This window comes from Mesorhizobium newzealandense (assembly GCF_042682145.1).
Taxonomy (GTDB): domain Bacteria; phylum Pseudomonadota; class Alphaproteobacteria; order Rhizobiales; family Rhizobiaceae; genus Mesorhizobium; species Mesorhizobium newzealandense.
Genome location: NZ_JBHUGZ010000012.1, coordinates 517,720 through 575,390 on the forward strand (window position 1 = coordinate 517,720; position 57,671 = coordinate 575,390).

Here is a 57,671-nt window from a genome sequence, read left to right on the forward strand (position 1 = left end):
CTCGTATTGGGGAACTTTGTCTGCTGCAGGATCCCAGAACCGGACTGTCGCTCGAGGCCGAGGTGATCGGCCTGTTGGATAATGGCGTGTTGCTCACGCCGATCGGAGACTTGATGGGCCTGTCGGGCCGCGCAGAGGTTGTGGCCACTGGACGAATGCGTGAAGTGCCAGTCGGCCCCGATTTGCTCGGCCGCGTGATTGACAGTCGTTGCCGTCCCCTCGACGGCAAAGGCGAAGTCAAAACCACCGAAACTCGTCCGCTGCGCGGCGCGGCCCCCAATCCAATGACAAGGCGCATTGTTGAGCGGCCGTTCCCGCTCGGGATCCGTGCTCTGGATGGTCTGCTGACATGCGGCGAGGGGCAGCGGATCGGAATTTATGGCGAGCCAGGTTGCGGCAAGTCGACGTTATTGTCACAGATCGCAAAAGGTGCCGCCGCCGACGTTATCATAGTCGCGCTCATCGGCGAACGTGGACGTGAAGTTCGAGAATTCATAGAGCGGCATCTTGGGGAGGCGGGCCTTCGCCATACGGTCGTAGTCGTCGAAACATCCGACCGCTCGGCAGTGGAGCGGGCGCAATGTGCTCCTATGGCGACCGCGCTCGCCGAATATTTTCGCGAACAAGGGCTACGCGTCGCCCTCATGCTAGACTCGCTGACACGCTTCTGCCGCGCCTTGCGCGAAATAGGCCTTGCTGCGGGTGAGCCGCCGACGCGACGGGGCTTTCCTCCTTCCGTTTTCGCTATGTTGCCAGGCCTGCTGGAGCGTGCCGGCATGGGTGATCGCGGCTCAATCACGGCTTTCTATACGGTGCTTGTCGAAGGTGACGGCACAGGCGATCCAATTGCCGAGGAATCGCGCGGCATTCTTGATGGCCACGTCGTTCTCTCACGCACTATCGCGGCGCGATCGCATTTTCCAGCTATTGATGTGCTGCAAAGTCGCAGCCGCGTAATGGATGCGGTCGTATCTGCGCCACATCGCAAGGCAGCATCCTTTTTCCGTGATCTGCTCTCGCGCTATGCCGAATCCGAGTTTTTGATCAACGTCGGCGAATACAAGCAAGGCGGCGACCCTCTTACTGACCGGGCTGTCGCGTCGATTGGCGAGCTGAGGGAATTTTTGCGCCAGAGCGAAGGAGAGCCGTCAGATTTTGAGGAGACGATCGCATGGATGTCGCGTCTGACCGGGTGAATTGTTTTCACGCTTCGAGGTTACGGCTTCTGAAGGAAACGCAAGAGCGTAGATTGCTTATGGAACTGTCCAAGAAGGAAGCCCAGCGCCAGACGGCCACCTTAGCCGTACAGAACGCCGCCCAGGGTCTTGCAGTCGCACAGCAAAATTGCGCAGGAGCCGAAGCGGGGCTCTACCAAGACCTGATGTCGCTCGACACTTTTTCCAGCGCAGCACTCGACCATCACCACCTTCTCGTTGAGCGGCTTGAGGCTGAGATCACTTTCAGACGCGAGATGCTTGATGAGGCACGCGTTGCTCAAGAAAAAGCCGAGGCAGCGGCGTCTGAGACGAGGGCCCGGTGGGTCAGAAGTTCGGCGGCAAAGCGCAAATGGCAGCAAATCGAGAAAGATGTCCGGCGCGCCCTCGACATTCATTTAGAGGCCGCAGACGAGATGGAGGCCGACGATGACATATTGCTTCGGTATGGAAGAATTTCGCTCGCCCTGACGGGTAACCCGATCCGATAACCGCAGGCTCCCTGAATGACGCGATCGTGCAGTTTAGATCTGCTTTGGTAACCACTGTGGGCAGACCGGCTATATTCGAACCAGCGCTAACACTGTCCCACGCGGTCGCCTCGTGGCTCAATGATATAGCGGCATCGCGCAGGCCCTTTCAGGCCTTGATCAGCGACAAGCCACTATCGGCGCGGGTGGAAGGGCTTGCCTGGCAGCAGGAACCTTGTGGAATTCCGATGCTTGACTGCGTTTGGCGCGTGGGAGCTGAAACGATCGTACTGTCGCTGTCCCGACGGCTTGTAGAGGCGCTCGTCTCCACAGTACAGGGTGATCTGGCTTTCCCTTCCGAGCCAACTGCTTCGCTCATTCTGGAACTTGCACTTGAGCCGCTTATCGCTCAATTGGAGGATAAAACGCAGCGGGACGCGCAGCTTCTACACGTACGTGAAGCCACGACACTGGCTCCTTATCTCGAACTGGAAATCGTGTTCGGCCCAGTCAATGGCAAAGCTCGTCTCTTCCTGTTCTCGCCTCTTGATGGCCTCGTGCCGTTCGCGTTCCGCGCGCTAGGCGAACTGCTTGGCCAGTTGCCGCTACAGCCGCGCGAGCAATCCCCGGAGCTCCCGGTCATGGTCGCAGGAGAGATCGGCACGCTTCGCGTTCCGGCGGCGCTTCTTCGCAAAGCATGTGTTGGTGATGCTCTGTTGCCAGACAAATCGCCGTTCGGCCGCGACCAGATCACCCTATCTGTAGGCCTGTTATGGGCCCGGGCAGATCTTGAGGGCGATCACCTAATCCTGCGGGGGCCATTCCGCCCCCGATCGTGCCCTTTGGAGAATGCGCATATGACAAAACCCGAATCACCACTGGGGCCGTCGGAAGCCAATCTCGACGATGTCGAGATCGAGCTTGTCTTTGAATGTGGCCGCTGGCCCATGCCTCTGGGAGAATTGAGGAGCGCTGGTAAAGGACATGTTTTCGAACTTGGTCGGCCAATCGACGGTCCGGTGGACATACTTGCCAATGGTCGGCGTATCGGACGTGGCGACATCGTGCGCATCGGAGATGAGCTAGGCATCAGACTGCGTGGCAGGTTGGCATGCAATGACTGAGATTCAGCCGGCAATCTTTTCGCTTCTAGCGGTCACCGCCGGACTCGGTCTGCTGGTTTTGGTAGTCGCCACGACCACGGCGTTTGTAAAGCTATCAGTTGTTTTGTTCCTCGTCCGCAATGCGCTGGGGACCCAGACGATACCGCCTAACTTAGTGCTATACGCAGCGGCACTCATCCTCACCATTTTCGTTAGCGCGCCTGTTATTGAACAGACCTATGATCGTATGACGGATCCGAAGCTCCGCTATCAGACGTTCGATGACTGGCTAAGCGCCGCCAAAGCCGGCAGTGAGCCCTTGCGCGATCATCTCAAGAAGTTCACGAACGAAGAGCAGCGGCGATTCTTCCTCTCCTCGACCCAAAAAGTCTGGCCAGAGGAAATGCGAGCCAGAACCACACCTGATGACTTCGCCATTCTCGTACCATCTTTTCTAATTTCGGAACTAAAGCGTGGGTTCGAAATCGGCTTTCTCCTTTATCTTCCCTTTATCGTCATCGACCTTATCGTAACGACAATTTTGATGGCGATGGGTATGTCGATGGTATCTCCGACGGTTATATCCGTCCCATTCAAGCTCTTTTTGTTCGTCGCTATTGATGGCTGGTCAAGGTTGATGCACGGACTTGTATTGAGCTACACGATACCGGGAGGTTGATCATTATTGAATCCAGTATTGTCACTCTTATGAACCAATCGTTGGTGGTTTTCATGATCTGGATTCTGCCGCCGCTCGTTGCGTCGGTAATTGTTGGCCTAGGCATTGGCATCATCCAGGCGGCAACGCAGATCCAGGATGAAAGCTTGCCGCTCACTGTGAAGCTTCTGGTCGTTGTCGCGGTAATTGGCCTGTTTGCCCCCGTGCTGAGCGCCCCGCTCATAGGACTGGCCGGCCAGATCTTTACCGAGTTTCCCGCAATGACACCTGGCTATTAGTCCTCGCCATGTATGCGTCATCGGCCGAGATTCAAATCCTGATCCATACGGCTATCGAAATCGTCGTCGCGGCTGGTCTCGGCGCGGCCCGCGCGATAGGCATTATGCTGATCCTTCCTGTATTTACACGATCTCAGATTGGCGGGCTGATCCGCGGCTGCCTGGCTGTTGCCTTCGGACTACCGTGCTTGGCACACGTCAGCGAGGGCTTGCAGGCGCTAGATCCTGAAACACGTTTGATCCAGGTAACTCTTCTCGGATTGAAGGAGGTTTTTGTCGGCGTACTCCTTGGCACTTTTCTCGGCACTCCCCTTTGGGGACTTCAGGCGGCCGGTGAGTTTATGGACAATCAACGCGGCATCACTAGCCCGTCCGCTCCGAGCGACCCCACGACGAACAGTCAGGCTTCCGCTATGGGAGTCTTTCTCGGGATCACTGCAATTACGATCTTCGTCGCAGCAGGAGGTCTGGAGACCGTGATCAGCGCCCTTTATGGCAGCTATTTGATCTGGCCCGTGTATCGGTTTCACCCCGCATTGAGCGCGCAGGGAGCAATGGCGTTATTGAGGCTGCTCGACCAGATTATGCGCACGACATTATTGGTCTCGGGGCCCGTAGTGTTCTTTCTGGGGCTAATTGATATTTCAATGATGATCCTGCGTCGCTTTGCGCCCCAATTCAAGTCGAGCCAACTGTCCCCTGCGATCAAGAATATCGTCTTTCCGATTATCATGGTCACCTACGCTGCCTATCTGGTCGAGAGCATGAAACTGGAGATCACACAAGCGAGTGGCGCGCTTGAGTGGTTCGACAAGTTGCTGAAATGAGCGACACGAGTGAAGAAAAGGCACACGCCGCCACCCCAAAGAAACTAAGCGAAGCGCGCAAAAAAGGGCAGATATCGCGTAGCTCCGATTTCGTCCGCGCAGGCGGCACTTGCGCTGGGCTCGGCTATCTTTGGCTAAGAGGGAGCGTGATCGAAGACAAATGCCACGAAACGCTACTATTAACCGACAAGCTGCAGAACCTGCCTTTCGATGTCGCGGTCCGGCAGGAACTAGTCCTGCTAATCGAACTCACCCTGGCGACCGTTGGCCCGCTGCTTGGCACTCTCGTTGCTGCGGTAATTCTGACGGGATTATTAGCCAATGGTGGATTTGTCTTCTCTCTCGAGCGGATGAAGCCCAACTTTGGGAAAATAAACCCTTTTGAAGGGCTGAAGCGCATGGCGTCCATGCGTTCTGTAGTCGAAGTTGGCAAGACTCTGTTTAAAGTAATGGTTCTCAGCGCGACCTTTTCCCTCGTCCTTCTCGGCATGTGGAAGACGATGGTCTATCTGCCGCTGTGCGGCATGGGTTGCCTCGGCATTGTCTTTACGGAAGCGAAGCTGTTGCTCGGGATTGGCGCCGGTGCGCTTCTGATCGGCGGACTGATTGATCTCCTGTTGCAGCGTGCGTTGTTTCTGCGCGAAATGCGCATGACCAAGACCGAAGTGACGCGCGAGGTGAAGGAACAGCAAGGAACGCCGGAGTTGAACAATGAACGACGTCGCATCCGCAATGAAGCGGCCGGCGAGCCTCCGCTTGGGGTGAATCGCGCCACGTTGGTCTTCAGAGGGAAGGCGATACTGGTCGGTCTGCGTTACGTACGAGGTGAGACCGGTGTGCCGGTCTTAGTTTGCCGCGCCGAGGGCGAGGCCGCCTCACGAATGTTTAGTGAGGCGCAGGCGCTACGTCTCGAAATTGTCAATGATCATGTCTTGGCGCATCAACTCATCAGCACAACGAAACTGGGCAACGCCGTTCCCATGCAATATTTCGAGCCCGTCGCGCGAGCACTCTTCGCCGCAGGCTTAACCTAGAGCGGTTTTCCCTTAATCGGAGTCGTTTGTTTGCAGTGAACGGCTTGTTCTGATTCCCTGATCGAAGTGATTTGCGGAAGGAGCAGCGGCATGGCACGAGCTTACAGCCTGGATTTGCGGACGCGTGTTATCGAGGCGATAGAGGCAGGCCTGTCGACCCGAGAAGCGGCACGGCGGTTTGCCATCGGGATATCGACGTCTGGTGCATGGTATCGGGCCTGGCGTTCGAGCGGCAATCTGGAACCTGGGCGGCAGGGCAAGCCGAAGGTATCGAAGCTGGACGCGCACGAGACTTTCATTCTCGCCTTGGTCGAGACCGATGAGCGGGACATCACGCTTGCCGAGATCGTCGATCGCCTTGCGGCAGAGCGCGGGGTCAAAGCCAGCCTGACGACGGTCCATGCGTTCTTCGCAAAGCGTGGCATCACGTACAAAAAAAGACAGCGCACGCGGCCGAACAGCAGCGACCGGATGTTTTGGCAGCGCGGGAAGAGTGGTTCGAAGGCCAACTCGATCTCGATCCGAGCCGCCTGATCTTCATCGACGAAAGTGGCCTCAATACCAAGATGGCCCGGCTACGAGGCCGCTCTGCGCGTGGACAGCGTTGCCGGGCGGCTGTTCCTCATGGGCACTGGAAATCCACGACCTTCACGGCCGGCCTGCGCCTCGACGGGATCGTCGCGCCCTGGCTCCTGGACGGCGCCATGGATGGCGAAGCATTCCTGGTCTACTTGCGCCGCGTCCTCGTGCCGACGCTTCAACCCGACGATGTCGTCGTGATGGACAACCTGCCTGCTCATAAAGTGGTCGGTGTCCGCGAAATCATCGAGGCTGCGGGGGCTTCCCTTCGCTATCTTCCGCCCTACTCCCCGGACTTTAACCCCATTGAGATGGCCTTCGCCAAGCTGAAGGCTTTACTGCGAAAGGCAGCAGCCCGGTCCATCCCGGAATTATGGGACGCCGTGGCCGTCGCCATCGATCGTTTCCACCCCAAAGAATGCGAAAACCTGTTCGCCCACGCCGGCTACGATGCCTAACCGTGATTATCCAGAAACTGCTCTAGCCGTGGCCTCAACAGGTTGTCTCCGGTCAGGCAAAATCTGCCGATTGGCGTGTACGACTTTAGGTTCGCGCGGTCTGCGGCTTATAGCGACGAGGTCAGGCAGGCGGTTCAGCGGCATGACGTCGGGTATGCCGCGGCAAAGGCCGATTCGCTGAGGCCGGTCTGGATCTGGATGAAGTGTTGGGCCCAACCGCATCTATCGGCTCCATCGCGAGGAAGGGCTGGCGGTGCACAAGCGGCGCGCGACGGCGTGCGGTCGGCACCGGGACACCGATCCTGGTGGAGGCGCGGCCGAAAGCGCGCTGGTCGCTGGACTTCGTCCACGACCAGTTTGCCTGCGGCCGTCGCTTCCGCATCCTCAACGTGGTCGACCTCGATCTCGGGCCGGCGTGTGGCGCGGGAACTGACGTACCTGATCGCCCGCCGTGGCAAGCCGGGCATGATCGTCTGCGACCTCGGCACCGAGTTCACCTCGAACGCCACGCTCGCCCGGTCGAAGGATCATCAGGTGGAATGGCACTACATCGCGCCGGGCAAGGCGATGCAGAACGCCGCTGCGAGAGCTTCAACGGGCGGATGCGGGACGAGCTCTTGAACGAGGCCCTGTTCTTCAGCGTCGACCATACCCGCAAGACGATCGCCGAATGGAAGGACGACTAAAACCGCCCACATTCAGCGCTCGGGTTCCTCACGCCGACGGCCTATGCCGCCAGTCTCACCGCAACGGCCGGCTGGGCTGAGACCCGCCCGCGGTGGGGCCTCGGGGCAAAGCCTAGAGCCTGTACCGGTAAGACCGGGCGCGCCAACCTACTCCTCATTCCTTGGCTGGAACTACTTTAGCCGCGAACGCGTATATTTCCTTTTTATACGCAAGTGGGCACCTCGAACTACGGCATTTCCGAGACCTGTGGGGCGGCAAAGCGGTTCGGCCCGGGCTGATGGCGGGAAGTGGCTTCGGTTTTGGTCGTTGAGGTTGATGCTGGGTGCCGAGTTTGGCGTCGCGGCGGCGTTTTCCGCCGCTTTTGGCGTCATGCAGGCGCAGTTCGCCCCTGGTGCCAGACGTAGCGCATCAGATTGTAGGCGAGGTTCGTCATGCCGATCTTGGTCCTGGCGCGGGCGATGCCGATCGTGCGGATGAAGAGTTTCATCTGCGCCTTCTGACGGGCGAAGACGTGCTCGACGAAGGCTCGGGTCTTTGAGCGCCGGCCGTTGGCCCGCGACGTCGCTTCGCTCATAGGCCGGCCCTTCGGCTTCTTGTGGTGGATTTCGGAGACATATCCGTTCCGGTCGAGCCACTCCTCGTTCTTCTTCGAGCGATAGGCGGTGTCGGCCCAGACCGTAGACCCGGTATTGGCGCGGTTGAGCACGTTGCGAAGCTGCGCGCCGTCATAGGCGGATGCGCTCGTGACGTTCCAGCCGCGGATGAAGCCGTGCCGGCGGTCGATGGCGGCATGGTTCTTGTAGCCGAAAGCGGGAATGGCGATGTCGCGCTGCTGCGCCTTTCCCTCCTCGGCGACCTTGGCCTTGGAGAACTTCACCGTCCAGCGGGCATCGCGATCCTTCTGGCGCAGCTTGGCCGGCTTCTCCTTCCATGCGTCCGGCACCTTGCCCGCCTTGATGTCGGCCTTCTCGGCGTCGGTGTTGCGCTGCTTCGGCGCCGCCACGATGGTGGCGTCGACGATCTGCCCGCCCATCGCCAGATAGCCGGCCTTGGCGAGGTGCTTGTCGAAGCGGGCAAACAGGTTCTCCACCGCGCAGGCCTGCGTCAGATGCTCGCGAAACAGCCAAATCATCTTGGCGTCTGGCACTCTGTCGCCGAGCCCCAGTCCGAGGAAGCGCATGAAGGACAGCCGGTCCTGGATCTGGAACTCGGCCTGGTCGTCGGACAGCCCGTAGAGCGCCTGCAGCACCATGATCTTGAACATCATCACCGGGTCGTAGGCAGGACGACCGCCCCTGGCGCCGTCCGAGCGCTTCAGCACCTTGGCCAAAGGCTTGCGGAAAACCTCCCACGGCACAACGGCGTTCAACTTCTCCAGGGGATCGCCGGCTTCGCTTAGCCGAGCATAGCGCTCATCGATATCCCAGAACCCGGCCTGTCCCCGCATCCAATCCCTCCTTCCAAATCGCAACGGCAGTGAATCACAAACCGGTCAAAATGGGGAGGTTTTTCGAGACCTCCAAGTGCGCATATTTCGGCTTTATACGGCATCGCGTATATTGATATTTTATACGGGCTCGCGTATATTGGCCTTGGAGGTCATCATGAACGAGCAAATCGCCCGTACCGAAAAACAACTGGGAGCCATCCTGCGCCGCGCGCGCAAGCAGGCGGGGATGACGCAATCAAGCCTGGGGCACAACATCCATCTTCGGCAGGGAACGGTCTCCCGGCTCGAAGCCGGCGAGCCCGCAGTCCAACTGCGCACCGTTATGGAGGCACTCGCTGCCCTCAACCTCGAACTCGTGGTCCGGGACCGGAGCAAAGCGAGCGCAGCGGACATTGAGGACCTCTTCTAAATGGCGCGCCAGCGAACGCACGCTCCCCTCAACGTCTTTCTCAACAGCCGCCTTGTTGGCGTGCTGCGACGTGAGACAAGCGGCGCTATCGATTTCCGCTATGATCTCGACTGGCTTGGCTGGAGGGCGACGTTTCCGATTTCGTTGTCGCTACCGCTGCGCGAGGACCGCTATATCGGCGAACCCGTCATCAACGTGTTCGACAACCTGCTGCCGGATAGCGACGCAATCCGCAAGCGCGTCGCGGAAAGAGTGGGAGCCGCAGGCACAGACGCATACAGCATGCTCACAGCCCTTGGTCACGATTGCGTCGGCGCGCTTCAATTTCTGCCGGATGGGATCAATCCAGGCGCGCCGGGGAGTACCGACGGAAAACCTGTCGACGTTTCGGAGATTGGGGACATCATTCGCAATCTCGCAGCTGCCCCGCTGGGCATGGGCGAGGATGATGATTTCAGGATTTCCATCGCGGGCGCGCAGGAGAAAACGGCCCTGCTGCGCAAAGACGGCAAATGGTACAAGCCCGTTGGCACGAGCGCGACAACCCACATTCTCAAACCTCAAATCCGGCAGCTGCCCAACGGCATCGACCTGTCGAACAGTGTCGAGAACGAATATCTCTGCTTGAAACTCCTCGCCGCATTCGGCGCGCCGAGCGCCGACGCCGAAATCACGGACTTCGGAGAGCGAAGGACGCTGATAATCGAGCGCTTTGATCGCCGCTGGACACGTGATAATCGGCTGCTCCGCCTGCCGCAGGAGGATTGCTGTCAAGCCCTTTCCTTCCCGCCCACACGAAAATATCAGTCCGACGGGGGCCCGAGCATGCGCTCAATCCTGGAGCTCCTGAAGGGCAGCGATACGCCTGAGAGCGACATCGCGATGTTCATGCGGGCCAACATTGTGTTCTGGTTGATCGGAGCAACCGACGGCCACGCGAAAAATTTCAGCATTTTTCTGGGACCCGGCGGGCGGTTCAGAATGACGCCTCTTTACGACGTGCTCAGCGCGCAGCCGAGTCTGGACGCTGGCCAAATCCAGAAGAAGAAATTCAAGCTTGCCATGTCTGTCGGCAAGGGCCGCCACTACGCCATCAACGACATCATGCCGCGCCATTTCATTCAAACCGCTGAGCTCTCCGGAGTGGGAGCGGCACTTGTAAAATCGATCTTCGACGATCTCGCGGAAAGCGCGGTGCGGGCGTTTGATGAGGTAGTTGAATCGCTGCCAGGTGGCTTCCCGGAAGCGATGACGGATTCGATCGGGAAGGCAATCGTTCACCGGCTTGGGCTTTTGGAAGTTGAAGCATCCGCTGAGAACGCCGCCGTTTAGAAATGGGAGGCGCCGGATGAAGATGGCAGCAGGACCATGGACGCCGATGCGATCCAGGCCCGAACCTGGCCGTTCGTACCTGATCTGCGGCACGTATGGCGGTATGCAGACGTGCGATGTCGCCTTCTACAACGGGACACGAGCCGATGGTTCGCATTGGTGGATGCTGGGCAATGTCGAGATCGCGCCCGCGGCGATTGACCGCTACGCAGAAATCCTCCTGGAAGAGATCGATCAGACGCACCCCTCTCCGAGTCTTCATTCCTCTCGCGTATAGCGATGCCCCCGCGGGCGGTTCTGCTTGTGGCCGGAGTTCTCGCCAATGTTCTTTTTCCAGCTCCTTTTGGGCTCGGCTTTGAGACCAACCGCTGGAACCGTGATGTCGAGATTGTTGACCTCGATCTGATGCTGGCGCGCCTTCCACGTTTCGACGTGGAGGCTTTCAGCCGCCAGGATTTCTCGCCGGATTTTCGTTTCGAGCGAGCGCCGCTCCCGCAGGTCAAGGCGATGCAACGCCTTGTGACGACGCTCCAGCATGAACTGCTCGCGTTGGTGACGACGGCCTAATGCCTCCTGTTCGATGCGGTGGCGCTCCGCGGGATTGATCCGGGGATTGATCTGGCCGAACTGCATAATCGAAGCCTTCTGCGGGAAATCTGAGCGCAGAGCCACCGAAAGGCTCTTGATCCAAGAAAGCTATCGGAAAGAACCTCTAACCGCCGCCCTCGCCTTGCGACAAACCAGCGTAAGCGAACAGCTTAAACTACAAATCTGGGGGGGGAGGACTTCGAATCTCGTCGGGCGCGCCAATTATCTCAAGCACTTAGCCGCCGCGCGCCATACTAATCTTAGGATTAGTACGGGAATTAGTATGGCAGATTCCCTCACTTGTTCGGTTGCCTTGACGCAATTTCGCGTCGGCGCGGTGCCAGGGGAACACTCCGACCGGCTCATGCGTTGCCCTCCGAAGGCAGAGGTCACAGGTTCGAATCCTGTCGGGTGCGCCATTTTTATACTGTGAAAACAGGTGGTTAGCAAGGCCTCTTGGTAACCGGGGCAGATTTCCGGGCGGAGGTGGGGTTTGCAGGGGGGCGGGTTTGTGATTCACCCTTTGCGTGACTCTGCCGCCGAATGATTCGCTTGAAGGCCTGTCGCTGGCGGAACTCCGCGGGCTGGTTGGGACGCTGCTCGGCGAAGTGCGGGGTCTTCACGGACAGGTCGAGAGCCTGCAGATGGAGAACCAGGCGCTGCGCGCCGACAACCAGAGCCTGAAGGACGAGATTAAGCGTCTGAAGGACCTGCCTCCGCGGCCGCCAATCAAGCCGTCCAAACCGTCGGGGATGGAGAAGGCGACGGGGGCGAAAGCGGCCAAGGGCAAGCGTCGGCGGCGCGGCGCCAAGCGCGACAGCGCTCGTGTGAGCCGCGAGGTGACGGTTGCGGTGAGCTCCCCTGCGGGCTCCCGCTTCAAGGGGTATGAGACGATCCTGGTGCGCGATCTGGTGTTGTCGGCCGAGGTGGTGCGCTACCGGCGCGAACGCTGGGTGACCCCGAGCGGCGAGACGATCGTGGCGCCACTGCCGTCGGGGATTGTCGGCGGCTGGGGCGCGAACCTGCGCCGCTTCATCCTGGCCTGCCATATTCAGGGCCAAGTGACGACGGAGCGATTAACCGCACTCTTGACGGGCATTGGCGTCGACATCTCGAAGCGTCAGGTGGTGCGGCTGATTTCGGAGGGCCTCGAGGTCTTCGTTGCAGAGGATCGTGACGTGTTGCGCACCGGACTTGCCACGGCGCGCTGGATCACGGTCGATGATACGTCGGCGCGCCACGCCAACCAGGACGGCTACACCGCTCAGATCGGCGATGACCGCTTCACCGCGTTCCGCACCGGGCGATCGAAGTCACGGGGGGCGTTCCTGGCAACGCTGCGCGCCGGGCACGGCGATTACGTCATCAATGACGAGGCGTTGGCCTATATGCGCGGCCGCAACCTCGCTGGTCCGGTGATCGACCGGCTGGCGGCTTTCCCGCAAAAGGTGTTTGCCGACAGCGCCGCCTGGCAGGCGCATCTGGCAGCACTGGGCCTCGACCAGCTTGCGGTTGAGCCGAACCCGGTCAAGATTGCCACCGAGGGGGCGATGTGGGGGGCGATCCGCCATCATGGCTTTCTTGCCGACGCCGTTATCGTCTCCGATGACGCCGGCCAGTTCCGCATCGCCGACCATGCTCTGTGTTGGGTCCACGCCGAGCGGCTCGTCCACAAATTGGTGCCGATGACGCCAGACCAGCGCCAGGCCGTTGACGTCATGCGCCAGTTGATCTGGTGGTTCTATCACGACCTGAAGAGCTATCAGCGGTCACCTTGTCCGCGCCGCGCGGCGGCCTTGCGTGCCCGCTTCGACCGCCTGTTCAAACGACGAACCGGCTACGTCATGCTCGACAGGCTGCTCACCCGGCTTCACCGCCGCAAGCATGAACTCCTGCGCGTTCTCGATCGCCCCGAGATCCCACTCCACACCAACGGTTCGGAAAACGACATTCGCGCCGTGGTTATAAAACGCAAGATCTCCGGCGGGACCGTCAGTGACGCAGGCAGAGATGCCCGCGATGTCCTGCTCGGCCTGATGAAGACCTGCACCAAGCTCGGCGTCTCCTTCTTCGCCTACCTCGGCGACCGCCTTGGTATCCCCACACAAACCGCCGTTCTGCCGCTTCCCGATCTCGTCAGCCAAGCCGCTCCAGCCTGATCGCCCGGAAATCTGCCCCGGTTACGGCCTCTTGTAACCGGGGCAAAACCGGTGGCGTTTGAGCGGGTCGATCTGCTGTTGGGGTTCACTGAGCGGCGACGAGAACGGGAAGCGGTAGGATCTTGCTGCCAGGGATGCCGAGGCGATCGCCGAGATAATCCCAGAAGCTGACACCGAGCTTGTTGCAGGTCTTCATCATGCTGAGCATGGTGTCGCGGGCAGCACGGCCCTGGTCACTGTGGGTTCCGCCGCTGATCTTGCGGCGGGTCACCACGCTGCGGATGTCGTTCTCCGAGCCGTTGGTGTGGAGCGGAATGTCCGGGCGTCGGAGGATCCTCAGGAAGCTTTGGCGGTCGGTCCGGATGCGCGCGAGCAGACGGTCGAGGGTCACGAACCTGGTCTTCATGCCGACGATCCGGTCGAACCGCCGGGCCAGTTCCCTGGCTCTTCGGGGCGTGGGATCCAGACACCACGCCTTGATGTCGTTGTCGAGCCACCAGATCCGGCTCTGGATCAGGGCCTTGGCGCGGCGCTGCGGGTCGGTGAAGCTATCGAGGGCATGGATCTGCCGCTCCATGTGGACCCAGCACCGCGCGTGCTCGCCGATTGCGAACTGGCCCGCCCCATCACTGAGGATGACGGTGCCGTCGAGGGCCTTTGCCTCGGTCAGACCGCCCCACAACGCGCCTTCACTGGCGATGCGGAACGGGTCCAGAGGGCCATCCTTGGGCTCCAGGCCATGGGCGAGCAGATGGGCGTCCCATGACGCCGCGTCCTCGAACCCGGACGGCTCGCGCCCGGCTTGCAGAAGATCCGTCGTGATCACCGGCAGCCCGCGCTCCAGCATGTAGGCGCGTGAGGCGGCGTTCAGGACCCACCGGGCCGACCCGCCGTGCAGGAGCCGCAGGAAGTTCAGCCGGCTCTTCGACTTGGTGGTCGTGAACACGGCGAACCGGTCATTGCCGATTTGCGTGCACACGCCATTGACCGCGCCATGGCGGGCCCCGGTGTCGTCGACGCTGACCCAACCGGCCGAAGCGAGCCCGGCCGTCAGAACCTGCTTCGCTTCGGCGACAAAGGCGTCGATCTTGCTGGTCAGGATCCGCACGACCTGGCGCTTGGAGATCGACACGCCGAAGTCGCGCAGCAACGCGACGATCCGCTCCACGGTCGATTGACCCTGGTGATAAAGCGACAGCACCAGACGCCGAAGCTCCAAACCGAAGTGCCCGTCGACCCCGTCCGGCAGCGCAGCGACGACGATCCGGCCATCCGGCAAACGCCAGCGGTCCCGATGATAGCGGACCACCCGCACCCCGATCGTCAGATCCTGCACCACGAAGCTTGTCCGCCCCACAAACCGCGAGCCCGGTGGCGGCTCATAACAAAGACGGCGCTCTTCGGTGACGACCGCCCGACTCGAGCCACGTCGCTTCGGACCCGTTGCCGCAGGTGAGTTCCGCTTGGACGACTGCTCCATCCCGCTCGGCTTCAGCGTCGGGCGCGGCGGTAGACCTTTCAGACGCCGGATCTCATCCTTCAGAGCCGCATTCTCGGCGCGAAGCCCGGCGACCTCTGCCCGCAACTGCAGGATCATGTCGAGCAAGTCCGCAGGGGCCAGCGTTCGAGAATCTGGTGGCTCCGCCATGGCCTAATGGAATCACGCCGCCCGCTAAACCGCCACCCACCCCAACCCGATACACCCGATTCATAACGCCGCGTCCGCCACCGGTTTTGCCCCGGTTACGGCCTCTTTTCCGCAAGAAGAGGGCGGGAAATACGTCGCGGAAGCACCACGGAAGCAGTCGGTCGGGGTGGCGGGCCTAGCTGCTGTGGCTTTATCTCCTGCGGGCCGGTATCTGCCCGCGTTGCCGCCAGCGTGCAGTATTTTTCAGCCGTATTCGGCATCGCCGCCGCGTGTTTTCTTTTCGGCGACCGGCTCGGCGCGATACTCGCTTGAGCTCGGTTTCACGAGAGCCCGTCCGGCTTTGGCGGATGCGCCCCAGGATATGGGTATTTTACGGCCACCTATTGGGTACTGACTGAGGTATAGATAAGATTGCTATAGCTCACTTTTTTCGCCATTATGAGTTATAGAAAGGCGTTCTATAGCTCATGGCATGGAATTGGGAACAGGCCGACTGGCCGCATTTTACCTACGACAAGATGGCATTGGACCCGCTGGAAAGCGAGTTCCTATTGCGATCGGGCGAGTTCCTCGGCGTCTTTCGTCACGTCGGTTCCGAGGATCGCGATCAGATCCGCATCGAGCTTATCAGCGAAGAGGCCTTGAAGACATCCGCCATTGAAGGGGAATACCTCAACCGCGAGAGCCTGCAATCGTCCTTACGGCAGCAACTTGGGCTTGGAGGTGAAAACAGACGCATTCCTCCAGCGGAGCGAGGCGTCTCCGAAATGATGGCCGACGTGTACTTGCATTTTGCGCAGCCGCTTTCGCATCGCACCCTCTACGCCTGGCACAAGATGGTGATGTCGGGTGAACGGCGTATCGAGACTATCGGCAATTACCGCCAGCATGCCGATGCCATGCAGATCGTCTCCAATCGGCTGGACAAGCCCAAAGTGCATTTCGAAGCGCCACCCTCATCGCGCGTGAAGGCCGAAATAGACGCTTTTACCATCTGGTTCAACGATACCGCGCCCAAGGGCCAGGCTCCGCTACCCGCGCTGACGCGCGCCGGTATCGCGCATCTCTATTTCGAGAGCATCCACCCGTTCGAAGACGGCAACGGCCGCATAGGGCGCGCCCTTTGTGAAAAGGCGCTGGCGCAAAATCTGGGCGAGCCGAGCCTCATCGCGCTAGCCTATACGATCGAGCGTCATCGCAAGGCCTACTACGACAGCCTGGAAGGCAGCAACAAGAGCAACGCGATTACCGACTGGCTGCTCTACTTCGCCAACACGATCCTTGAAGCGCAGCGCGTAACGCTTGCTCGTGTCGAATTCTCCATCGCCAAGGCCAAGTTCTACGAGCATCATCGGGGTCAGTTCAACGAGCGCCAGGAGAAGGTGATCGCTCGCATGTTCCGGGAAGGTATCGACGGTTTCAAGGGTCATCTCAGCGCTGAGAATTACATCGCCATCAGCCAGGCGTCGCGTGCCACGGCGACGAGGGACCTGCAGGATCTGGTTGCCAAGGGTGCGCTGACAAGAACTGGTGAACTCCGACACACACGTTACACGCTGAATATTCGTGACGATCGTGCGTAAATCCCATCAGCGAACGAAGGGACAGGCTGTCAAAGAGCCGGCTTGTCTCAATATCGGTGAGTGGCGGGCAGCTACCCGGCAGGAAGTTGTGGAATGGGTTATCCGCGACCGGAAGCCTAAGAAAAGAGATGGCGGTGCCATTCTCGCGGTCAGGGCACGGCTCAAGCCGGTAGACATCTATTGTTATCTGAAAGCTCGCTTTGGCGAACCGAATGGTTTTCAAAACTTCCTGCGCAAGGACGACAGCGATAACTGGATACACTGGGACTACAGCCTCAAGGCCGGCGGGACCGACGTGTATGTCTGCGGCATGTCGCGCGAGATTCATATCATGGTCGGCGAGGCGCTCACGCACCAGCAGTGGCGGGACCTGATTGTCGGTATCAGAACGGATTATGCGAGGATCGGTCCGCAGAAATCCGCCGTACTACAGAGCCTAGAAAAATTCGTCGTCTTCCAGAACAAGTTTGTCAGTATCGCAGGCCTGTGCGCCGACTTGCACGCAGCTATTGTCGATGCCCCGGCAAAGACTGCTTTTCCAAAGAGATCGCCGGCTGCCAAATCGCGGTTGAAAACTTTGGAAAAAGCCATGCAAGGCGTATCCCCACGCGCAAACGATCTCTTCGGCAACTGTCTAAAGCTTCACCTTCTGATGCCGGTTATGGCCGAGGCCTTCATCAATATGGTGATCCTCATGTTCACGCGCGATGAGATCCGAAATGCCCCGGAGGCCTATCAGGCCTTTATCCGGGCCAAGATTCCCGACCGCCTCGCGCTGCTCAGCCAGCATTGCGATGGCTTTGCACGCGACATCGACAAAAGCACCAACGCCTATGCGCATTTCATGCGCGTCGTCGATAGGAGAAATTTCGCATTGCACGGTAATGTCGATCCTATCCGCGAGCAGATCGAGGTGGTCTATTTCGATGGCAGACGCCCGCTCTTCAATACGCCGGGAAACCATGTCGAACGATTCTTCGAGCATCTCGAAGCGATTCATCGGCCCGAAGAGGTCGTCTCCGATTATGAGGCCGTTCACGCATTTCTGTGGGAAATTACGGAATGCCTGAACCCTCGCACGCAGGCTTTCTTTAAGCAGGTCATTGGGGATGCATACCCCGGGTTCGAAGTCCATAAGAAGCGGGCTACCCGCATCCTGCCCGACCACGTGATGATGGGTATGTTGCCAAGTATGCTCTACGACGACGACCTGAATGTTAAGTGGTGAGCGAGGAGAGTTCTTTGGAACAATTGCTCTAGCCCACATAAGAATTTGCGCGACATGACAAACATGGAATTGGAAAACGCAGGGCGACCAAAGGCGCGTTCTCTCGAAACAATATTTGATGACTTGCGTGTTCTCGCGCAGAGCGCTGGGGCTTTGCATGATATTTCTGCTATCGTGTATCGCGATTGGATCGTTGCTATTGATTTGCGCGAAGGTAATGTCGCCGACGATCCAGAAAAGCGCTGGTCTACCACCAAGCTAAACAGCAATGAGTTCATGCTCTTGCTCGGGCTGATGGTTCAGTCCGCGTCGGATCGCACCTACTCCGTTGTCAATCTTGAGAACGATTTTGCTGACACAGCCGACAAGCTTCTCAGAGAATTCCACGACCGGCTTACACTGGATTCGATGCCGGATTTCAGTGATCCTGCAAAGATCGAAAGGGCTCTCGGTGCCGCTGCTCGGGAAGCCATTTACTATGGAGCTGACAGCTTTCTTTCTCCATCAGCTAGCCCGGAAAATTCATGGGGGTTGGCGGATGTGGTGCAAGCCGTTGAAATGACGTAGGATTTGGTTGCTTAAGCCGATCCGAACCATTTCCCGGAGACCACACCCGCCATGAATGATCTTACGCTGCCGCTGAGCGGTTTGTCATCAGTCGGCGGCAAGTCCGTCGTCGCCCGTTTTGACGGCGGCATGTTGTCCTCGAACAGTGGTGTTCTGGCTCTGGCCGAGGTGGAAAAGCGGCTGCGTGTGGCCGACCGTGTGGCGCGTTGCATCGACGATCCGCGCCGCCCGGACCAGATCATCCACAGCCTGGCGGACATGATCGGCTTTCGCATGAAGATGATCGCCGCCGGTTATGAGGATGGCAACGACGCCAACCGGCTGCGCTGCGATCCGGTCTTCAAGATGGCCCAGGATGCGCTGCCTTCGGGTCGGGATCTGGCCTCGCAATCGACGATGTGCCGGCTGGAGAACCTGCCTGGCGTGCGGGAACTGGTCGTTATGGGCCGGGCGATGGTCGACCTCTATTGCGCTTCCTTCCGCCAGGTTCCGAAGCGGATCGTGCTCGACATTGACGACACTTTTGACGCCGTGCATGGCGGCCAGCAGCTCCGCCTGTTCAATGCCCATCACGACGAATACGGCTTCCAGCCGATTGTTGTGTTCGATGGCGACGGCCGGTTCGTCGGTGCGGTCCTGCGACCAGCGAAGCGGCCGAGCGGGGCAGAAATCCGCCCCCACCTGCGCCGCCTGGTGCGGGCGATCCGGAGCAACTGGCCGAACACCCGGATCCTGATCCGGGCCGACAGCCACTATTGTAGTCCGCAGGTCATCGACTGGTGCCGCGCCAACGATGTCGACTTCATCCTCGGCGTGGCGCCCACCACGACCCTGCGCAAGCATGTCGCGGACCTGGAAACCAGCACGATGGCGCGCTTTGAAGCATCGAAGACGAACAAGGTCCGCCGCTTCAAGGAGTTTTTTGACGGCGCCGCCAGTTGGAGCCGCGTAGAGCGCATCATCGCCCGCGTCGAGGTCGGCGCCCAAGGTGCCGATACCCGCTTCATCGTCACCAACCTTGCAAGTGGCAAGGCCAAGGCGCTCTACGAGGATGTCTACTGCCGGCGCGGCGCTGCCGAGAACCACATCAAGTCGTGGAAGACGCATCTCGCCGCCGACCGCACCTCCTGCACAAGAGCGACGGCCAACCAGTTCCGGCTGTTCCTGCATGCCGGCGCCTACTGGCTGATGTGGGGCCTGCGCGCCGCGATGCCGAAACGCTCGAGCTTTGCCGTCGCCCAATTCGACACGCTGCGATTGCGCCTCATCAAGATCGCCGCCCGCGTGGTCGAGATGAAAACCCAGATCCGCCTACACCTGCCGACATCCTGCCCCGACCAGCGTATTCTGCGCATCGTCCTCAGCCGCATCCCGCAACTCGCGACATAAACGATGGGGCGCAGACGTCCCGAAACAAACCCGCCGACCTCAACCCGCAAACCCCCGCCTTCCACCACGACGGATCATCGCCGGCGCCCGACGAGGCTTGTCAAAATGCACCCCAAGGGCGGCCAGATCGCCATGCAGGCCGCCGAAAGCCGATCGCCGTGCATCAAGCGGGCTAGTACCTCTGCACAGAGGTTATGACTCTTTGGAAGTCGGCTTGGGATAGGCTTTGGCCATCTTAAGGCGTGCGTTTTCGGTAGAGAACATCCAGTTGATGCGAGCGCCACTGGTGTTTCGCAGGTGCTCCCAGGCAGCGGTCTCCGCGACGAGGCGATCATAGCTATTGATGCGACGATCGAGGCACTGGCCGCGCAGGACGCCGATTTCGATCTCGACCATGTTGAGCCAGCTGGCGTGTTTGGGCGTGTAGTGGAATTCCAGCCGTCGAAGGACGCGTCGCGCCTCTGAAGCAGGCAGAGCCTGGTAGAGCGCGGCGGCCGAGTGGGTTGACAGATTGTCGAGCACCACCCTGACGCGTTCGGCCTGCGGGTAATGGATATCGACGAGGTCGCGCATGCAATGGGCAAAGTCTTCCGCGGCGCGCCGCTCGGTGACCTTGACTTTGCGCCAGGAGCGGTGTGCGTCGAGGAAGACGAACAGGTTGGCGGTGCCGTTGCGCTTGTACTCGCAGTCATACCGCTCAAGCCGGCCCGGTTCGGCCGGGATCGGCTGTCGCACCTCGCCGATGAGTTGGGTCGGGCTTTCGTCGAAGCACACCACCGGTCGCTTCGGGTCCGGTGCCTCGGCATAGAGGTCGAGCACGTCCTCCATGCGCGCGACATACTCGGCGTCGACCTTGGGGATGCACCACATGTCCTTGCGCCAGGGCTTGAGATCGTTGTCTGCCAAGCGTCGGCGCACCGTCTCGCGCGACAGTTCCTGGTGATCGGTCAGCTTGACGAACTCACCGGCCAGCAGTTCCAGGGTCCAGCGGGCGCGGCCCGGCGGCGGACTGGAACAGGCGGTGGCCACCAGCAGGGCTTCTTCCTTGCCCGTCAGCTTGCGTTGCGCGCCTGCGCGTGGCTCTTCGCTGAGCGCCGCCTCCAGACCCATCTCCACGAAGCGGCGCTTGGTGCGATAGACAGTGGAGCCGCCGACCACCACCGTCGCGGCAATGGCCTCGTCACCCAAGCCCGCGTCGACGGCGAGCAGGATCTGCGCCCGCTTGAGCTTGCGAGCCGGCTGCTTGCCGCCTGCCAGCATCGCTGTGAGTTCATCGCGTTCGGGTTGGTCGAGATCGACACGATAGCGTAGATTCATCCAGAAAGCCTCCTCGGTTGCCAAGGGTTCCGGATGAATCGAAAATTGAATCAATTACTTGACGGGCAAACGCCTGCGGGTCCCAGCTTCACCGAAAAACAGGGCCAGTACCTCGCCTTCATCTGGGCTTATATGCAGATCAACCGCCAGCCGCCGGCCGAACGCGACATGCAACGCTATTTCGGCGTCACCCCGCCGTCCGTCCACCAGATGGTGCTAACCCTCGAACGCTCCGGCCTCATCCGCAGGCAACCAGGTGTCGCGCGCAGCATCCAACTGCTCGTCGACCACGACATCCTACCCAAACTTCAGCCGGTTCAACCCGTCATAACCTCTGTGCAGAGGTACTAGCTCGTAATCGGAAGCCATGTCCTTGGCGCGGTCACGCGATAGCGTGCGGACAAGCCGTTCGCGGGTCGCGAAGTCGTCGCCGCCGTAATGCAGGTCCATCCCATCTCGATGCCGCGACAGCGCAACGTAGCTGCCATGTGCGTCCAACGTCGGCCACAGCCACCGACGTTTCGTGGGAGTTGATACTGGCCCACTGGGATGACCAAACGGAACTGCTTTACATTAGCAGCACTGGGCCGACTGCGTCTGATCAGCTTGCAAAAGCGCTCTGTGGCGATGACACGACACGCATCAGGGATCAGGCAGTGTTTCGTTGCTTCCACGATTTCAACCAGCTGGTCATCCGCAACTTGGGCATGACGCACCGCCAGGGCGGTGGAACGCGCTACTCCATGCTCATGGGGATCGACGTTAGCGACGGTATAGACAGTCTGATGAAGGCGGAGCGCATTCAGAACAACATCTTTGGTTGTGGCTATGAAGACGGCGAGCCGCGTACGTTTGGTTGTTCGATCAAAGGAAAGTTCTGGTCACAGTCCCGCATCCACGATCTCACCGACTGGACTGCGTGGTGTCATCGCCTGGGTGCGCTCCTTGACAACGACACCATCCCGGAGTCAGCGGCGTTCGCGTCTGCCATGCGACCCCGCCTCATTGCTGTACGCCCAGATGCTCACCCGCTGGTGATTCATTGGCCTATGAGCCTTCTGCTGTCCTTCGAGGAGCGAATTGAAATTTCATTCGGCGAGAGTTCTTATCCGTTTGCAGAGTGTGATCTCGCACTCTCGAACACCGCTCGTAGCGGTGCGCTCAAGTTTGACGTGCGCGCGCACGACAAGAAGGCGGAGTTTGAAATCGGCTTCACGGCGACCGACGCGACTTATAGGCAAACATCGGGTCCGCCTTGCCGGATAAAAACGCATCGGCATGACCGGACGATGGCGGAGTCTTTTGCGGACGATGCTCCGCAAATCGACTTTGGCGACGGATCGTTCCTGATCTACTCACATCTCTACGTTCCGCCGAAGGAACTGGACTTAACGCCCATAATGGATAGTGCCATTGTTCCTTGGGACTGGACTGGAACAAACCCGCGCATCGAATCGCAGGGTCCGGAGCGCCGTACGGACTCTGTACAGTACCGCGTCATTCAAGAACTGAAGAAAAGCGATTACGACATCATCTTCGATGACGACGGTACCGGCGAGTTTGCTGACGTTATAGCGATCAAAGTCCGGGAGACATCGGTCGATGTGCTGATGTGCCATTGTAAATATGCTGGTACCGATGCGGGCAAGGCGCGGCTGGACGATCTCTATGAGGTTGCAGGGCAAGCGTTGAAGTCAGTGCAGTTTTGCCACAAGCCAAAACGCTTCCTTCGGAATATGATGAACCGCGAGAAGCGTCGGCTGGAGCGTGGGGAGTCGACACGCTTTGACCGTGGTACGCTGGGGGTCTTGAGAAGGCTGCATGCGAGCTGGAATCAGTATCGCTTCGAATACAAGGTTTGGATCGTGCAGCCAGCAATCTCAAAAGCTGCAGCGACGCAGCCTATTCTCCAGTTGCTTGGCTTCGTGGGAAAGGCGCTGATCGATCATCGCCGCATCCCTCTGACCGTCGTCACCAGAAGCTGACGCTTCTCAGGCGCTTCGATCGGCAGACCAAGTAACCCGCTCGGCCAGAAACGCCGCAAACGGCTTCACATTCATGTTGCCGCTCGCCTCTTCCAGGCCCGCCAGGTACGCCTTGCGGTCTTCCACCCTGACAACAGTCCACGGATAGCCACCGGACGCCAGCATGGCATTCATGAGGAACCGCGCCATACGGCCGTTGCCGTCCGGATAAGGGTGCACATAACCTACAAGCCAGTGCCCCAGCACGGCGCGCACGGAAGCGTCTTTCTCCGTTTCCAGCAAGTCAAACAACTCGTTCATGCCATCGGGAACAGCCTCTGTTCGCGGCGGTACATGCTGCGAACCGCGCAGGTACACCGGGTGGTTCCGATAACCGGCAAGTGCACTCGCCCTGAGTATGCCAGCCGTCACGGACGGCGCGAACAGCTCCCGGTACCACTCCCTGTGTGTATCGCGCGTCAAGGCTCCTGCTGGCGCGCCATCAATGATGGCCGCCACGGACTCTTTGACTTTCTGAAACGCGAGATAGTAGCCGCGCGCGGCGAGCGCATCGCGGTTTTTCCGGTCCGCTTCATCGATCTCCGGATTCCAGCTTCCTTCGCGCACGCGGTCGATGAGCTCGGGCGTCACGCTGTAGCCTTCGATCGACAGCGAGTGATAAGCGTCGCTCTCGTAGATATCCTCCACGAACTTCATGTAAGCGTTCTTGTCGGACGGAAGGCCCGGCGCCTTTGGGAATATCTCTATGATCGCTTCGCGCTGGGATTCCCAGATTGCGCGCAGGCGCGCGACCAGCGGCGGCACACCCGCCGCTATGGTCGTAACCCCGGTCCGACCCGCGAACGGATCGGACTCGCGCACGTCGTACCCGGCCGCTTTGAAGGTTGCCACAATTTCATCAGCGAAGGCATCACGCCCTACGCGGCGGAATGCGCCCGCGAGTCGCCCCGCCACGGCGGAATGGCCGCCATCAAGAAGGAGGGCCAGTACCGTCGATACATCGCGCACGGACGCCATGGCGACCTGCATTTCGATAGGCGCGCGCTGGAAGAATCCTTCCGGTACACGGATAAGCGCGGCCTCAACGGTAAGCACCCGCTGACCGTTCTTCTCCGTCAGCTGTTCCGGCATTTCCTTGACCGCAAGGTCGTAGAGGGAGGTGCCGAACAGCAGGTCGATCCTGTTGTTCTTTCCTTTCGGGGTATTCACCACCACCTGTGGAGGGATGGTCGGCGCTTCCGCATGCAGCAGGAGGGACTGTTCGGGAGACAGGAACCAGTCTTTGCCGAACCGGTCATTGCAGTACAGCGAACAGAATTCCCAGAAGCTTGCGTACCAGGGGGTGGTGTCCTGTTGCTGGGCCTGAGGGCCGGTGGACATGACCCAGCCTTTGATCACATCGCGCAGAAATCCGTTCGCCACCAGCCGCTCCCGGTGGACGCGCGTCAGCTCGTCTGACTTGAATATGCGCCGCCCTTGCTCCTGCAGCTCTTTGAGGATGGCTAGGGGCTCTGCGAGTTTTTCATGGGGCTTGGCCACGGACGTGCCTTTGCAAGTTTTTTGTGTTGTGCTAATACAAGTATATAATGCTGCACCAGCACAAGTCAATGATGCCGTGTAATCGCAAGTTTATTAAGTTGTTGAATCGCAAGTTTATTATGCGAAAAAGATCTAAAATATAATTTCTTCAATGCGTTAGCCTCGCAGGACGCACCCGGCCGACCGCCGAGTCCCTAGAGGCTTTTAAGAGGCCAGCAGATAGCTAAGGCTCCCGAAGCTAAACCTCTACGCCCAATAGGGCTGCCGCCTTGGGATCGTACCGGTAGCCGGTGATGGTCCTGTTCCTGATGCGGTCAACGGCCTCGTCCACACACAAGATCGTGCGCGACCATTCATTTTGCAACAGCGCCGCAGCCGCTTTTTGTTGAGACTGGTCAGCTTCTCGAAAGCTCGCCCTCCTAACGTTTGATGAAATTGATCTTCTACGCCTCGCCGTTAACGGAAACAGATGTGGGAATACCTGATGATAGCAGCAATTGGCGATAGACTTGGATCCTTGGCCCGCACCGGGCATGGACATTCGAATGGACAGTCGCGGCACGCATCCAGCGAGCCCTCTGGTCATAGCAGCGGGCCTTCTGGTCCTACCAGGCCGGGTGGCGAGATCGGTCGAGCGGACAGTCCGACCTTTTCTGGGGATGGCTCGCAAGCTGCATCTGAAAGCGATGCCTTCGAGACGGCTCTCCGTTCTGTTGCGCTAACTATTGTGAACGATGCCATGGCTGATGCCGACGACGCTCTGGCAGACACTGAAGAAGATGCCTGACGTTGGGTGGTCCGCGTCGGGAGGTGCGTGCCGTCGGTGACGGCACAGTTCGAACAGAAGGGAAACGATATGAGTAAAATAGGTACTCTTGGTAGTTTGGGTGGTGCTGGCGCTGCGGCTGGTGCGGACGTAGCTTCCAAAGCCGCTGGGGCTGCCGCATTCCAGCAGCAAATCCAGGAGCTAACGGCGGTTAGCTTGGAGGCTACGGCTAGGAGTATAGAGCTGCGCACTGTTACGACCAACTTGCAGACAATCAAGAAAGCGGCCGACGAACGCGTTCAGTAATCTCGGAAACGGGGTTCTGGAAACCCTCGATCGCTGCCCTGGGTGGCGCGATGTGTGACCGAAATGAGCCGCATGGTAATTGCCATGCGGCTTCTTTCCTGATTCGGGAGATCATCCTTGAATGACGCTGTTTCCCTTCATTTCGAAGTTCTGTCGGGGGTCTATTGCGGGCTGACCGGTAAGCCGACTCTTGAAACGAACTTAATCGGCAGTGGCCTCGACGCCGATATAATCTTCGTCGAGCAAGGACTGGCGCCACATCATTTTCGTATCACTCTTCTTGGGAATTCGATCGAGGTTGAGGCGCTTGCAGGCGGACTCAGCATCGAGGACAATCGGAATATTGCAGCAGGCGAGCGCGTTGTGCTGCCCCTTCCTGTCATCATTCACGCCGGCGCGATGTCCATTCTCTGGTCAGCGCAAGATGCAGCGCCGACTGGTTCGACCGCCAGACCACGCCTCTCGATCCTTATGCTCACCTTGGTGTTACTCGGCTCTCTCGGGATCGGCGCGCTCTCGGCTATGTTCTCCTATTACGGCACTGCTGATGCATTGAACGCCAAGTCGCCAGGTGCCGAACTTGAATTCAAGCTGACCAATAACCGCGCTGATGATCAGGCTACCGTGGCTGTGGCCAAAGACCTGCAAGAGGAAGTCGATAAAGCGGGCCTTCACAATATTATGATCGGCTCCGCGAAGGGCGTCGTGACCGCTGAGGGCACCGTCACGTCAGCATCGATCAGCAGTTGGCAGAGGGTTCAGCAGTGGTTCGATCATCGCACGAACGGCGCTCTCACACTGGTGAATGGAGTGGTTATCAAGGAGGAGAAGGCGCCATCCGCTATCGCGGTTGAAGCAGTTTGGCGTGGGCCCCTTCCGTATCTGATAATCGCTGGCGAGAAGTATTTTGTCGGCGCGCTTTTGGATGATGGCTGGACGGTCGATCGGATCGAGGAGGGTCGTGTGCTGATGAGCCGAAATGGTCGCGTTGCTGCTCTGCCGTATTAAGGGCTTTCAGCTTCGCGGGCCGTATTCAGGAGAACTCCAATGCTCAAGCTATCCCCCTGCTGCGGCTTCTCGCCTATCCGCTCATCCCGGACGGTTTCGGCCATGAGGCACCGATGGTCCTGACCACACTGGATACGCCTAACCGGGGATCCTCGCGCTTTCCTCTGACTCCCTCGCGTGGCGATGCGCTGCGTGGGACCGGCCGCAGGGCCGAGGCGCGCGCGGCCTTCGAAAGCTACGTTTCACTGCGTGGTAGCCCAGTAATTCTCAAACGACCACAAAGGGGCCCACATGCCCAACGTCCTGCGTAACTTCATCGACCGTGCGCCGGCCAACCCCGACTTAATGGTCGCGTTGATGCTGCTGCTGGCGATAGGTATGATGGTCATGCCAATCCCGCTCGTGGTTGTCGACACGCTTATCGGATTCAATTTGGGTTTGGCCATATTGCTGCTGATGGTTGCCCTGTATGTCAGCACGCCGCTTGATTTTTCGTCTTTGCCGGGCGTCATTTTGATTTCCACGGTGTTCCGTCTGGCGCTTACCATCGCAACGACACGACTGATCCTGGCCGAGGGAGAGGCAGGCAGCATCATCCACACGTTCGGCGACTTCGTAATCTCAGGCAATATCTTCGTCGGCTTTGTCATATTTCTGGTCGTGACCATGGTCCAGTTCATGGTCCTCGCGAAGGGTGCCGAACGCGTAGCGGAGGTGGCGGCCCGCTTCACGCTCGACGCTCTGCCGGGCAAGCAAATGGCGGTCGACGCAGAGCTTCGCAACGGCCACATCGATGCCAACGAATCTCGCAGGCGGCGTGCCGCATTGGAGAGGGAAAGCCAACTTTTTGGCGCGATGGATGGCGCGATGAAATTCGTAAAGGGCGACGCCATCGCCGGGCTCGTGGTGATCTGCATCAACATGCTGGGTGGAATTTCCATCGGCCTGCTTTCGAAAGGCATGTCCTTCGGCGAGGTTCTGCAACACTATACTCTACTGACCATAGGTGACGCGTTAATCTCGCAGATTCCGGCCCTGCTGCTTTCAATTACAGCGGCAACCATCGTCACGCGTGTAACGGGGGCCGCGAGGCTCAACCTTGGGACCGACATAGTCAATCAACTCACGGCCAGCAAGCGAGCATTGCGGCTGGCGGCCTGCGTCTTGGTTGCGATGGGGTTTGTTCCCGGTTTCCCTCTGCCCGTCTTTCTTACGTTGGCCGCAGTCCTCGCCGCCGCAAGCATTGCCAAGGGCGATGGGCAGGGCGCCGACAATACCAATGCTACAAGTGCTCACAAACAAACCGTGCCTGCGCAGGCAAGCCCGCTCGCCTTCTTTCTTGCGCCGAGCCTTACGCATGAGATCGACCAAGCCGAATTGGAACAGCACATTGCACGCGTTTCGCAACTCGTCTCAGCTGATCTCGGCATTATCGTTCCGCGCATTCCAGTTGCGGTCGACGAGCAGCTGCCCGAGTCGCAATTTAGAATAGATGTCGAGGGCGTGCCAGTCGAACAGGATTTGATTGATCCGACACTGCTAGAACTCGCAGACGGTCTGGCGAACATTGAACTTAGCGGCATCCCCTTTCGGCATGATCCAGAAGCGGACAGAATCTGGGTCGAACAAGGCCATGCACCGGCTCTCAACGCTGCCGGCATCCGCTATCACCGAGCGAGCGAACTCCTTGCCTCGCGTGTCCATGCGACGTTGACCCGCTATGCACCGCACTTGGTGGGTATCCAAGAGACCCGCGAATTGCTGGGCCGAATGGAGCACGATTATGCTGATCTGGTGAAGGAGGTGCTGCGCACGACGCCTGTTCCCCGGGTTGCCGATGTGCTGCGCCGCCTGCTGGATGAAGGTATCCCTATCCGCAGCACCCGCCTCGTCTTGGAGGCATTGGCCGAATGGAGCGAACGTGAGCAAAACGTCGCGCTGCTCACGGAATATGTTCGCTCCGGCATGAAGCGGCAGATCTGCCACCGCTATGCCAACACACAAGGTATCGTGCCGGCCTTTATTATCGAACGTGAGAGTGAGGATATGGTGCGGAGTGCGGCTCGAGATTCGGCTGCGGGCCCCTACCTCGTGTTAGAGGATCGGCAAAGCGAAGCGCTGCTGTCACAGATGCGCAGCATCTTTTCCAGCACAGCACCGGATCAGACCCGCCCCGTCATATTAACTTCGATGGATGTTCGACGCTTCGTCCGCGGCTTTCTCACCCGAAACGGGATCGATCTGGCTGTGTTGTCTTATCAGGACCTTGCCTCCGACTTCACGATTCAACCCGCCGGATCCGTCAAGCTCCCCCCTGGAACAGAAGGGGAAATGTCGGGGGACTCTCGCAGTATCCGCGTTGCCGCCAACTCAAAGGCACAGCACTCTATGACAGCTGAGAACCAAACATGAATTCACATGAGAATATTGCCACTCCGCCGTTACTTTCATCTCGTCTGCGCTCAGTTCTCTTCTCAGTACTCGCCATTGTTCCGCTCGGAGGTTGCGCTAGCTGGAACAAGCCAGTTCTTTCAGTGAAGGAGACGTCGCCCCCAGAGTTGCTCGGCGCTGATCAGATCGATCCGGCTATACGCGAGCGCATTTTGCGCGCAGTCGGTCAGGATGCGCAAGAGCGGGCTTTGCGGGATGATCTGAAGCAGCATCCGGACAATGTCGATGCGGCAATCCGTCTTACGAAGGTCTTGCTGGCACAGAAACGCCCGAATGAGGCGCTTCAGGTACTCGACAACCTCTTGGTAGCAGCTCCAAGTAATTTGCGGGCGTTGAACGCGAAGGGAGTTGTTCTGGATTTGGAGGGGCGACATGACGCGGCACGAGCGTTATATCGGCAAGCTCTTGAAACAGAGCCAGGGAATCTGATGTTGCGCCACAATCTCAACTTGTCGCTTGGGGTGGACGGGAAGGCCGAAAGGAGTGCGTTGGCACGATCGCGATAGCGCTGCAAAAGGCCCCGGACTGGCACACTGGAAAACGGAATTCCAACCGGGACGTCGTCAGTTGGATGTTTGCCGTTGATGAACAGCACTGGGAACAGAATGTGCCCCTTCAAAAGACGGCCGATCATGCTCTTACGCGCCATTCTAAAGACACAGCTGGGCGTTGGCGCGGGTTGTAGGGTATACCCGGCTGAGTGCTTCTTAGGAATGGCGTTCTTGTGCGTGGGTTGGATATCGCACTTCTGCGATGCGTCTTTTTGTGCGAGAAACCAGCAGCGATGCAACGAAGAAATTCCTGACCGTCCTCGTTATACCAAGAGTCATTGGGTTTGACCGACATGGGCCCATTCTCGCATTCCGATGGATGTGATTGTTTCGGGAGCGGCGAGCAGTTTGTGCCAAGCATCGCACGCGGCGTCGATAATTGCCTCGTAGCTGTCGAAGACGCGGTTTGAGAGCCAGTTCTGCCGCATGTACTGCCAGACATTCTCAACCGGGTTTAATTCGGGCGCACGCGGGGGCAGGAAGATCGGCGTGATGTTGCGCGGCATGTTGAGGTTGGCGGTGGTGTGCCATCCGGCGCGATCCATGATGAGCACGGCATGCGCGCCCTTTTCGACATGGCGGCTGATCTCGTCGATATGGAGTTGCATGGCCTCGGTGTCGGCAAATGGCAGCGCGAGAGCTGCGCCGGTGCCCCGAGCCGGGCAGATGGCGCCGAACAGATATGCGCTCTTGTATCGCTGGTCGGCTGGCTGTCGCGGCCGCGTGCCACGCCTGGCCCACTGCCTTGTGATGCCGTTCTTCTGACCTATCCTGGCTTCATCCTGGAACCAGAGTTCCACCTTCGTACGCGGCGGCAGGTCGCAAAGATGAGCCTTCAGCGTGCGCTGCCAATTTTTTTGAACGCTTCGATGATATGGGCGTCCTGCGCCGGGTGGTGCGGCCGTGCGCTCATATGCGAGAAGCCGAGCTTGTGCAGCAGCTTCCCGACATAGCGGGTATCGTAATCGATGCCGAAACGCTCCTTGATGACGCGCTTGAGGTCGATGCGCCGCCAGCGCACGACGCCGTCGACGGCGCGATCCGACCCCCTCTCCACGATTGCCGCCAGTTCAGCATTCTGTTCAGGCGACAGCCGGCACGGCGGGCCTGACGACCAGTGGTCGACAAGGCCATCGGGGCCGGCCGCGTTGAACCGGTGCACCCAGTCCCGCAGCGTCTGGCGGTCCATGCCGCCAATCCGCCCCGCATCCGCCCGGCTCATCCCGTCCAGTACCGCAGCGATCGACAACAGCCGGCTGCTCTGCCGCACATCCTTCGACCCACGCGCCAGGCGACGCAGTTCCGTCGCCGAATAGTCCGTTCGTAACCTCACCGCTGATCCCATGGCCGAATCTCCTTCGGCAACACGGAATCACGCTTCGGAGATGCTCCAAAATCACAAAAGAGTCAGCACCCGAGACCGTTGGTATTAATCAATCGCTGCGCAGAATCTTTGCTTCGAGTGCAGCAGCCACGAAAGCCCTTCGAGCAGCTGGCGGATGAATTTCACCGCGCAATACCTGCAGACAGGCGTTCATCGCCACCTTCCGTTTCTCGGTCTGACGATGAAGGTCACGCAGTAGGATAGCGGCCGCGTCATTAACATCGAACACCATACGCTCTGAGCCGTGGCAGGTAACCTGGATAACGACCGGCCTCTCAAATCGGCTCAAGCGGGTCATTTCTGCACAAACATGCGGCAATAGCCTTGGTCGCACTTGCTTGCCCAGCCGAACGATTCCCGCCCATTTTCGAGCAGCGATTCCGCGTTCGCCATGCATGAAATCTCGACACATTGCCCTCCCTCGGCGCGCCCATCACCAGCCGCATGGCGCCGAAGCCTAAACTTGTGCTTTCCCGGTGCCCGACTTGCAGGCAGCGAGCCACTGCATTGCGGAGGTTGCATCCTCCAATATGTCGGCCCGTGTTAACGGCTGCGAGAAAGCGCGGACAAATGGTGCCGAGGATTGTGGAGGAGAAAGCGGCCCGATGGGGCCGCTTGGCCCGATGGGGCCGCTTTGTATTTTTTACCAGGAGGGATCGAGAGGATGGGGCTTTTGCCCTGTCTGCTCGTCGCTGGAAGGGTGCTGATCGTCAGGGGCTTGTTGGTGACGGACAAACTGCTGGATGTGGGGAGCGTAACGGCTCCAGATGCAGTCTCGCAGATCGTCGAGGAGTTCGAAGACGGCGGCTGCTTGCTCGGGTGTCCATTCGGCATTGACGATGAACTGGATTCCACGCCCGAGACCGGACGGCTGATGAGGATTTCCGGTCATGCTGCAGGCTCCTTTTCGTCAGCGGGGTGGCTGGTGCGTTGTTGACGCTGCGCCTTCGAGCGCTCGGAGGCTTCCTTGAAGCGGTAAGAATCGCCTTCGATGGGAATGACCTCACAATGGTGCAAAAGGCGATCGACCAGACTGACGACGCAGGCGGCATTGGGGAAGACCTCCGACCATTGCGCGAAGGGCTTGTTGGTGGTGACGATGGTCGAGCGTTTCTCGTATCGGCGGCTGATGAGATCGAACAGCAGATCGGCATGACGGTTGGAATAGGAGAGATATCCGACCTCGTCGATGACCAGGATATCGGGCGCCGCATAGTACTGCAGCTTTCGGCGGAGCATGGAATCGCTGTCGATGGCGGCGAGCTCGCCGAGCATTTCGCTGGCGGTGCGGAAGAGGACCGAATGGCCGGCGACCAGCGCCTGGTAGGCGACGTTAAGAGCGAGCGTGGACTTGCCGACGCCGTTAGGGCCAATAAGGACGATGTTGGCGGCCTCCTTGACGAAGGACAGCGTCATCAGTTCCTCGATGGCGGCGCGATCGATACGACGCGGCCATTTCCAGTCGTAATCGGCCAGTTGCCTGAAGTGGCCAAGCCTGGCGGCGCGCATGCGTCGCCGCAATGAGCGGTCGGAGCGCTCTTCTTCCTCCCATTGAAGCACGGCGGCCAGCCACGGCGCGTCGGCGATTTCGTCCCAGTGGGCGATCAGGCCATTGAGGCGCAGCGCCCTGGCGCGGTTGAACAGGATGCCGGGATTATTCATCGTCGTTGCCTGCGCAAGTGAGTTGATCGTAACGGTCGAGCTTGTGGGGCTGTACGACCGTATCCTTTTTGCGGACATGCTCCGGCAGCCTTGTTTCGACCGGCGGTGGAGCGCCACGCGCGATCCGGCGGCGTTCGAGCGCGACGTGAACCGATCTCGAATGAGAGGCCCCGGCCTGCAAGGCATCTTCGACGGCGGCCTGGAGTTCGGTGGCGCCGTAGAGGTCGAGCAGTTTGAGCATGGCATTGGTGATCGCGCCGATATTGGCGCCGCGCTCGGCGGCGTGGATCATCAGTTTCTGGCAGGCCGGCACGGCGCGCGTCAAACTGTTGAGGCCCCGATGCTGGCGCGCTTCGCGCTTGACGGCGACGAGCGCCTTGAGGTGCCGGGGGTCTTCGATCTGCTGGCCCCGGTCGTAGCTGCGGCGGTGGCTGGCGATCATCGTGGCGGCATCGAATATCCGGACCTGGGCGAGATCGGCGCGCACGGTGAGCGTGCGCCGGACATGAGTATGGGGAACCGAGTAATCGTTCAGGTCGAAGCGGACATAGGGTGTCTTTCCGACCTTCGCGGCGATCTGCTCCTCGATGGGGTACGGGTTGGTGGGCAATGGCAGAAGCATGGGCTGCTCCTGCGCAAACACCTGACGAACCGTCATCGTCCGGTCCTCGGGGCATGGCCGGTCGGCGGCCTGGTTGCGGCACCATTGTTCGGCCTGGGCATTCAGATCGTCGAGGTCCTTGAACTTGCGGGCGATGAAGAAGGCTTCCCGGATGTGGCGAATGGCGCGCTCGACGCGGCCCTTTTCGTTGCCCCGCGCCACGGCGACGGGACGGGGCTCGAAGCGATAATGGCCCGCGAAGGCCAGAAGTGTCGGATGGAACCGGATGGCATCGCCGTGACGCTCAAGCACAGCGCTCTTAAGGTTGTCATAGAGCAGCACCCTGGGCAAACCATTCCAGGCGTTGAACGCACCGGCGTGGCCGCGCAGGAAGTTTTCCATGCGGGCATCAAGAAAGAAGCGCAGATAGATGTCGCGCGAGTAGGACAACACCATGACGAAGGCCATCAGCGGGCGGCGAGCCTTGCCGATTTCGATGTGACCAAAATGCGCCCAGTCGACCTGGCCTTGCTCGCCCGGCAGGGTGCGCAGACGCAGGAACGCTTCCGCAGCCTTGCGCGGACGGTGGAGCGCGATCATATGCCGGAAGTGGGAGGACGAGCCCTTGTAGCCGCGCTCCTGCACCATCCCGTACAGGCGGCTGGCGGTCAGGTCTGGATATGTCTCAAGCGTCCGCTGGACGAACGGCAGATACTGGTCGACCTCGGCGGGACGTATCACCGGCCTGTGGCGGGGCAGACCGGCCTCCTTCAGAACCCGGAAGACCGTCGTATGGTGGCAATGCAATTGCGTTGCGATCGTTCCACAGCGCCACCTCTCAACGTGGTACAGGCGCAGGATCATCGCTTCCTTCTCGGCGGATATGGTCATCGGTTGGGTCTCCATAGTCGTGTTGACGGACATAGGCCCCTCGGCGACGCACGAAGCCGCCGCGAAAGAACGGCGGCAGCCGACAACTGCAGCGCCGGCAGCACGGAGCCGGAGGGATCGATGGCACCGCTTCAGCGGTGACGTCGTCCAGTGCGACGGTGCCGTCGATCAGGGGCGCGTTCAGTCGTGAACCATCCGGCAGACAAGGTGGAGACTGATGCGTCACGTTGTTTTTGCAGCGCTGGCGATATCGGCGGGAGCGGTCGGCGTGGGCAAAGCGGCCCCGGCGGGTGTTCTGGTAGCGCAGCCCCGCCGCACGCAGACTGTCACGGCGGGCTTCATGGGCGCAGTCAGAACCACAGAAGCGCTGACCCCGATCGCAATGCCGGCAAAGCAAGACCTGTGAGCGGCACCGTGCGCAGAGAAAGAAACGACCGGTTTGCATTGCGGCGGCGAACCTCTCGGAACGCCGTCGGGATTGCGGGGAAAAGCTCGACGGAATGCGCCAATGCCATTATGCTGGCGCATACCGTGAACCAGTCGGCATCAGTGCCCGGGGACCTGCAAGTCCCCTCACACGGGCCGTTGGGATAGGACATCGAGTTTACGTGGTAGTGGGTCGATGTCTGATTGCGGCGCTCCGCACATGTAGCATGCGCGGACGCAGCGCGGGATGCGCCTCAGTCGCCCTCCGGGCTCCTGTCGGCGCATCCCGCGCTCTCATCCCCAACCAAATCAGATCATCAGCGTCATTCAGCACCACTCCGAGCCGAATTCCGCATCAATTCCCTCTCGGCGCCATCTATACGCGGTTCTCAACCGCCATCGACAGCCCGTTTCGCAAAGCCGAAAAAGGCATTCCGCGCGGCGCTCACAGGTTTTCGTCCATCGTATGCATCATAGCACGTTCTGAGGGCGGCTTCGTGGATTAGGTCCCTGCGATCTTCTGGCCATTCATTGAGGAAGTCGACAGCGTCGGCTAGACTGGCAATCTCTTGCACGATGTGAGTTGCGCGCTTCACGAAAAGTGGGCTGTTGAAAGCCTCCGCGTTCATCTGTGCCTCCCGACCTCGCGCCATTAGGCCAAAGACTGCACGTTGTCTCGCGCGTGGCTCGACAGTCCGACCCGAATTCCCGAATCCCGGCTGCCGCACGCTTTTGTGACGGACGCTGTTAACACATTTTCTGCAATCGCACTGAGAGCAGTCGCCTTTTTCATGCTGGTCGACATCGGCCGCTCTCTCTCCCGCTTATGCCAATGCCTCCGTAGACCTTATTTCATGCCAACCACGCCGATCTCCAGGCGCTCGATCCCGGTGGTGTTGTCGGAAGTCGGTACAAGATGATGCGTCGAGTTGGAATGATCTGGGATTAGCGGAGCGTGACCGCCAATGGCATGACAGCGTCGAATGCATTTCAGCGCAACAGCGCGACCTGCCGTCGGCCAAACGCTTCTTCAGAAAGGCGCTGGAGCCTCATGGCCAACCGGATTGCGTCGTCATCGACGGTAGCCAGAGCAATCGAGACGGGATCGTTTCCTGCAAGACCACAAATCGCTTGCAGGATCGCTCCTGGAGCCGATCTGGATCCGCCGGAGCCAGTATTTGAAGGATCGAGCAGGACATCGGCACTCCAAGCGCCGCGCCCGGCCGATGCTCGGCTTCAAATCGGCGGCCACCGCCACAACCATTTTATCCGGCATCGAGATGATCCACATGATGCGCAAACGACAGGCGAGGCACAGCTACAGTCCGAACGCTTCGATCGCCGAGCAGTTCGAATCCTGCCTACTGATAGACCTCGCATCAGTGCCTCTCTGCGCCCCTCTTCAGCCGTTGCAACAAGACCCTGCGAGGGCGCTGATTACGCTCCTCGTCGGCGAGAAGCGCTCTGCCAGGCTCTATGAGAGAAGGCCGAGAGGGGACCGCGCCGGGTTGTTGGCCGCGCCCCTCAGCCGTATCGCAATCAGCCCCTGAGACGGTTTTGCAGTGCCCGCCGATCTGCGACGAGGTTGTCGAGGTTCCGCAGGTCTGCTTGCCGTCTTCCCGCCAATCGCCTAACCAGCGCCCGTGTGCCATCCACTGCAAAGACGCCGCAATCATAACCGTTTTTCTGCTGAGCCATGCTGGCGTCTTGTAGGTCGGCGCCCAGCCGTGCTGCGAGCCGTGCTGCAGGTTCATCATTGTGTCCCCGGAGGGAGTCGTAGTGATAGGCGACCGGCCTTTCCTGATTGCGGCGATCAACCAGCAGCAGCGACCAATGGTCGCCTTCGCGAATAGCACTGGCATTGTTCACTGGCAGGAACAGGAAGTCGGCTGTATCGTTACCATTCCGATCATGGACAATGCGATGGAATGCGCGTAGCGCGTCGCTATCGGCGCCGTGGTTAAGCTGAAAGGCGATCAGAGGATCCACGAACCGCGTCCGGGCGGCGAGATCCGGATTAGTCCCACGCAACTCCTGCGCCACGAACTCGTAATCCCGCTGAATATGATCGTCGCCGAGCCATTCTCTGGCTCCGAGCACCCGTCCGCGGTCGTGGGAAGAGGCACTCGTAGCCGAAGCACCGATCTGAGCATCTGGAACCGAGGATGGGCGAGGATGATGGATAAATTGAGCATCGCGGCGCCCTCGCGGCCCCAACGTGATAGAGTAGGTCTCACCGTTGATAGAGACAGGCCGCGGAACCATGCGCGGACTCGGCAACAGCATCTTGTTGTCCAGTACATCGAGCAGGAAGTCCGGAACCGGCTGCGAGCCATGCTGCCAATCCTCGCCGACGAGATATCCGATATCCTCGAGCTCCAGAGGCTCGCCTGATGGCCCGATGAAGAACGGCGGACTGGCGGCCGGACCAGGCACCTGCGCTGACTGAGCGTCGTCACGCGTCTCCTGCGGTGTGGACGGCAGATCAACGAAAGAATGGAGGCCGCGGTAGATCTCTGACGACCGAGCTGGCGCGCCCTCCGGGGTTGGCCGCATACTCGCCTCAGAGTCGGGCGGCACTCGCGGCGACCAGGTCGAGCTCGACACAGCCGTTTCGTGTCGTCCGGCCTGCGGGCCTTCCGGCGTCGGCCACTCATTTAGGTCAAAGTCTGACGGCATCCGCGGCGACCAGGTCGAGCTCGACACAGCCGTTTCGTCTCGTCCGGCCTGCGGGCCTTCCGGCGTCGGCCACTCATTTAGGTCAAAGTCTGACGGCATCCGCGGCGACCAGGTCGAGCTCGACACAGCCGTTTCGTCTCGTCCGGCCTGCGGGCCTTCCGGCGTCGGCCACTCATTTAGGTCAAAGTCTGACGGCATCCGCGGCGACCAGGTCGAGCTCGACACAGCCGTTTCGTGCCGTCCGGCCTGCGGGCCTTCCCGCGTCGGCCACTCATTTAGGTCAAAGTCTGACGGCACTCGCGGCGACCAGGTCGAGCTCGACACAGCCGTTTCGTGCCGTCCGGCCTGCGGGCCTTCCGGCGTCGGCCACTCATTTAGATCAAAGTCTGACGGCAACCGCGGCGACCAGGTCGAGCTCGACACAGCCGTTTCGTGCCGTCCGGCCTGCGGGCCTCCCGGCGTTGGCCACTCACTTGGGTCAAAGCCGGACGGGACGTGCGGCGACCACGATGGGCTCGACCCTGCAAGCCGGGGTTCCCGACTCGGCTGCTCAGGGAAGGCCACACCCAGCGCTCTGTTTGCCTCGACGACTCGTAGGTACTGCCCAAGCTTCTTGAGGTTCAAGCCAGTTCTTCCTGTGGCTTTGGTGAAGTCCCGATAATCTGCGTTCAACGACCGTCGCTGCCGTTCAGTGCCGTTGATTCGGCTTACTATGCTCTCCCTACCCGTACTTTGGAGCCAATCACTAAAGCTACGTTGGTACGAAGCAGTATTCTGGATAGTTTTTTTTCTATTTTGGGACGCCAGGTCGGATCCGAGCTTGCTCAGATCGTCGCTGACCAGGCCATCAATGATGCTGACGTCGTCAGTATAGGCATTTCCTAAGTATTTTCTAAGCTTATCGAACGATGCGGTCCGATTTGTTGTTTTAACGTAGTTCTTGTAATCCGCGTCCAGCGACGCTTTCTGCCGAGAATTGCCGCTGATTCGGCTCATTATACTACCCCTGCTCTCCCTTTGGAGCCAATCGCTAAACGAACGTAGCTTGGAAGCCATGGTTGAGGCGGGGGCCTTCTTTGCGCGAGTCGCGTCGGGTCCCAGATTGGCCCAGGCTTCGTCTTGTAGGCCATCGATGGTGGGGGCGTCCTCCGGATAAGGGTGCAATATTTCGCGCCCCATCAGGCGGGGTCCGGCACCGACTGCTTGGAGCCCCTCAGCTCCGAGCCTCCGGAGGTGAGACAGTGCCGCGTCGAGCCGGTCACGATGGTCCCCACCAGTTGCGGTGTACTCCTCGATGTCGAGGGCTAGTGACTTTGGCTCGTTAAAAGCCCGAGTAGTCAGTGGACCCTTGTTCTCTTTTAGGAGCCAACGAGCAAACGCCCTAAGAGCCTGCACATTGCTCTTGATGGTAGGCGCGGGAACCCTTCCGGCCCTTCGACCGCTGCCGCCATTGTAGGCTTTGACTGCTTCCTCGAACTGTCGGATCATCCGCTTGTCCTGGGGATGCATCGGTTGGTCTTGCGTGTCCACCCACGCGGGGGCGGATATGGGATTTCCGGCCCGGAAACGCTGGAGCACGTCCAATGCTCCACCCAAATGATTCCTGCTATTGGCGCTCGCCACTTTCGCAAAGTCATCCTTTTTGGCTTTCAGCAGATCAGCGTCGCCAAGTAGCTTTTCCAGTGTCACGCCTTCGGGTTGAAGGAATTCGCTAAACATTCTGAGAGCGGTCACGTAGTTATCAATGGTTTTAGGCTTGCGGTTCTCGCCGACCAACGCCACCTTGAATTCTTCAATGAGGCTCAGGTCCGCATCGGACTGGCGGCTCCGCTTGGCAAAATCCATGCGAGGCTCTGAATGGATCACGTACGAGAGTGAGCCGCCGGACGACTTTTCGTGACGACTGCCCCCGAAGGCTTTGCCGAGCCCTGATTTAATACGAGAAAACAGTCCACGGCTCTTGCTATCCTTCGTCCGCGCCGCAAGCCGCGCTTCCGATGGTGCTGTGTAGCGCGTGCTACTGAATGGCCTGTCACGCAAGTCAGACTGCGAGGCCTTCGCAGCCGAGCCAAGGTGAACGCGAGGAATATCGACGCTGTACCGTGTACTGCTGACCGAATTGTCCAGTAGGCTGGAATGCGGCGGCATCCGCATCGAACCGCCGACGTTAGTGCGCTGGATACTTCCATGCGCCACTGCGGATCGAGTGTCGGGCGAACCAGCATCCCCGGAGCTCTCGTCAGGGGAACTGAGCTGCAAGTCGCTCAATTGCCGCTCAAAGCTCGCTTGGCCAGCAGGCTTATTGTCCGACTTTTGCCTCGCCCGCTGCTGCTCTTGCAAGGCAGCGTACTGGTGCATCCAAGCGTTGGTATTGAATGGATCGTGATTGGATTCCATGCCACTCTCCTTGATGAGATAGAACTGCCGCGTCAGATGGGATAGAATTGCCGCTTCGAAGACCTTGCGATGGTCAAACATCCATGTCTTAGCAGCGCTAGCTTTCGACGAGCTGACCACCTCCTACGGGGGCCTGTCGCGACGATCCGGGTAGCCGACAATTCGCAGATCGGCCATGCCGCCTTCAGACTTTGTAAGCCTTGTGAAGTCCGAAGAGACGCGCAAGCTGGTCGATTTGGTCGTCGACAGGGATACGTTGCAACGTTTTGTTACTCGTGAGCGGCAAGGCCGATCACATCACAAGACCATCCACCGCTTGACCGCTCGTTTCGCGCCGCTATTGCTGGAGCGCTTCCACCGCAGCAAGCGCAGCGTGACCGGCAAATGGCATGTCGACGAGATCTCCACCAAGGTCCGTGGCCAGCGGATGTATCTCTATCGCGCCATCGACAATGTCGGCGATACCGGCGAATTCTATTTCGGCGAGCAGCGCTGGAGCGTCGTGGCCGACCGGACCGCATCGACATCGACGGTAGCCAGACCAATCGGGAGGCGATCGTTTCCTGCGACACCACAATCGCTTGCAGGATCGCTCCCGGCGCCGGCTGAAGCCGATCCGGATCGGCCGGAGCCAGTGTTTGACGGATGTATGGACAAGGGCCGTTCTGCTCCAATGTCCTGGGGGTGCTCTGTCCTGGGGGGTGCTCTCGAGCGCACAAAAAGGACAAAGCAACCACCGGTGATTCGCTCTCTTTCATTACCGATCCTGGTTCAAATTGAGATTTTTCAAATACCAAGACGGGTCATCATCGGACGAGTTTGTCTCAAAGCTTGCTTCGCTGGAATTGGCCCCAATGCTTACTTCGCTATCGGCATCATAGCCCTCGGCATTGGACAGATATAGAGGAGGTTTGTCAGCCCGCTGCCATTCACCGTCACTATTCTTCGCCCATTTTTCGGGATGCTGTGTAGGATCAAGTATCCACCGATTGTCACCCACGTGAACAAAGCCCATTTGGTCTAGGCGGGCTTCATTTTCCGTCGCGGCAGGTCGTGACATGACCAGCGCCTGATTGCCGTCGAGCCGAAGTTGATGTTCAAGCAAAATATCGCCTGCATTGTCGGCTAGCGGATGAGTAACCCGAAGGTCTACGACGGATGTGATCCGATCTTTCCCAGGAAACTGTTCCCGCCACGATTCTCCTTCGATGCTAAATCCGCCTTCTGTTCTTAAGATCCCAACGCTTTTTTTGCCTAGCTGATAACTAAAGTATCGCGCCTCTTCCGTATCATCGTGGGTACCACCGCAGAGCCTTGCAACCATTACCGTGCGCGCGGCTTTTGAGGACACGAAATCCGTGTACTCTTGCGGATTGTCCGCGATTTGTTTGATTTCATCGCCGTAAAATTCCCTCACTTTCCTACCGAATGAAGACCTGTCGATCTCGACGATAGGAGGCTGGGAAACGAGCGCGTATGGCCGTGCGGGCGCTGAAGACGAACTAGCATGGAGATCAGGCGCCATGCTTGCAATTGTTTCCCCAAAGCTATCACTGTCGTTAGACGGCGTTGTTTCGTTAGCTTCGCAGGCGCTTGTAGATGAGCCACTGATTCGACTGTACATGGCAATTCGTTTCCCTTTTTGGCATGAATCTTTGGAAGTGAGCTTGGGGCGTTGGGTTGCGCTCGAAAAGATACTCGAACGAGCTGACAGTGAGCTGATCCGCACGTAAGAGTCGTTGCCGCGCGGCGACGCGCTGTTTGATCTGCACGTTCTCATCCAATTCCTGGGCCTTCAGCATCTCGCGCAGCGCATCGCGGAGCGGAACAGCTTGCGGATTGATGCTGGCGCGCTTATCGGGAATGCTGCCGGCTCGATGCCGGCATCAGCCTCGGAAACTATCTTCGGGCAGTCGAACGGCAACGACGAGATTGGTCGACCTCGCAATACGCTCTCGCGCTCGGCTATCGATCTTGTCCATGATGTCGAATACGTCATGAACACTGCGAACCCGCCCGGCTTCAAGAGATCGATCGAGCGCGATGCAGTAGTCATGAAGACGCAAACCCATCGAGCGATAGGCGCGCTCGCATCGTACCGCGCGATCGTATAAGGGCGGACCAATGGGGATCGAAACTCGCCGGCAGCTTGGTGCGGGCGAAGTCGCCGGTGAGGATGCGCGCGGCTGCCGCAGCCGGACGACGCGTGCGATCACCGGATCGAGCTCGATCCCGGTGGCACCGCGAGAGGTCCCCACCTATATCCAGCGTCGAGCAGCCCGCACCGACCGGTGCTCCGCCTCGGCAAGCGGGTGGCGTGGCTGGCCGCCAGGCACTGTGGTCAACAAGGACTTACAGAACGCAGGGGTGAGCTTGCCGCGGTGGATCACGACGTTCTCGTGACCGATCGCAGCCCGGGCGTCCTGCCACTGCCGATTGTGGCCGCGCTGCTCATTGGACTTGACGTGGCAAGCGGCGAAGTCGGCGTCATCCAGCATCGCCAACTGCCCTGCAAATACCGGTTGCTGTGTATGGATGTGCACCCACATCGGCCTCGGCATTGCACCATTGCGCAGCGCCTTGGGCTGCAGCCTGATCTCGAACAGTGTCCCTGGCTCGTCCCTCAACGCGCGTGGTCGATCGGCAGGCGTCAACTCGTTGGCCTCCCGCAAGTGTTCAAGGTACTTTTGTGACGGAAAGGCGTAGGTCTTCATGCATTCGATCGAAGTAGAGGCCTTTTCCTCGGTCAAAGCCTTGGCCAGTCCCCGCGCTTCGGACAACATCCCCTTGAGCTGGACTGTTTTGTCGTGCACTTCGACCACTTGCGCAGGCGTGAATAGGCCGCGCCGACGAGGTTCCTCCAACGCAGCCAGACAGGCCTGCATCTCGGTGGCCTGCGTCTGCAGGCGCTCGACCACGGTGTCCACGGCGTGGTCGGAGTCCTCGGGTTTCATCTGGCGCGCTCGCGAGACGGTCCGTTGCTGACTAGCCAGATCGAACTGCAAAAGTTCGTCCAACCGCGTGAGTCGTCCCGTCAGGGCCGCCCTCGACGCCGGGGTCTGCCAGATCGCCAAATGTGCAGCCGCCGACGACGCACTTGCATGCGCCTCCTTTGCGCTCACGAGCTTCTTCGTACCTAGATCCGAGCGCACGAGAACCTTGGTTGCTGGCGCCGTGACGCTGCCGCCGGCAGCCACTTGCGGCCGCCCGGTAGCCGAGCTGCCGGCGCCAGCGGCCTGCTTGCTCTTGCCTTTCCCCTTCCTGCGCGATGCAGAGCCTTCGGCCACTGCAGCCTTGCCGTCGGCCGGTATCGCAGCGCCGGCGTCAGCCCACGGTGTAATGACGGCTGAGGTATTCGGCTGCAGTGCCAGCAAGTGCATAACCTCGTGCGCAGTGATCCAAGCGTCGTCCACGATCTGGCCCAACAGTTGCAATGGGAGGTCGGCACCTGTTCGGCCATCGCTTAGCTTGGCAACGATGTCGTCTTGCAACGCCAATGCAAATTCCGAAAGCCGCTCCATGACGCCTTCCAGAACGGCACAGTGCTCTGCGTCGAGTGGGCGCCCATTGCTCTTCAGAACAGCGTCGGACGTAGAGAGGAATGCCGGAAAAACGTCACCGACGAAGGTTCCCAGCAGACGCACCCGTCCCTTCTCATCCATGAGGATGTCCCTCACGGCTGGTTCGAACGTGCTCGCCAGCGGCTCAATCTTGACCTGCGCGAGAGAGATCCGCGATTGCACCAGCGTGACCTTGTTATTCACTAGCCAGCCGGTGTGCAGCCGCAGGGCGGCCTCTTCGACCTGTCGGATCTCGGTAGTTGCACTTGGTAAGTTGACAGTGGCCGCGCAGACGGACCGCATCCGTTCGCAGCGCCATGTCTTCTTTTCCCACCACTCCATGCTGAGCACATGGGGCTGCGCTAGACTGGAAACCGATCGGCTCAGCTGGTCGCCGGTAGCGCTGGCTTGGAGCCCCCTGAGCAGGGCGGTCGTACGCTCCTTGCTCTGTTCCAAGGCGTAGATAGTCGGTCTGCCCAGTTGGTCGCATTGGTCCGCCGCATCGAGCACAGTGGAGCGGACTTGACGCGCTTCATCGTCGGACAGAATGCTCCGCGCCACAGCCTGTGGCAGGCTCGCGTAGTAGTCCAGAACTGCTGAGCCTGCATTGACCACCCGATCGATCAGCTCTTGCGCCTCCTCCAGGTTCCGGGCCTTCATGGCCGCATTGCGGCAAGCCTCCAGTTCCTCCTGCAGGCCGTCCACTCGTTGCTTTGCCGCGTTGATTTCTTCGCCTCTCAAGGAAATGGGGACTGCCACATCCCAGGCTGGCGGCTGGCTGGCTCCAGCCTCGGACATTGAAGGATAACCGCGGCGGCGCGCAGTGACAGCCCGCCTCGTAGTGGCTGAATGTGGGCTTCGATGCGCGCCAACGGAGGGACCGGAAGGCCCATCGCCAAGGACATCATCGGCACCGGGCGGAACGCGAGCGAAGGATGTGCCGCTATCTTGAGGTCCAGAGCGCATTTGCTCTACGACGGAATCGAACGATTGGCTGCCTTCCCCAGGGGCAAGATTTGATTGCGAGCGTGAACTGCTCGATGCCCATGTGCTGTCGGTTCCAGCATTGCCCATGCGCGATCTTCCGGGTCGGCCAATGCCCGTCATATTCCATCTCCGATGGTGTTGGGGCTGATCTCGGTCAGCCGTGGTGTTTCAGAACTTCGGCGTATAAGTGCGATCGCCCAGATGAAACGTGGCATGAGGTGTGAAGACCAGCAGCATGGCCGTCGACCGTCGCGGTCAGCCCGGGGCCGGACGGCGCGGCCTACATCCTGGCCAAGCTCACCTTAGCAGTAGCGGCCAGGACTCGCAGCGATCGCCTCATGCCGCACGTCGACGCGATCTGGCGTCGCAGATCTTCTGGAAACATGCCAGGATCGAGCCCGTCAGACCAAACCACGAAAGCCAAAATCTGACATGCTTTCCTTCCTCCAATTGTTGCCCAAGGCTCCTATTAGGAGGTCTAACTTTCGAGAAGCTGACGACTCCAAGAGCCAATGATGGCGACATTGATTGACCCTATGGGCGGTGCATCCTGCGTCCGAGCATCCCTGCCCGGCAGGATCAGCAGAGCTTGCGAGTACTGCGCAGGATTCACAGGTCTGAACGCGAAAGGCGACAAGGGGAGCAGCTCTCGCTCGGTTGCGAGTTCGCCTTCTCTTGCTGGTACCTTTTCTTGCCCGGCACCGCCTAAAACGCCCCTGCGGTTCAGGCCGGCGCGACCCAAACTATTGCTTTATGGTCGTCGTCCCAAAACCACTGCGGTCTTTGGCGGATATGCATTAGCCAATAAAAAACCGGCCTCAGCGTGCTTCTGATGCCGGCCATTCAGGTCTTGGGATCGTCGCACCCGATTTCCAGGGAAACCGAGTTGGTTCGATCCGACGCTGACCCGTAGTTGGAGGGCTGGGGGTTTACGAGCCGGTGCCGGACCGAACCGTCTCAGGCAACGCCGACTGTCTCGTTGGAGATTGAGGCGGCGGCGCAGCTAAATTCCGGCGACAATGCGTCAAAGCATCACCAATTCCAACAGCCACTTCGCAAACGTGACTGGATGTTTCCGAAATAGCGGTGCCGGCTCTCGTAGCCGGCCTTGGTGCCGAGCGAAGGGGCGAGCATGCCGGATCACGGTGGCGGGACGCAGGACGCAAACCATCCGCAATATTGATCCGTCTGCATGAGCCGGCCACGCGCGCGCCGCGATTATAGCCGTGCGCTTCGGCCAGCGCGAACTCGACCAGATCCTCAGGCCTACGAACGTATGGGAGCAGTCGTTGCAACAAATCCTTCAAAGAAATTCGTAGAGTCTTTGCAACTCCACCCCCCCGCGAATGGTACGCATGTCACATGATGGAAGTGGGGATCAAATCATGGTGCTGCATGCTCTCCGAGGGCCGAACAGCATGCATCTCGGTTTTGAAGGCAGGTCAATAAAAGCCCCCACCTTGGTTGCGGCCCAACGTGTAAACCTTGGTCCAAGAAGCTATTGGTTTCGGAAGCTGTAGCATCTTCGGAGACGCCAAATGACGAAGTCAGCAGGACCAGTGCCGCAATTTTTGATGTGGCTTGATGCTTACCAATGATGACACTAGTCAATCGCCTGAGGACGGCAGCGCATCTTGATCGACTTCGAATCCTTGGCCTTTGCGCACACGCGAGCCTAACGGTTTGCGAGCTAGCGAAAGTTCTGGGGTTGCGGCGCGAGCTTGTTGGACGACACGTCCGGCGGCTCGCCAAGGCTGACTTTCTTTGCTGCAACGAACAACGTCGGGGGTATTCGTACCACCTCAAAGCGGGAGGCAGGGACGGCGGGCTGGTTCAATTGTTGATTGATCTCCTGCCCCACGACGATGGCTATCATAAACGAGACCTGCAACGCCTCGAAGAGATACGAGATGCGCGGTCCAAGGAGACCGCCTGCTAGCCGTGAGAAGGATCAATCCAATTGGAACGGGAAACTGCCATGGGAAATTCCGCTGCCAGTGCAAGCGCGCCGCTCGACACCTACGGACGGTCTCCCCTGGCCGCGGTTGATTCCCGCGTTCACGAACTGCTTCAAAAACAGGTGCGGCAGGAGCGTACGACGCTCAAACTCATCGCATCGGAGAACTTTGCCTCCTCGGCGGTGCTGGAAGCGACCGGCTCGATTTCCACCAACAAATACGCTGAAGGGTACCCTGGTGCGCGCTATTACACGGGAAACGAGATCGTCGATGAGCTGGAGAACCTCGCTATCGAGCGCCTGAAGGCGCTATTCGGCTGTGAGCACGCTAACGTCCAGCCTTATTCCGGCTCGCCGGCCAACCAGGCCATCTATCGAGCACTTTTGAGCCCCGGGGATAAGGTCATGGGCTTGCCCCTCCCCGAGGGAGGCCATCTCACGCATGGTTGGTCGGTCAACTTCTCCGGCAGTGATTATCAACGCGTCCCCTATGGCCTGCACGAAAACACGCAGCAAATTGATTATGACGGCTTGCGCGACACGGCCAAACGGGAACGGCCGAAACTCATTTGGGTCGGCGCAACTGCTTATCCGCGTGTCTTTGACTACGCGGCAATGGCCGAGATCGCTTTGGAGGTGAACTCCTATCTGGCGGCCGACATCGCACACATCAGTGGCCTGATTGTCGCCGGAGCCCACCCGAATCCTGTCGGCCATTGCGACGTCGTCGGCAGCACGTCCCACAAGTCGATACGCGGTCCACGCGGTGGGTTCATTTTGTCAAGGAATGAAGACCGCCATCAGGCGCTCCATCATCCGAAGAACAAACACAATCTCGCCAAACGCATAGATCGCGCGGTGTTCCCTCTCCTGCAAGGCGGGCCCCATATCAATATCATCGCCGGGCTAGCTGTCGCTTTGGAGGAAGCCTCTCACCCGGCTTTCCGTGTCTACGGTCAGCAGATCGTCAAGAATGCCAAGGCTCTGGCCGAGGCGCTTCTGGAGCGAGGTTATGAGCTGGTCACCGGCGGGACCGACAATCACATGCTGATCCTTGATCTTCGGGATCGACCATTGTCAGGCAAAGCCTATGCCGAGCGACTGGCAAAGGCGGGCATCATTACGAACTTCAATATGGTGCCGGGCGACCCGCGAGACCCGGCGGTCACAAGTGGTATCCGCTTAGGCACACCAGCAGTGACGTCCATGGGCATGCGCCAGGGAGAAATGGTGCAGATCGCCGCTTTCATCGACCTGATCTGCCGCGAGCCCGCCGACCCAGATGTTCATGCCTCGGTGCGAAAAGACGTTGCCGACTTCTGCGCTGCCTTCGATGTCCCTGGTATCACCGACCGATAAGACGGCCGAATCCAGCGCACTCCCATACAACTCCAGCACCCAGAAGCGAGGGCATTCCATGACCAGGCAATTCGTGTTCACTTCCGAATCCGTCGGCGCGGGACATCCAGATAAGATGGCCGACAACATCTCGGATTCCATCCTCGATGCAATCCTGCGTAACGACCCCAAGGCGCGCGTGGCCTGTGAAGCATTGGTCAAGACCGGAATGGTCGTTCTGGCTGGCGAGATCACCAGCAGTGCGCAGATCGATTACAGCCAAGTTGCCCGCGATACGATACTCGATATTGGATACGACGACGATGCCATCGGCTTTGATGGTCGGCGTTGCGCCGTCGTTCTGGCTCTCACCGAGCAGTCGCCCGACATTAGCCAGGGCGTTGACAAGGGTCGAGGACAGGATCTCGAGCAGGGGGCGGGGGATCAGGGCCTCATGTTCGGGTACGCATGCAACGAGACCGATACATTGATGCCTTTGCCGATCCAACTCGCTCACCATTTGACGAAAAGGCAGGCAGAGGTCCGGAAAACGGGACAGCTTAGCTGGTTGCGTCCGGACGTAAAATCTCAAGTGTCCGTGCGCTATGAAGGTTTGCGCCCGGTGGCGCTGGATACCATAGTCCTGTCGACGCAGCATGACGAGGTGGTCTCACAAGAAACAGTAAGAGAAGGCGTCATTGAGGAGATCATAAAGCCGGTTTTGCCGCCCCACCTGGATACGACGGGGCTCAGGTTCCTGGTCAATCCAACGGGCCGGTTCGTGATTGGTGGGCCGCGCGGCGACTGCGGGCTCACCGGACGCAAGATCATCGTCGATTCCTACGGCGGGATGGGGCGCCACGGCGGCGGCGCCTTTTCGGGCAAGGACCCATCCAAGGTTGACCGGTCAGCTGCCTATGCGGCGCGGTACGTTGCGAAGAATATCGTAGCTAGCGGACTTGCGCAGGTGTGTGAGGTGCAGCTTGCCTACGCCATCGGCGTGGCCGCGCCGGTGTCTATTCACGTCAACACCTTCGGGACCGCAAGGATCGATGAAAAGCGGATCGAGCGCCTTATTCCCGAGTTATTCGATCTGCAACCGAAAGGCATTATCAAGATGCTTGATCTCCTACGCCCGATATACCGCAAGACCGCGACGTACGGGCACTTCGGCCGTGAAGAGCCCGAGTTCACCTGGGAGAGGACGGACAGAGCCGACGACTTGCTGCGTGAGGCAGGACCTGCAGCAGCTTGAGGGCCGACGCTGGATCAAGCGCATGCGGCACCCATTCCAACTCGCTAGACCCGCGCCCGACCGGCATGGCAAGAAGCCGGCTGGGTTTTTTGGCGGAGACATTGATGCCGGATTATGACGTGCTTTGCATCGGCAATGCCATTGTCGACATCATCGCCCAGTGCGACGAGGAATTCCTCGAGACCAACGGCATCATCAAGGGCGCGATGAACCTCATCGACACCCAGCGCGCCGAACTGCTCTACAGCCGCATGGGCCCGGCGATCGAAGCGTCCGGCGGCAGCGCCGGCAACACGGCGGCCGGCGTCGCCAGCTTCGGTGGCCGCGTCGCCTTCTTCGGCAAGGTTTCGAACGATGCGCTGGGCCAAATCTACGCGCATGACATCCACGCGCAGGGCGTCGCCTTCGACACCAAGCCGCTCAAGGGCGAGCCGCCGACGGCGCGCTCGATGATCTTCGTCACTCCCGACGGCGAGCGCTCGATGAACACCTATCTCGGCGCCGCCATCGAACTCGGGCCGGAGGATGTCGAGGCGGACAAGGCTTCCGGCGCCAAGGTCACCTATTTCGAGGGTTATCTGTGGGACCCGCCGCGGGCCAAGGAAGCGATCCGGCAGACGGCGAAGCTGGCGCACGCGGCAGGCCGCGAAGTGTCCATGACACTCTCGGATTCGTTTTGCGTCGACCGCTACCGCGACGAGTTCCTCGACCTGATGCGCTCGGGCACCGTCGACATCGTCTTTGCCAACAGCCACGAGATCAAGTCGCTCTACCAGACATCGTCGTTCGACGAGGCGCTGGCGCAGATTCGCAAGGATTGCCGGATCGCCGCCGTGACCCGCTCGGAAAAAGGCTCGGTCACCGTGCGCGGCGACGAGACCGTGCTCATCCAGGCGACCGCGATCAAGGAACTGGTCGACACGACAGGCGCCGGCGACCTCTATGCCGCCGGTTTCCTGCACGGCTACACCACCGGGCGCAGCCTCAAGGATTGCGGCGATCTCGGCTCGCTGGCGGCCGGGTTGGTGATCCAGCAGATCGGTCCGCGACCGCGGCAGAATTTGCGCCGGCAGGCCGAGCAGGCGAGCTTGCTTTAGGTGGACATTTCAAGGAGGAGCTGCCTGCTTCGTCCTTGAGCAGGCTCGCCCGCCGTGAATGAAATGCCCAAACGCAAGTGACTACTCCTCAAGTGTTTAGCAGGCTAAGCTTCTCTCCCAACGCGACTATCGATGCCATGACGACAGATAGCAGCTTCTTCAGTTCCACATCCCTCCGAGACGCACGATCCCCTGACACCATCTTCCGTCATAGCTCTTTAAGCCGCCCGGAGAGTTTCATGACAGAACAAGCCGACAAAAACATCGACAACCTCATCGAGCTCACCGCCGATGTCGTCTCAGCGTATGTCTCCAACCAATCCGGTCCCGGTGGGGGATCTCCCTGCCCTGATCGGCTAAGTGCACGCAGCCCTGAGGGGCACGGCCGCAAGCCTCTCGGCAGAAGAGCCGGTTACCCTCAAGCCTGCTGTGCCGATCAGGAAGTCGGTGACACCGGACTACATTTTCTCCCTTGAGGAACGGGAAGAAATTCAAATCGCTAAAGCGCCATCTGTCGACCCATTACAGGCTGACGCCGGATGAACATCGCGGCGATCGGGCCGTGTTCCGCACAGTGACGAAGGTGATATCCAGCCGTCGAAAAGTTCGGCCCGACTCAGTACATCCTTTGTGTGGTGACTGTCGACAAATGCTGCCCGTTTGGGTTCCTGTAACGATTGGTGAGGCTTTGGAACAATGAAGCCATCTCGCGTGATCCAACAGTAAATTCTCCATAGTTAGGATCGAAGAGCGTGGTCATTCCATTCGACGCCGTGGTCGCAATTGTGTGTGCACCACCTTGGGCGAAATACAGGCTCAGCAAATGGGTCGATCCGTCTTCGGTGATTTTGTCAAGCATGCGCGAGAAGCTCGAAGGCTCGCCGAATTTGTGTTTCTTCTCTTTTCCGGATGGTGCCAATCCCGCCTCCTGCAACACGGTGTTTTGTGCCTGAAGGTCGGCCTGAGAAGATCCTGCACCCTCGCTTCGCAATACATCCTTGAGGTCCTGATACTGCTGCTGCCGCACAGCCGCTGAGGCATGCCTTTCCGATCCAGGTATTAGCGCATTCATTCGGGCTGACGCGCTGTTGTTGCGATTGAGTAGCCACTCCGCAGTCAGCCCAACGCAGATGCCGTTTTCATTCGCCTGGCTCAATTCGGCCGTCCTGTATTCGAACACGGAGGTGCTCGGCCTCGCCGGAGAAGATGTACTGGCGCTCGTGGTGGAGGAGTTTGAACTGTGAAAAGTTGCATCCGATGTGTGTGGCTTGCTGGCGCAGAGCCCCATTTTGTTGGGCAACGCCTCAGGTGGCAGCGTCCTCCACGGCGCGAGATTTTGCTTGGTATCCGTTGCTGGCGATGTGGGATTCACCAAAGACGGTGGGACTTTGGGATAGCCGTCACGGTCACGTAGCTCCTTAGCATATTTGACCCGCTGATCGCTATCGAGCATAGAAATCGTTTGACCAAAGGGCTTAAGCCCCCCAGAGGGATTATGGCGCTCCATAGTGAGGGGATTTACGGCACCGGCTTGCGGAGCCTTGTTTAGGTGCAGTTCAAAGTCCCCTTGCCCAGCTTGGAACGCTTGCTCCTGGTGCGTCATGGCGTAGGACGCTGCGAAATTTGGATCCAAGGGAAGATCGAGATTGCGAAATGGGTCCATGTTGCCCTCCGAACGGGGTTGGGTTGACTAGCCTTGGCGCTCTGATGTTATCCGGCTTAGCTTTCGAGAAGCTGACGAGCACTCTTACGGTTTCACATGAGCATTGCCAGGCGCAGTGTTCTTCCGAGGAGACTGCCGTGCGCCAAATTACGCCGCGGCATGCTCGGCATTGGCCAAGACGGTGGGGGTCGGCCGCAAACCGAAACAGCCGGAAATGCCTGAGCCGGCGCCGGCGAAGCGGACCCTCGCGGCTTAATTTCATTGTCTGGACTTTTTCCGAAGCGCGCAGCTGCCACCGGCATGATCTGCGCAGAATATGAAAGGCGGGATTAGCCGCGCTATTTGCGCGGCGTTTGCCGAGGCGTCTACCCTTTTGCGGCTGGATTAGGAGCTTGGTAGGCGTTGTCGGACGAACCATCTGGACGACCTCCGGAAAATCACTGTTGCCGGCAGCCTGGCTGGCGCCATGCCCGTTCGATCCAGATGCTATCGGCGAGGCTTCCAATAAATGCCGAAAGCGGCAAGCCGCTCTTCCGATTGTTTTACCCGCTCTGCGGCATCCGTTTCGGACCGCCCGGCCGTCAGTGCCGCCAGAAGCTCGACGGCGGCGAACGCCGGCGCCATGCTTCGGAAGAACGACTGCGAATTCGACGTAACGATGATGGTTTCCCGCGCGATCCGGGCCAGCGGTGACACGCTGCTGTCGGTGATTGCCACCACGCCGACCCCCTGCCGAGCCGACTGGCGCGCCACGTCGACCGTCGTACGTTCATAAGGCGACATGCCCACAGCCAGAAGCACGTCGCCACGTCCGGCGTGCTGAAGGACATCCAGACCCTGTCGGCCCATCTCGCTGACAAGCGTCACCTTGCGGTCACCGCCAACCACAAACGACATCATGTGAACGAAGTGGCTCGCGACCGGATGAGCGGAGCGCGAGCCGAGGCCGAACAGATTGCGTGATCTTGCAAGCAGGTCGGCGGCGGCGATGAACTGCATGGCATTGCCGTATTCACCGAGGCTTGAAATCTGGGCCGCGAGCGTGTCGGCAATGACCCCGACAGTCGAACATCCCAGAGCGCCATCGTTTTCGACGCCCTGTCGCGCCGGCTGACCGGCGATTGTCTCACGCAGCGCCCGCGCGTAAAGGCTGCGCATATCCTCGTAGCCGTCAAGGCCAAGCCATCGCGCCAGCCGCATCATGGTGATATGCGAAACGCCGGCCTGGTTCGCCTGCTCGCGCATCGACATCAGCGCGACATCCTTAGGATGGTCGAGCACGAAACGCGCAGCGACCCGCAGCTGCGGCGGCATATTCTCGAACTGTTCGACCAACAGCTCGGCCAAAGGACCCTTTTCCAATCTGAAATACCTCATTCGCCCAATTGCATATCTCTAGAAACAATTGGAACTTGTAGTGCCCTTAAGTATCGCAGCGTTCCGGCACTTTGCCGACGCAGGGGTCGATTCCGCTAATGCGCACGGTAATACCTTTAATGCGCACGGTAATACCTTGCTGACAGCCGCGCACCGAACTCGAGAGCACGATCCCGGCTGCGAACGCAATCTGCGGCGTTGCCGCTACGCCGGCCTCGCCATGACCGGAATGTCGCCCGTCCACATATCGCCCTAGCACGGCTTGCGCGAGATTTGGATCGAATGGATCGAGCTTGCGAACTCGTGATTACCCCTTCAAATAGCGGTAGGTTGGTTAGCTAGCGGTAGGTTGGCTAGCCTTTCGCGTTCGCATGCTATTCGGCTCAGCTTTCGAGAAGCTGACGAGTCCTCTTGAGGAATTCCAAAAGCAAATTGCCTCGCCATATGTCTTCAACAGCGCGTTGCGGCACGTTTTGGCGCTCTATAACTGGACCATCCGAATGCAGCTGGTCGACATGCGCAACTCCTGCAGTCCAATCCGCGCGCGGAAGATGGGTGCGCCGCCGCCGGGATTACTCCACGGAGCAGATCCGGCAAATTGCGGCCCACATCTTCTATCCCGTGTTTGAGGCGCCGCCTGACATAGATCACCTAGAGGCGCCTGCAAGCCGAACATGGCTCCAGTCAAGAGGCAGGTGTTAACCGCCAACGACCAGATGCAGGAGCTCTGCAATTTCATGGGCATCCGGTTTCTGACCATGCCCGCCCCAGCGACCTGGCCAAGGCGGAATTCGGCCATTTCGATCTGGAGAAGCTTGTCTGGCCCAAGCACAACGCCAAAGGCATCAAGCTGCCCGTTCGCTCTACGAGTACACCTACCGTGCGGTGCCGATCCATCTCAGGGTTGCTGGGATGGTGCAGGCCCAACGTCTGCGCTGGCCTAAAATCAAAATCCTGTTCCCGCGTCCCCGACCACCAGCTCTACGACCTCAAGCGGATCGCGATCTCTCTGATGTTGACGGGCCAGGGAGTATCGCATGAGGCCATATCGCACTACGTCGACCACAAGGGGGATCTCGAAACGACGATGATCTACGATCTTGGCTTGATCGACCCCTTGCTTCCGGCCACCGAAAGGCTCGGCGCCCTTTTCGGCATTTAGGCTCTGATCACAGTAGGAAGCTCGAACAGCATTCTTACCTCGGGCCGCCGTCTCCTGATCGGAGAGGCAGCACGAGAGCGCTGAGGGCTTGGATTGCGACCAAATCAACTTTGATCTGGATCACAATCGAACGATCCGTCAGATTCGGGTCAGGCTCGTACACTACGAGTGCGATGATTGCACACTAGGAGTACGTTGATATGGGCTACCAGAAGAAATCAGAAAAGCGAGTTGGCCGCTCACATTTGCAGTTGGCCACCATCGACGGCGCATTCCTGCCTACTCTACAATTGTCCCTCTACCAGCGGGAGGGTCCTACGCCGACGAAGAAGTCCTTTTTCCAACAATTGCTCCTGGATTTTGCTTTCGCTTGCGAACTATATTATCCGGTTCAGCAATATGAACGTTTCGCAATGGAGGAGGAAGATAGCCGCGATGCACAGCCTCAATTCGAATCAATCCACGCACCCAATTCCCGCACGTCCCGCCTCACCCCGAAGATTCAGGAACCTCGGAATCCGTGAGCTATGATGATGCCTTCCACAATGCCAATGCTCGCCAGTCCCGCAGCCAGTACCTTTGCACAGAGGATTTGACGGTTTCGGCGGGTTGTAACCTGGGTAGGCTGTCGGGTTCGACGAGAGGTTTGACCTGCTGCCAGTTCAATACCGCGCGAGGCCAGGGTGGATCAATCGAGCGCGCTCGAGGGTGAGCCACCATCTGATGGACAGAGGGCGCGGTGACGCGGCAGAAGAGCTGCGTGTCGCGTTCGGCCGGCGAGCGACCGTTGAGCGCTGTAGGTCCAGATGAACGCGAGATACTGGCCTTGCTTTCGGTTAAGCAGGGTAGCGGCTGTCTGCCAAGGAATTGATTCATTTTCTGATTCTTCCAGAACCTCCGCAATTGAGAAGGAGGCCATTCCGATGAATGCACTCTATCGCGTCGATCTCGACCAACCCGGACCTGTCGACCCACACGCCCGCGCCTTATCAGGCTCTGCCGCCATTGGAGGCGGGAAGCATCCTGCGACGGCTGGAATACAATTACACCCCCACGCATGCCAGCAGGCTTAACAGGTCGAGATCGAGATCGGCGTCCTGCGCAGTCAATGCCCCGACCGCCGTATCGAAAGCTGTGACAGCCCATTGCCAATCGTCGCCGCTAGGGAAAACCAGCGAAATAACAGCGGCGCCGGCGTCAATTGGATATTTTAAAGCGAACAGGCCCGCCTCAAAATGGCCAAAGCCTATCCAATGCCCACCGGCAAAGTGTCATAATCCCTGTGCAGAGCCACGAGTGGCCGCACGCTCAATGCCCTTCCGCGCCAGCAAAGTATCGTCCCAAACCGCAAGCGCTCGCATCCAGCGCCGTCCGATATCCGACAATGTGGGATACGCGACATTCGCGTATCCATTGCTCAGAAACGGTTCTCATTTGGCACGGGACGTGCGTGCAACCAAACCGCGTGCCCGCCAAGGAGAAGCTGTCGCATGGTCACATCACCGAAAAAATCCGCCGCCGGTCTCCCGGCTCGGGAGAAGGACGCACGAGTAAGCCCTTGCAACATGGATCCGATTGCTCACCCGAGTGGGCGCTGCCCGCTGCTCCACCTTCTCCCACAAGGAAAGACGGACACCGAGCACCTTCAACATGAGGAACAAATCACCTTGCCTGGAACCTTGCCGATCATCTCACCGCCACAATCGGAGCCGTGGACCAAAGTTCCGTTTCACCGGCTGCGCAGGGCATTTATTGCGACCGCGTTGATTCTCGCGACGACCGCTCCGGTTTTGGCTGCCAACGACGACGGCAGGGTGACGTTCCTGCTCTACAACGGAATGGAGGTGGTCGTCATCCCCGATCATCATGCGCCGATCGTCACTCATATGGTGTGGTACAAGATCGGCAGCGCCGACGAGTCGCCCGGCAAGTCCGGCATCGCGCATTTCTTCGAGCATCTGATGTTCAAGGCTACGGCCAATCACGCCGCTGGCGAGTTGACCCGCGCCGTAGCCGAGATCGGCGGATCAATTAACGCCTTCACCAATCGCGATTTTACCGCCTTCTTCGAGACAGTAACACCGTCGGCATTGGAGCAGATGATGGGCTTCGAGGCCGACCGTATGCGCAACCTCATCCTCACCGACGACGTCGTCAAGATCGAGCGCGACGTGGTCCTGGAGGAACGCCGTTGGCGCATCGAGACCAATCCGGGGGCTATACTTGACGAGGCGGTCGATGCCACACTTTGGCAGAACCAGCCCTACCGCATCCCGGTCATCGGCTGGATGCATGAGATTGCGCAGCTTAACCGAACCGACGCCGTCGCCTTCTACAACAAATATTATAGCCCCAACAACGCCGTGCTGGTGGTAGCCGGCGACGTCGAGCCGGAAACGGTGAAGGTGCTGGCCGAGAAGACCTATGGCAAGGTCCCGCGTGGACCGGAGCTGCTGCCGCGAGTCCGGCCGGTCGAGCCTCAGCAGAACACGAAGCGCACAGTGACGCTGACCGACGCGCGCGTTTCGGTGCCTCGCTTCTCAACACATTGGGTGGTTCCGTCCTATCGCACGGCCGAGCCCGGCGAGGCTGAGGCGCTCGATCTGCTGGCCGAGATCCTCGGCGGCGGCAGCCGCAGCCGGCTCTATCAAGCGCTTGTGGTGAAAGAGGGCGTCGCCACCGGGGCCAGCGCCCGATTCCAGGGGGCCTCGCTTGATGCCACGAAGTTCGCGATCTCCGTCTCGCCGCGCGGCGATGCAAAGCTCGCCGATCTGGAAGCCGCGGCGGGTGCCGAAGTCGCCCGGATCGCCAAGGATGGCGTTGGCAATGACGAGTTGGACATGGCTAAAGACCGCTTAAACCGCTCGGAGATCTTCGCCCAGGATCAGCAGTCCTACATCGCCAACATATATGGATCCACGCTTGCCACCGGCGGCACTCTGAAAGATGTCGAGGAATGGCCGGACCGCATCCGCAAGGTCACCGCCGATCAGGTCAAAGCCGTTGCAGCCCGCTATCTCGTGCCTGGCCATTCGACCACCGGCTATCTCGTTCCCAAGACGGAGAATTGATGTGATGACGAACCACCAACACCGCGGCACCTTTGCATCTGCCTCCCCTGCTCTCCTTGTGGGAGATGGGAGGACCGCACGCCACGCCACCCTGCTGGCCATCCTGCTCCTCGCCGTCGTCTTCCTCATCCTGCCAGGGCTCACCGCCCAAGCGGCTGCGATGAACCTCCAGGTGGTGAAATCTCAAAAAGGCATCAACGCCTGGCTGGTAGAGGACCATACGGCACCCATCATCACCATCGGCTTTGTCTTCGATGGCGGCACCGCGCAGGACCCGGTGGGCAAGCTAGGGCTTGCCAATCTAATGGCCGGCCTCTTCGACGAAGGCTCGGGCGAACTCGACAGCAATGCCTTCCAACTGAAGCTCGATGGCGCCGGCGCCGAGATGGGCTTCAACGCATGGCGCGACGGCATCTATGGCTCGATGCGCATGCTTTCCGAACGGAAGGATGCGGCCTTCGACCTGCTCAGGATCGCGATCAACAGGCCCCGCTTCGATCAGGAGCCGGTCGACCGCGTCCGCGCCCAGATTCTTTCCAGCATCATCGCCAAGGAGCGC

Annotated in this window: 46 protein-coding genes and 6 pseudogenes (2 of these 52 only partly in view); 35 read left to right on the forward strand and 17 right to left on the reverse strand. The window is 59.5% G+C overall.

Going from position 1 to position 57,671, the window contains the following annotated elements; all coding sequences use genetic code 11:
* From sctN to ACFSOZ_RS19060, 9 genes and pseudogenes are all read left to right on the forward strand, one after another.
* On the forward strand, positions 1–1,196 hold the 3' portion of the coding sequence (sctN, locus tag ACFSOZ_RS19020) for a type III secretion system ATPase SctN (RefSeq protein ID WP_095090011.1). 154 nt of this gene lie to the left of the window's left edge; the window shows 1,196 of its 1,350 coding nt (coding positions 155–1,350); its start codon lies off the left edge, out of view; its stop codon occupies positions 1,194–1,196.
* Entirely contained in the window at positions 1,172–1,705 is a 534-nt protein-coding gene (locus tag ACFSOZ_RS19025; RefSeq protein WP_095090010.1) for a hypothetical protein, read from the forward strand. Before sctN ends, ACFSOZ_RS19025 begins: the two co-directional genes overlap by 25 nt.
* Positions 1,706–1,731: 26 nt before the next feature.
* Complete coding sequence (gene sctQ / locus ACFSOZ_RS19030) at positions 1,732–2,808, forward strand: type III secretion system cytoplasmic ring protein SctQ (RefSeq protein ID WP_095090008.1); 1,077 nt, start codon at positions 1,732–1,734, stop codon at positions 2,806–2,808.
* Entirely contained in the window at positions 2,801–3,466 is a 666-nt protein-coding gene (gene sctR / locus ACFSOZ_RS19035; protein WP_095090007.1) for a type III secretion system export apparatus subunit SctR, read from the forward strand. The genes sctQ and sctR overlap by 8 nt, the downstream gene beginning before the upstream one ends.
* A gap of 29 nt (positions 3,467–3,495) precedes the next feature.
* A complete protein-coding gene (locus tag ACFSOZ_RS19040) occupies positions 3,496–3,744 on the forward strand; it encodes an EscS/YscS/HrcS family type III secretion system export apparatus protein (protein WP_206073788.1) in 249 nt (82 codons plus the stop codon).
* An 8-nt stretch (positions 3,745–3,752) separates the two neighbouring features.
* Positions 3,753–4,571, forward strand: coding sequence for a type III secretion system export apparatus subunit SctT (sctT, locus tag ACFSOZ_RS19045; RefSeq protein WP_095090005.1), 819 nt, complete (start codon positions 3,753–3,755; stop codon positions 4,569–4,571).
* Positions 4,568–5,605: an EscU/YscU/HrcU family type III secretion system export apparatus switch protein gene (locus ACFSOZ_RS19050; RefSeq protein ID WP_378922815.1), complete on the forward strand. Its 1,038-nt coding sequence runs from the start codon at positions 4,568–4,570 to the stop codon at positions 5,603–5,605. The genes sctT and ACFSOZ_RS19050 overlap by 4 nt, the downstream gene beginning before the upstream one ends.
* 90 nt (positions 5,606–5,695) lie before the next feature.
* Positions 5,696–6,642, forward strand: a protein-coding gene (locus tag ACFSOZ_RS19055; RefSeq protein ID WP_417568608.1) for an IS630 family transposase whose coding sequence is annotated in 2 segments (ribosomal slippage) — positions 5,696–6,037 and positions 6,040–6,642 — 945 coding nt in all. Because the reading frame shifts where the segments join, the coding sequence is not laid out codon by codon here.
* 208 nt (positions 6,643–6,850) lie between these two features.
* Positions 6,851–7,508, forward strand: a pseudogene (locus ACFSOZ_RS19060) (integrase core domain-containing protein); the annotation flags it as partial.
* A gap of 188 nt (positions 7,509–7,696) precedes the next feature.
* Here ACFSOZ_RS19060 and ACFSOZ_RS19065 read toward each other — a convergent pair.
* The gene (locus tag ACFSOZ_RS19065) at positions 7,697–8,776 is read right to left on the reverse strand and encodes an IS5 family transposase (RefSeq protein ID WP_379093720.1); all 1,080 of its coding nucleotides are present in this window, start codon (positions 8,774–8,776) and stop codon (positions 7,697–7,699) included.
* Between the two features lie 157 nt (positions 8,777–8,933).
* On the opposite strand from ACFSOZ_RS19065, the gene ACFSOZ_RS19070 reads away from it, so the two are divergent.
* Genes ACFSOZ_RS19070 through ACFSOZ_RS19080 form a run of 3 tightly spaced genes read left to right on the forward strand, consistent with a single transcriptional unit; the run spans position 8,934 to position 10,797 of the window.
* A complete protein-coding gene (locus ACFSOZ_RS19070) occupies positions 8,934–9,188 on the forward strand; it encodes a helix-turn-helix domain-containing protein (RefSeq protein ID WP_095090082.1) in 255 nt (84 codons plus the stop codon).
* Positions 9,189–10,520, forward strand: a complete 1,332-nt coding sequence (locus tag ACFSOZ_RS19075; protein WP_379100420.1) for a type II toxin-antitoxin system HipA family toxin — start codon at positions 9,189–9,191, stop codon at positions 10,518–10,520.
* Between the two features lie 16 nt (positions 10,521–10,536).
* Positions 10,537–10,797 carry a hypothetical protein gene (locus tag ACFSOZ_RS19080; protein ID WP_143748870.1) on the forward strand — a complete coding sequence of 87 codons (261 nt, stop codon included), beginning with the start codon at positions 10,537–10,539 and terminating at the stop codon, positions 10,795–10,797.
* Here ACFSOZ_RS19080 and ACFSOZ_RS19085 read toward each other — a convergent pair.
* Entirely contained in the window at positions 10,779–11,153 is a 375-nt protein-coding gene (locus ACFSOZ_RS19085; protein ID WP_143748869.1) for a hypothetical protein, read from the reverse strand. The two genes, ACFSOZ_RS19080 and ACFSOZ_RS19085, sit on opposite strands and share 19 nt — an antisense overlap.
* Before the next feature lie 482 nt (positions 11,154–11,635).
* Here ACFSOZ_RS19085 and ACFSOZ_RS19090 point away from each other — a divergent pair, with 482 nt between their 5' ends.
* Complete coding sequence (locus ACFSOZ_RS19090; protein WP_379078746.1) at positions 11,636–13,267, forward strand: IS66 family transposase; 1,632 nt, start codon at positions 11,636–11,638, stop codon at positions 13,265–13,267.
* Positions 13,268–13,352: 85 nt separating this feature from the next.
* On the opposite strand, the gene ACFSOZ_RS19095 is transcribed toward ACFSOZ_RS19090, so the two are convergent.
* A complete protein-coding gene (locus ACFSOZ_RS19095; protein ID WP_379100422.1) occupies positions 13,353–14,864 on the reverse strand; it encodes an IS66 family transposase in 1,512 nt (503 codons plus the stop codon).
* A gap of 518 nt (positions 14,865–15,382) precedes the next feature.
* Between ACFSOZ_RS19095 and ACFSOZ_RS19100 the strand changes: the two genes are divergently transcribed.
* From ACFSOZ_RS19100 to ACFSOZ_RS19115, 4 genes are read left to right on the forward strand one after another with little or no spacing between them, the layout of a single operon-like run.
* Positions 15,383–16,498 (forward strand): Fic family protein, encoded by a 1,116-nt coding sequence (locus ACFSOZ_RS19100; protein ID WP_378924504.1) that lies wholly within the window; start codon positions 15,383–15,385, stop codon positions 16,496–16,498.
* Positions 16,482–17,726, forward strand: a complete 1,245-nt coding sequence (locus tag ACFSOZ_RS19105; RefSeq protein ID WP_379100424.1) for a hypothetical protein — start codon at positions 16,482–16,484, stop codon at positions 17,724–17,726. The genes ACFSOZ_RS19100 and ACFSOZ_RS19105 overlap by 17 nt, the downstream gene beginning before the upstream one ends.
* Before the next feature lie 54 nt (positions 17,727–17,780).
* Positions 17,781–18,293, forward strand: coding sequence for a hypothetical protein (locus tag ACFSOZ_RS19110; protein ID WP_378924507.1), 513 nt, complete (start codon positions 17,781–17,783; stop codon positions 18,291–18,293).
* Between the two features lie 51 nt (positions 18,294–18,344).
* Positions 18,345–19,682 carry an IS1380 family transposase gene (locus ACFSOZ_RS19115; protein ID WP_379100426.1) on the forward strand — a complete coding sequence of 446 codons (1,338 nt, stop codon included), beginning with the start codon at positions 18,345–18,347 and terminating at the stop codon, positions 19,680–19,682.
* 192 nt (positions 19,683–19,874) lie between these two features.
* On the opposite strand, the gene ACFSOZ_RS19120 is transcribed toward ACFSOZ_RS19115, so the two are convergent.
* Positions 19,875–20,999: an IS630 family transposase gene (locus ACFSOZ_RS19120; RefSeq protein ID WP_095081716.1), complete on the reverse strand. Its 1,125-nt coding sequence runs from the start codon at positions 20,997–20,999 to the stop codon at positions 19,875–19,877.
* A gap of 45 nt (positions 21,000–21,044) precedes the next feature.
* Here ACFSOZ_RS19120 and ACFSOZ_RS19125 point away from each other — a divergent pair, with 45 nt between their 5' ends.
* Both ACFSOZ_RS19125 and ACFSOZ_RS19130 read left to right on the forward strand, forming a co-directional pair.
* The gene (locus tag ACFSOZ_RS19125) at positions 21,045–21,350 is read left to right on the forward strand and encodes a LexA family protein (RefSeq protein WP_245330990.1); all 306 of its coding nucleotides are present in this window, start codon (positions 21,045–21,047) and stop codon (positions 21,348–21,350) included.
* Positions 21,351–21,655: 305 nt separating this feature from the next.
* Complete coding sequence (locus ACFSOZ_RS19130; RefSeq protein WP_379100428.1) at positions 21,656–22,984, forward strand: hypothetical protein; 1,329 nt, start codon at positions 21,656–21,658, stop codon at positions 22,982–22,984.
* Between the two features lie 6 nt (positions 22,985–22,990).
* Here the strand turns inward: ACFSOZ_RS19130 and ACFSOZ_RS19135 are convergent, their stop codons facing one another.
* The gene (locus ACFSOZ_RS19135; protein ID WP_378976427.1) at positions 22,991–24,523 is read right to left on the reverse strand and encodes a Fic family protein; all 1,533 of its coding nucleotides are present in this window, start codon (positions 24,521–24,523) and stop codon (positions 22,991–22,993) included.
* 1,189 nt (positions 24,524–25,712) lie between these two features.
* On the opposite strand from ACFSOZ_RS19135, the gene ACFSOZ_RS19140 reads away from it, so the two are divergent.
* The 3 genes from ACFSOZ_RS19140 to ACFSOZ_RS19150 all read left to right on the forward strand — a co-directional run bounded on the left by ACFSOZ_RS19140 (position 25,713) and on the right by ACFSOZ_RS19150 (position 29,560).
* Entirely contained in the window at positions 25,713–26,603 is an 891-nt protein-coding gene (locus tag ACFSOZ_RS19140; protein WP_379100430.1) for a SctD/MshK family protein, read from the forward strand.
* A 291-nt stretch (positions 26,604–26,894) separates the two neighbouring features.
* A complete protein-coding gene (gene sctV / locus ACFSOZ_RS19145; protein WP_379100431.1) occupies positions 26,895–29,015 on the forward strand; it encodes a type III secretion system export apparatus subunit SctV in 2,121 nt (706 codons plus the stop codon).
* Entirely contained in the window at positions 29,012–29,560 is a 549-nt protein-coding gene (locus ACFSOZ_RS19150; RefSeq protein ID WP_095085194.1) for a tetratricopeptide repeat protein, read from the forward strand. Before sctV ends, ACFSOZ_RS19150 begins: the two co-directional genes overlap by 4 nt.
* Positions 29,561–29,880: 320 nt before the next feature.
* Here ACFSOZ_RS19150 and ACFSOZ_RS19155 read toward each other — a convergent pair.
* The 6 genes from ACFSOZ_RS19155 to ACFSOZ_RS19180 form a co-directional block, all read right to left on the reverse strand.
* Positions 29,881–30,950, reverse strand: a protein-coding gene (locus ACFSOZ_RS19155) for an IS630 family transposase (protein WP_095081613.1) whose coding sequence is annotated in 2 segments (ribosomal slippage) — positions 29,881–30,464 and positions 30,464–30,950 — 1,071 coding nt in all. Because the reading frame shifts where the segments join, the coding sequence is not laid out codon by codon here.
* Positions 30,951–31,038: 88 nt separating this feature from the next.
* Positions 31,039–31,386, reverse strand: a complete 348-nt coding sequence (locus ACFSOZ_RS19160; protein ID WP_379100433.1) for a DUF982 domain-containing protein — start codon at positions 31,384–31,386, stop codon at positions 31,039–31,041.
* 246 nt (positions 31,387–31,632) lie between these two features.
* A complete protein-coding gene (locus ACFSOZ_RS19165; RefSeq protein ID WP_095090155.1) occupies positions 31,633–31,881 on the reverse strand; it encodes a hypothetical protein in 249 nt (82 codons plus the stop codon).
* Complete coding sequence (gene istB / locus ACFSOZ_RS19170) at positions 31,878–32,651, reverse strand: IS21-like element helper ATPase IstB (RefSeq protein ID WP_095090157.1); 774 nt, start codon at positions 32,649–32,651, stop codon at positions 31,878–31,880. The genes ACFSOZ_RS19165 and istB overlap by 4 nt, the downstream gene beginning before the upstream one ends.
* A complete protein-coding gene (gene istA / locus ACFSOZ_RS19175; RefSeq protein WP_379097156.1) occupies positions 32,644–34,143 on the reverse strand; it encodes an IS21 family transposase in 1,500 nt (499 codons plus the stop codon). The genes istB and istA overlap by 8 nt, the downstream gene beginning before the upstream one ends.
* Positions 34,144–34,958: 815 nt before the next feature.
* Positions 34,959–35,198, reverse strand: a complete 240-nt coding sequence (locus tag ACFSOZ_RS19180; RefSeq protein WP_379100435.1) for a DUF982 domain-containing protein — start codon at positions 35,196–35,198, stop codon at positions 34,959–34,961.
* Between the two features lie 343 nt (positions 35,199–35,541).
* On the opposite strand from ACFSOZ_RS19180, the pseudogene ACFSOZ_RS19185 reads away from it, so the two are divergent.
* Positions 35,542–35,924, forward strand: a pseudogene (locus tag ACFSOZ_RS19185) (DDE-type integrase/transposase/recombinase); the annotation flags it as partial.
* 184 nt (positions 35,925–36,108) lie between these two features.
* Here the strand turns inward: ACFSOZ_RS19185 and ACFSOZ_RS19190 are convergent.
* A complete protein-coding gene (locus tag ACFSOZ_RS19190) occupies positions 36,109–39,726 on the reverse strand; it encodes a Ulp1 family isopeptidase (protein WP_379100437.1) in 3,618 nt (1,205 codons plus the stop codon).
* Positions 39,727–39,943: 217 nt separating this feature from the next.
* Between ACFSOZ_RS19190 and ACFSOZ_RS19195 the strand changes: the two are divergent.
* Positions 39,944–40,292: pseudogene (locus tag ACFSOZ_RS19195) on the forward strand (DDE-type integrase/transposase/recombinase); the annotation flags it as partial.
* Positions 40,293–40,402: 110 nt separating this feature from the next.
* Here ACFSOZ_RS19195 and ACFSOZ_RS19200 read toward each other — a convergent pair.
* Positions 40,403–41,170 (reverse strand): host specificity protein, encoded by a 768-nt coding sequence (locus ACFSOZ_RS19200; RefSeq protein WP_379100439.1) that lies wholly within the window; start codon positions 41,168–41,170, stop codon positions 40,403–40,405.
* On the opposite strand from ACFSOZ_RS19200, the gene ACFSOZ_RS19205 reads away from it, so the two are divergent.
* Positions 41,169–41,378, forward strand: coding sequence for a hypothetical protein (locus ACFSOZ_RS19205; protein ID WP_143748758.1), 210 nt, complete (start codon positions 41,169–41,171; stop codon positions 41,376–41,378). The two genes, ACFSOZ_RS19200 and ACFSOZ_RS19205, sit on opposite strands and share 2 nt — an antisense overlap.
* 159 nt (positions 41,379–41,537) lie before the next feature.
* Here the strand turns inward: ACFSOZ_RS19205 and ACFSOZ_RS19210 are convergent.
* Both ACFSOZ_RS19210 and ACFSOZ_RS19215 read right to left on the reverse strand, forming a co-directional pair.
* A pseudogene (locus ACFSOZ_RS19210) lies at positions 41,538–41,882 on the reverse strand (class I SAM-dependent methyltransferase); the annotation flags it as partial.
* A gap of 21 nt (positions 41,883–41,903) precedes the next feature.
* The gene (locus ACFSOZ_RS19215) at positions 41,904–44,312 is read right to left on the reverse strand and encodes a hypothetical protein (protein ID WP_379100441.1); all 2,409 of its coding nucleotides are present in this window, start codon (positions 44,310–44,312) and stop codon (positions 41,904–41,906) included.
* A 1,477-nt stretch (positions 44,313–45,789) separates the two neighbouring features.
* Between ACFSOZ_RS19215 and ACFSOZ_RS19220 the strand changes: the two genes are divergently transcribed.
* The 5 genes and pseudogenes from ACFSOZ_RS19220 to ACFSOZ_RS19240 form a co-directional block, all read left to right on the forward strand.
* Positions 45,790–46,131, forward strand: coding sequence for a winged helix-turn-helix domain-containing protein (locus ACFSOZ_RS19220; protein ID WP_379100503.1), 342 nt, complete (start codon positions 45,790–45,792; stop codon positions 46,129–46,131).
* Between the two features lie 39 nt (positions 46,132–46,170).
* On the forward strand, positions 46,171–47,508 hold the full coding sequence (locus ACFSOZ_RS19225; RefSeq protein ID WP_379100443.1) for a serine hydroxymethyltransferase: 1,338 nt from the start codon (positions 46,171–46,173) through the stop codon (positions 47,506–47,508).
* Between the two features lie 58 nt (positions 47,509–47,566).
* Positions 47,567–48,742, forward strand: coding sequence for a methionine adenosyltransferase (metK, locus tag ACFSOZ_RS19230; protein WP_095085167.1), 1,176 nt, complete (start codon positions 47,567–47,569; stop codon positions 48,740–48,742).
* 104 nt (positions 48,743–48,846) lie between these two features.
* Positions 48,847–49,839 (forward strand): adenosine kinase, encoded by a 993-nt coding sequence (locus tag ACFSOZ_RS19235; RefSeq protein WP_379100445.1) that lies wholly within the window; start codon positions 48,847–48,849, stop codon positions 49,837–49,839.
* 239 nt (positions 49,840–50,078) lie between these two features.
* Positions 50,079–50,389 (forward strand): annotated as a pseudogene (locus ACFSOZ_RS19240) (Ros/MucR family transcriptional regulator); the annotation flags it as partial.
* Positions 50,390–50,455: 66 nt separating this feature from the next.
* Here ACFSOZ_RS19240 and ACFSOZ_RS19245 read toward each other — a convergent pair.
* Complete coding sequence (locus ACFSOZ_RS19245) at positions 50,456–51,502, reverse strand: YopT-type cysteine protease domain-containing protein (RefSeq protein ID WP_245331118.1); 1,047 nt, start codon at positions 51,500–51,502, stop codon at positions 50,456–50,458.
* Between the two features lie 139 nt (positions 51,503–51,641).
* Between ACFSOZ_RS19245 and ACFSOZ_RS19250 the strand changes: the two are divergent.
* Positions 51,642–51,758 (forward strand): annotated as a pseudogene (locus ACFSOZ_RS19250) (MucR family transcriptional regulator); the annotation flags it as partial.
* Positions 51,759–51,988: 230 nt separating this feature from the next.
* Here the strand turns inward: ACFSOZ_RS19250 and ACFSOZ_RS19255 are convergent.
* Positions 51,989–52,849 (reverse strand): MurR/RpiR family transcriptional regulator, encoded by an 861-nt coding sequence (locus ACFSOZ_RS19255; RefSeq protein WP_378924343.1) that lies wholly within the window; start codon positions 52,847–52,849, stop codon positions 51,989–51,991.
* A 1,042-nt stretch (positions 52,850–53,891) separates the two neighbouring features.
* On the opposite strand from ACFSOZ_RS19255, the gene ACFSOZ_RS19260 reads away from it, so the two are divergent.
* The 4 genes from ACFSOZ_RS19260 to ACFSOZ_RS19275 form a co-directional block, all read left to right on the forward strand.
* On the forward strand, positions 53,892–54,041 hold the full coding sequence (locus ACFSOZ_RS19260; protein WP_245331117.1) for a hypothetical protein: 150 nt from the start codon (positions 53,892–53,894) through the stop codon (positions 54,039–54,041).
* Positions 54,042–54,241: 200 nt separating this feature from the next.
* Positions 54,242–54,565 (forward strand): hypothetical protein, encoded by a 324-nt coding sequence (locus ACFSOZ_RS19265; RefSeq protein WP_206073717.1) that lies wholly within the window; start codon positions 54,242–54,244, stop codon positions 54,563–54,565.
* Positions 54,566–55,831: 1,266 nt separating this feature from the next.
* Positions 55,832–57,112, forward strand: a complete 1,281-nt coding sequence (locus ACFSOZ_RS19270; RefSeq protein ID WP_245331116.1) for a M16 family metallopeptidase — start codon at positions 55,832–55,834, stop codon at positions 57,110–57,112.
* 4 nt (positions 57,113–57,116) lie between these two features.
* Positions 57,117–57,671, forward strand: partial view of a M16 family metallopeptidase gene (locus tag ACFSOZ_RS19275; protein ID WP_095085311.1) — the beginning only. Its footprint extends 846 nt past the window's final position; only the first 555 of its 1,401 coding nucleotides appear in the window; it begins with the start codon at positions 57,117–57,119; its stop codon lies beyond the right edge, outside the window.

Bases quoted from the DNA above. Each gene is read 5' to 3' on its own strand.
- ACFSOZ_RS19080 (WP_143748870.1), top strand. From the start codon at position 10,537: ATGAAGATGGCAGCAGGACCATGGACGCCGATGCGATCCAGGCCCGAA.
- ACFSOZ_RS19025 (WP_095090010.1), top strand. From the start codon at position 1,172: ATGGATGTCGCGTCTGACCGGGTGAATTGTTTTCACGCTTCGAGGTTA.
- ACFSOZ_RS19200 (WP_379100439.1), bottom strand. From the start codon at position 41,170: ATGGCGCCTGATCTCCATGCTAGTTCGTCTTCAGCGCCCGCACGGCCA.
- ACFSOZ_RS19075 (WP_379100420.1), top strand. From the start codon at position 9,189: ATGGCGCGCCAGCGAACGCACGCTCCCCTCAACGTCTTTCTCAACAGC.
- ACFSOZ_RS19260 (WP_245331117.1), top strand. From the start codon at position 53,892: ATGTTGACGGGCCAGGGAGTATCGCATGAGGCCATATCGCACTACGTC.
- ACFSOZ_RS19050 (WP_378922815.1), top strand. From the start codon at position 4,568: ATGAGCGACACGAGTGAAGAAAAGGCACACGCCGCCACCCCAAAGAAA.
- ACFSOZ_RS19085 (WP_143748869.1), bottom strand. From the start codon at position 11,153: ATGCAGTTCGGCCAGATCAATCCCCGGATCAATCCCGCGGAGCGCCAC.
- ACFSOZ_RS19225 (WP_379100443.1), top strand. From the start codon at position 46,171: ATGGGAAATTCCGCTGCCAGTGCAAGCGCGCCGCTCGACACCTACGGA.
- ACFSOZ_RS19265 (WP_206073717.1), top strand. From the start codon at position 54,242: ATGGGCTACCAGAAGAAATCAGAAAAGCGAGTTGGCCGCTCACATTTG.
- ACFSOZ_RS19100 (WP_378924504.1), top strand. From the start codon at position 15,383: ATGGCATGGAATTGGGAACAGGCCGACTGGCCGCATTTTACCTACGAC.
- ACFSOZ_RS19115 (WP_379100426.1), top strand. From the start codon at position 18,345: ATGAATGATCTTACGCTGCCGCTGAGCGGTTTGTCATCAGTCGGCGGC.
- ACFSOZ_RS19120 (WP_095081716.1), bottom strand. From the start codon at position 20,999: ATGAATCTACGCTATCGTGTCGATCTCGACCAACCCGAACGCGATGAA.
- istB (WP_095090157.1), bottom strand. From the start codon at position 32,651: ATGAATAATCCCGGCATCCTGTTCAACCGCGCCAGGGCGCTGCGCCTC.
- ACFSOZ_RS19190 (WP_379100437.1), bottom strand. From the start codon at position 39,726: ATGTTTGACCATCGCAAGGTCTTCGAAGCGGCAATTCTATCCCATCTG.
- ACFSOZ_RS19180 (WP_379100435.1), bottom strand. From the start codon at position 35,198: ATGAACGCGGAGGCTTTCAACAGCCCACTTTTCGTGAAGCGCGCAACT.
- ACFSOZ_RS19205 (WP_143748758.1), top strand. From the start codon at position 41,169: ATGCTTGCAATTGTTTCCCCAAAGCTATCACTGTCGTTAGACGGCGTT.
- ACFSOZ_RS19160 (WP_379100433.1), bottom strand. From the start codon at position 31,386: ATGCATGGCGAACGCGGAATCGCTGCTCGAAAATGGGCGGGAATCGTT.
- ACFSOZ_RS19245 (WP_245331118.1), bottom strand. From the start codon at position 51,502: ATGGACCCATTTCGCAATCTCGATCTTCCCTTGGATCCAAATTTCGCA.
- istA (WP_379097156.1), bottom strand. From the start codon at position 34,143: ATGACCATATCCGCCGAGAAGGAAGCGATGATCCTGCGCCTGTACCAC.
- ACFSOZ_RS19165 (WP_095090155.1), bottom strand. From the start codon at position 31,881: ATGACCGGAAATCCTCATCAGCCGTCCGGTCTCGGGCGTGGAATCCAG.
- sctV (WP_379100431.1), top strand. From the start codon at position 26,895: ATGCCCAACGTCCTGCGTAACTTCATCGACCGTGCGCCGGCCAACCCC.
- sctR (WP_095090007.1), top strand. From the start codon at position 2,801: ATGACTGAGATTCAGCCGGCAATCTTTTCGCTTCTAGCGGTCACCGCC.
- ACFSOZ_RS19150 (WP_095085194.1), top strand. From the start codon at position 29,012: ATGAATTCACATGAGAATATTGCCACTCCGCCGTTACTTTCATCTCGT.
- ACFSOZ_RS19065 (WP_379093720.1), bottom strand. From the start codon at position 8,776: ATGCGGGGACAGGCCGGGTTCTGGGATATCGATGAGCGCTATGCTCGG.
- ACFSOZ_RS19070 (WP_095090082.1), top strand. From the start codon at position 8,934: ATGAACGAGCAAATCGCCCGTACCGAAAAACAACTGGGAGCCATCCTG.
- ACFSOZ_RS19110 (WP_378924507.1), top strand. From the start codon at position 17,781: ATGACAAACATGGAATTGGAAAACGCAGGGCGACCAAAGGCGCGTTCT.
- sctT (WP_095090005.1), top strand. From the start codon at position 3,753: ATGTATGCGTCATCGGCCGAGATTCAAATCCTGATCCATACGGCTATC.
- ACFSOZ_RS19095 (WP_379100422.1), bottom strand. From the start codon at position 14,864: ATGATCCTGCAGTTGCGGGCAGAGGTCGCCGGGCTTCGCGCCGAGAAT.
- ACFSOZ_RS19235 (WP_379100445.1), top strand. From the start codon at position 48,847: ATGCCGGATTATGACGTGCTTTGCATCGGCAATGCCATTGTCGACATC.
- ACFSOZ_RS19220 (WP_379100503.1), top strand. From the start codon at position 45,790: ATGACACTAGTCAATCGCCTGAGGACGGCAGCGCATCTTGATCGACTT.
- ACFSOZ_RS19040 (WP_206073788.1), top strand. From the start codon at position 3,496: ATGAACCAATCGTTGGTGGTTTTCATGATCTGGATTCTGCCGCCGCTC.
- metK (WP_095085167.1), top strand. From the start codon at position 47,567: ATGACCAGGCAATTCGTGTTCACTTCCGAATCCGTCGGCGCGGGACAT.
- ACFSOZ_RS19215 (WP_379100441.1), bottom strand. From the start codon at position 44,312: ATGACGGGCATTGGCCGACCCGGAAGATCGCGCATGGGCAATGCTGGA.